This window comes from Nocardia sp. NPDC056564 (assembly GCF_042793755.1).
In the GTDB taxonomy this organism is placed as follows: Bacteria; Actinomycetota; Actinomycetes; order Mycobacteriales; family Mycobacteriaceae; genus Nocardia.
The window spans coordinates 540,324-595,194 of sequence record NZ_JBHTUR010000002.1 but is presented as its reverse complement, the minus strand read 5'-3'; the positions used below and the strand labels follow the sequence as shown (position 1 = coordinate 595,194).

The window sequence follows — 54,871 nt, the reverse complement described above, 5'->3', positions numbered from 1 at the left end:
CTGCTGGATGTAGAGATCGGTGCCCGCGCTGCCGTCCGGACCGGTGAACGGGACCGGGTCGAGCGTGCCGGGCAGGGTGCTCCCGGGGAACTTGCCGGTCAGCTCGAGCGCGGTCTCGCCGGGTGCGGGCAGGAACGCCGCGACGTACACCAAGGCCCGCACCTGATCGCTGCCTGCGGCGGCGGTGCTGATGACCGAGCCGCCGTAGGAGTGCCCGACCAGCACGACGGGTCCGTTGATATGACTGATCAATCCCCGCAGCGTGGCGGCGTCGGCGACCGGGCCGCGCAGCGGATTGGCCGCCGCGACCACGGGATACCGATCCTTGCGGAGCTTGTCGATGACGTCGTTCCAGCTCGACCCGTCCGCGAACGCGCCGTGCACCAGCACGACGGTGGGCTTCGGCGCGTCCTCGGTCGGCTCGGCACGCGTCGTGCTCGCGGTGCAGGCGACGGCGAGGCTGCCCGCGGCCACCGCGGCGGTGATCGCCGCGATCGCCCGGGCAGCGCGCCGGTTATGGGGACGTCGGATGCCGGCCATGTGGATGTTCCTTCCGCGAAACAGTGGACTTGACGGCTTCCACTGTGCGTCGGCCGGTCCCGCCGCCACATCTGTCACCTGACGCCGACCATGACGTAGTCGGTACGTCAGCGCCGCTGGGCGCGGATGGCGGTGATGGCGTCACCCGCGGTGGCGACGGAAACGCCGAGCAGCACCAGGTCCTTGATCAGGAACCCGCCGCCCGACCCGAGGAACGGGAAACCGTAACCGGGTTGCCAGACGCCGGGCGCGCTGAGCATGAAGCTCAGGGTGGTCAGAAACAGGACGACCGCGCCGGCGCTGCCGAGCAGGGCGACGCGCGGGGCGAAACGCCCTGCGGCGATGGCCAGCCCGATCGCGATCTCCACGACGCCGAGGACCGCCGAGAGGGCATCGACGCTCAGCAGGTGGTAGAGCCACGACATCAGTGGCGAGCTGGCCACCAGCGGCTGGATCCCCTGAGCCTCGAAGGAGAAGAACTTCATCGCGCCGATCCAGACGATGACCAGCGCCAAGCCGTAACGGCTCAGCGCGGCACCGATCGTCGGCACCGCGGCGGCTCGATCGAACGTCGAGGTACGGGTGATGGTTGCCATGATGTGCTCCCTGTTTCGGTGATAGCGCCGGATTCCCCGTGAAAGTGACCGGCTAACTCGTAACACTGGTCATTGTGACCCGCGACACCGTGACCGGTCAAGTGGTTACACTGGTCTCATGACGATCGAAGGTCAGCCCGAAGCCGTGCATCGGCTGGTGGCGTTCATCAACACCCGGCACTGCCCCGACGGCGACGACGTGCTGACCGACGAGCGCGCCCCGGGATGGCTGGCCTCCTGGCTCGGGTCCGACGGCGCCGGACCCGCCGTCGGGCCGGATGCGCTACTGGCACTGCGGAATCTGCGCGAGGGCATGCGTGAGCTGGCCGCGGCCAACAACGGGCAGCAGTCCGATACCGACGTGATCCAGAGTGCGGCAACGGTTTTGGCGTCCGCGCCGGTGATCCTGCAGCTCGGGGACAATCAGCGGGGCCCACACCTGGTCGCCGATTCCGCCGCGGATCCGGCGCGGCACGCCGTCGCCGCGGTGGCGCAGTCCTACCTCACCGTCCGCGCCTCCGGCGACTGGGCCAGGGTCAAATCCTGCGCCGCGGCCGACTGCCGCTGGGTCTACTTCGACACCTCACGCAATCGCTCCCGCCGCTGGTGCGACATGACCAACTGCGGCAATCGAGCCAAGAACCGCACCTGGCGCGAGCGCGTCCGCTCCGGCGAGCAGGCCGACTGAACGCATTGCCGCCGTACGGAATTCGCCGAGCGAACCGCTACGCCGACTCGTCCGGCGGGGGCTCCTCGCCACCGCCGCGGATGGTCCACAGCAGACCGTCCAGCTCGTCGGGCTTGATGAGGACGTCGCGGGCCTTCGAGCCCTCGCTGGGGCCGACTACGCCGCGGGTTTCCATCAGGTCCATGAGGCGGCCTGCCTTGGCGAAGCCGACGCGCAGTTTGCGCTGCAGCATGGAGGTGGAGCCGAACTGGGAGGTGACCACCAGTTCGACGGCTTGGATGAACACGTCGAGGTCGTCGCCGATATCGGGGTCGACATCCTTCTTCTCGCCCTGTTTCGCGGCGGTGACGCCCTCTTGGTACTCGGGCTCGGCCTGGTTCTTGGCGAAGTCGACGACGGCGTGGATTTCCTCGTCGCTGATGAACGCGCCCTGCAGGCGGGTCGGCTTGTTCGCGCCCATGGGCAGGAACAGGCCGTCGCCCATGCCGATCAGTTTCTCGGCGCCGGGCTGATCCAGGATGACCCGCGAGTCGGTCAACGACGAAGTGGCGAAGGCCAATCGGGACGGCACGTTGGTCTTGATCAGGCCGGTGACCACGTCGACCGAGGGTCGCTGGGTGGCCAGCACCAGGTGAATGCCCGCGGCACGGGCCTTCTGGGTGATCCGCACGATCGCGTCCTCGACGTCGCGCGGCGCGGTCATCATCAGGTCGGCGAGCTCGTCGACGATGGCGAGGATGTACGGGTAGGGCCGGTACACCCGTTCGCTGCCGAGCGGCGCGGTGATCGCGCCGGACTTGACCTTCTTGTTGAAGTCGTCGATGTGGCGAACCTTGTTGGCCTGCATGTCCTGATAGCGCTGCTCCATCTCCTCGACCAGCCAGGCCAGCGCGGCGGCCGCCTTCTTCGGCTGGGTGATGATGGGCGTGATCAGGTGCGGAATGCCCTCGTACGGGGTGAGTTCCACCATCTTCGGGTCGATCAGGATCATCCGGACCTCGTCCGGCGTGGCCCGGTGCAGCAGCGAAACCAGCATCGAGTTCACGAAACTCGACTTACCGGAGCCGGTGGAGCCGGCCACCAGCAGGTGCGGCATCTTGGCCAGGTTCGCGGCCAGGTAGTCGCCCTCGATGTTCTTGCCGAGCCCGATCACCAACGGGTGGTGGTCGTTACGGGTGGACGGCGCCTTGAGCACGTCGGCGAGGCGGACCAGTTCGCGATCGGAGTTGGGCACCTCGATGCCGACGGCGGACTTGCCCGGGATCGGCGCGAGCAGCCGAACGTTCTCCGTGGCAACGGCATACGCGATGTTGCGGGCGAGCGCGGTGATCTTCTCGACCTTCACGCCGGGCCCGAGTTCCACCTCGTAGCGGGTGACCGTCGGGCCGCGCACGAAACCGGTGACCGCCGCGTCGATCTTGAACTGCACCAGCACCTCGGTGATCGCCTCGATCATCGATTCGTTGGCGGCGCTGCGCTTCTTGGGCGGGTCGCCGTCGGTCAGCAACGACATCGGCGGCAGCACGTAGTCGCCCTCGACCTCGCGATCGGCGACGAATTCGAGCTGCTTCGGCGGCGGCGGGGTCTGGTCCTCGACCTTCACGGCCGGGCGCTGCTTCTTCGGTTTCGGCTTGGCGGCCGGGGTTTCGGTCGCGATCGGTTTGGCGTCCTGCAACGGCGGCTCGCCGAGCACCTCGGTCACCGCGTCGGGATCGCCGAACTCGTCGGGCGGGTAGTTCTCCGCAGGCGTGCGGCCGCGGCGCTTCGCCTTGGCCGAGTGCAGCGGGAACCCGTCGGCGTCGTACTTGGCCGGGTCGTACCCGTATTCGCCCTCGTACTCACCGTATTCGTCGCCACCGCTGCCGGTGCCGAAGTACTCGCGCAGCCGGGCCGGTACCTCGCGCACGGTCGTGCCGGTGAGCAGCAGCACGCCGAAGACGATGGCCAGCAACAGGATCGGCACCGAGAGCCAGGCGGTGAGCCCGTTGGTGAGCGGGCCGCCGACCACGAAGCCGACGAAACCCGCTGCGCGCGAACGCCCGTGCGGGTCGGTCGGCGCGCCGGCGATGACGTGCCACAGCCCGAGCACCGGCAGACCGACCAGCAGCCCACCGAGCACCAGGCGCGGCCGGATCTCCGGACGTGGCTCGGTCCGCATCAGAATCACCGCGATCCCGGTGGCCACGAACGGCAGTCCGGCCGAGGCCGAGCCGGACACGGCCCGGATGGCCTCGCCCACCCAGTGCCCCACCGGACCGCCCGCCGACAGCCAGACCGCGGCGGCGATCACCGCGCTCAACGCGATCAGGGCCAGCGCGATGCCGTCGCGACGATGGCCGTGCTCGATCTCCCCCGCCTTGCTCAGCGTCCGGGTGGTGGCACCGAGCCCCCGCGCGAGCATGTTCCAGCCGCTGCTGATGCCGCGGCTCAACACGGCCAGCGGCGCGGTGTTCGACGCGCGCCGAACCGGCCTGTGCGCGGGTGGGCGGCGCGCCCGCGGGGTCGTCGTGGTGCGGGGCGTTGCCGAACGGGACCGAGCCGCCGTGGTCCGTCCCCGCGCCGATCCCGCCCGCGCCCGAGTAGTCGTGGTGCTGCGGGACTTACCTGCCATGGACCCAGGCTAGCCGCAACCGCCCCTTCCAGACCATCCGCAACACTGGTATCGCAGGTCTCATCAGTGCCTAACTGTGCAGATGCCCAGGTCGCCGCTGATCCGACTGCGCAGGCCCCCAGCGGCCGATCCCGCGTGTCGAAGCCGACCTGCCGAGCCCGCGACGTCGTCCAGCGAACCGTCCGATCGGCCGGCGCGCACGCGGGACGAACGATCAGACGGAGCGATCCAGCGCCAGCACCGCCTGCACGGCCTCCGGGGTACCGGTGGTCTCGATCCGGACCTCATTGCGGCCGAACGAATGCAGCAGCAGCTCCGACGGCGCCCCGGTCAGCACCACTTCCTCGCCCGGCTTCGACCGGACGACCGCGCGCCGCTCGTCCAGCGTCTCCAGCACGACCCGCACCGGCGCTTTCCGGTAGGACCGCCGCGCCATTCGCCGGACCAGCTGCCAGTACCTGTCCTCGTCCGCCTGCGCGAGCGCCCGCGGCTCCCAGCCGGGGCTGCCGCGCCGCACGTCCTCGTGGTGCACGAACATCTCGGTCAGATTCGCGATCGCGTCGACCGGGCGCAGCGGCGACCACCACGGCGGCCCGGTCCGGACCAGTTCCAGCAGCTCGGGGAACGGCCGGCTCGCCGCTGTGGCCTGCACGCGGTCGAGATACCCGGCGAACGGCTTCAGCAGGATGCCCGGCGCGGCGTCGGGGCGGCGCTCCCGAACCACCAAGTGCGCGGCGAGGTCTCGCACCGTCCAGGTGCCACACAGGGTGGGCGCCTCCGGCCCGACCGCGGTCATGGTCTCGACGAGCTTCTGACGTTCCCGCTGCGCGATGCTCACCCTTCGAACATACCGACCAGGTCGGGCGTCCTCGCCCCGGCGTCACGGACGGCGAAACGCAGAACCCCCGAATTCTTGGGTAGCGCAATGAGGGTTCGCTATGTACCTTGTCACTCGGTCCATCGGGTCGTGGACCTAAATACAAGAAGGGCAAATTCCCTGTGAAGAAGTTTATGACTGGTGCAGCCGTCGTGGCCGCCGCGGGTTGCGCGCTGGCTATCAGCGCGCCTGCCGCGCAAGCCAAGGCTTACAACTACGGCGCGATCGCACTGTCCACCTCCACCGGACTGATCGGGTACTCCTACGATTACCCCGATTCGAGCTCCGCGCAGGCGCGGGCGGTCCGCAGCTGCGGCGCGAGCGATTGCGAGACGGTGGTCTGGTTCGCCAACGGCTGTGGGGCGGTGGCCTATTCGAGCCGGACCGGCGACTACAGCTGGGGTTACGCCGCGTCGCGCAGCGGCGCGCAGAGCAAGGCGCGGGTGAACAACTCCTCCGACGCCTACATCGTGCACTGGAACTGCACGTCCAACCACGGCTGATGTCCGCGAATCGATTCAGGGGAAACATCGTGAAACACCGCACTTTCCGGACCGCCGTGGCCGTCGTGCTGGCCGCCGCCGCGTGCACGCTCACCGCCTGCGCCTCCGGCGACAAGGAGTCCTCGTCGCCGAGCACCACCGCCAACGCCGACACCAAGCCCGGCGAACTCCAGGGCGGAAGCGACAAGGGCGAGAAGGAAACCGGCTCCGCGCCGACCACCCCGTCCTCGCCGGCCCTGGCCAAGCCTTCGACACAGCAGCTGAACGATCGCCTGAGCAAGGCATTCGATCCGAACGTGCCGAACAAGGAGAAGATCAGCTGGATCCAGGCCGCCGAGCAGGACCCCTACCTGGTCGCGAACCTGGTCGACGCCGCCAAGAAGCAGGGCGTCAAGGTCGAGATCACCAAGGTGAACGACCCGGCCGACGGCAAGCTGAAGGCCGACGCCAAGGTGACCATCAACGGCAGCCCGGTCGACGGCGCGTTCGTCTCGTTCGTCTCCGAGGGCGGCGAGTGGAAGGTGGACCACACCTTCGCCTGCAACATCGTCAAGAGCGCGAAGATCGAGTCCGCGGCATGCGAGGAATGACCAGGGACTGACCACGGAAAAGCGCCGGAAGCCAATGGCTTCCGGCGCTTTTCGTTGTTCTGATCAGACGCCGATGACCGTGGGCACGATCATCGGGCGGCGACGGTAGGTGTCGGCGACCCAGCGGCCGACGACGCGCCGCACGCTCTGCGCGATCCGGTGGATGTCGGTGACGCCCTCGGTGGCCAACCGTTGCAACTCCGCCTCGACCAGTTCGGCCGCGTCGGACAGCGCCGTCGGATCGTCGGAGAATCCGCGTCCGCTGACCTCCGGCGCGCTCACCGCCTTGCCGGTGGTCTCGTCGATCGCCACGGTGATCGAGATGAAACCACCCTCGCCGAGCACCAGGCGGTCCGACAGCGTCGACTCGCCGACGTCACCGACCGAGAGGCCGTCGACGTACACGTGCCCGACCGGCACCCGGCCGACGATCGAGGCGATGCCGTCGACCAGGTCGACCACCACGCCGTCCTCGGCCAGCATGACCCGGTCCTCCGGCACGCCGGTCGCGATGGCCAGCGCGGCGTTGGCGCGCAGGTGCCGCCATTCGCCGTGCACGGGCATCGCATTGGTCGGGCGCACCGCGTTGTACAGGTAGAGCAGCTCGCCCGCGGACGCGTGCCCGGAGACGTGCACCTTGGCGTTCTGCTGGGTGATCACCGTGGCGCCGAGCCTGGCCAGGCCGTTCACCACCGCGAACACCGAGTTCTCGTTGCCCGGGATGAGCGAGGAGGCCAGCACCACGAGATCGTCCGCGCGGATGTTGATCTGGCGGTGATCGCCGCGGGCCATCCGGGACAGCGCCGAGAGCGGCTCACCCTGCGAACCGGTCGAGATCAGCACCAGTCGATCGCCGGGCAGCGTCGCGGCCTGGTCGAGGTCGACGACCACGCTCTCCGGCACGGTCAGGTAGCCGAGGTCCTGGGCGATCTGCATGTTGCGGACCATCGAGCGGCCGACGAAGCAGATCCGCCGGTTGTACTTCTGGGCCACGTCGACGACCTGCTGGATGCGGTGCACGTGGCTGGCGAAGGAGGCGACGATCACCCGGTTGCGCGCCTTGCCGATCACCGTGTCGAGCACGCCGCCGATTTCGCGTTCCGGCGTGACGAAGCCGGGCACCTCGGCGTTGGTGGAGTCCACCAGGAACAGGTCGACGCCCTCGTCGCCGAGCCGGGAGAAACCGGCCAGGTCGGTGAGGCGTCCGTCCAGCGGCAGCTGGTCGAGCTTGATGTCACCGGTGTGCAGCACGACGCCCGCGGGGGTGCGGATGGCGACGGCGAGCGCGTCCGGGATGGAGTGGTTGACCGCGAAGAACTCGCAGTCGAACGGGCCGTGGTTGGTGTGCTGGCCCTCGATGACCTCGATCAGCTTCGGCTGCTGGCGGTGCTCCCGGCACTTCGCCGCGACCAGCGCGAGGGTGAACTTGGAGCCGACCACCGGGATGTCGGCGCGCAGCCGCAGCAGGAACGGGACCGCGCCGATGTGATCCTCGTGACCGTGCGTGAGCACGACCGCGACCACGTCGTTGATCCGGTGCTCGATCGGCCGGAAGTCGGGCAGGATCAGGTCGACGCCGGGCTGCTGGTCCTCGGGGAACAGCACGCCGCAGTCGACGATGAGCAGCTTGCCGCCGTACTCGAAAACGGTCATGTTGCGGCCGATTTCGCCGATGCCGCCGAGCGCGAAGACGCGCAGGCCGTTCTTGGCCAGCTTCGGCGGTGCGCCGAGACGATCGTGGGCGAGCGCCGCGGCGCGCGGATCCGGTTGCGGCGCGGACTGTTCGGCGCGACCGCGGCCGGACTGCTGACGGCCGCGACCGGATTTGCGCGCCTGCTGGCCGTTGGGCGGGGCTTCCGCGCGTGCGGCGCTCTGCTTGGCCGGCGCGGACTTCTTCGCCGCCGACTTGCGCGGCTGCGCGGTCTTCGGCGCCGCCGGCTCGGACGTGGCCGCCGGCGACTGCGCGACCTGCGCCTGCACCGCGACTTCGGGCTGGGCGGCCGGCTTCTCGACGCGCTTGGGCGGCTCGACGGGGGCCGGCGGCGGCGGACCGGCGGTCCGGGACGCGGTCCGACGGGGACGACGTGCGACAGGTTCGGTCATGACCGAACCTCGATGCACTGGGTATTCAGCTCACTCTGCTGTGTGGTGATTCGCTCGCTCCGCTCTCTCATCCGAGTACCCCCGCCGCCCGTAGATCGGCGGCAAGGAACTCGAGTTGTTCAGGGTTCGGCATCAACTGCGGCAACCGCGGCTCGCCCGCGTCGATCCCGAGCAGGCGGAGGCCGCCCTTGCTCATCGCGACACCGCCCAAACGGAACATCGCCGAGTTCAAGGGCACCAGGCCGGCATTGATCTCGCGGGCGCGCTCGACCGCGCCCGCGGTATAGGCGGTGAGCAGCTCACGCAGCCGCTCGGGGACGAGATGTCCGATGACGCTGATGAATCCGGTCGCGCCGATGGACAGCCAGGGCAGGTTCAGCGTGTCGTCGCCGGAGTAGAAGGCCAGGTCGGTGTTCGCGATCAGGTCGGCGCCCGCGTTCAGGTCGCCCTTAGCATCCTTCACGGCGACGATGCGCGGATGCTCGGCCAGCCGGCGGATGGTGTCGCTGGCGATCGGCACCACCGAGCGCGGCGGAATGTCGTAGAGGGTGACCGGCAGGTCGGTGGCGTCGGCGACCGCGGTGAAGTGCGCGAGCAGGCCCTCCTGCGAGGGACGCGAGTAGTACGGCGTCACCACCAGCAGGCCGTACGCGCCGGCCCGCTGGGCGTTGCGGGCGAGTTCGATGGAATGCGCGGTGTCGTAGGTGCCCGCGCCCGCGATCACGGTGGCCCGGTGGCCGACCGCCTCGACGACGGCGCGGAGCAGATCCGCCTTTTCCTGTTCGGTGGTGGTCGGCGACTCGCCGGTGGTGCCGGAGATCGCGAGCAGGTCGACACCGCGATCGACCAGGTGAGCCGCGAGCGCGACCCCGGCATCGACGTCGAGCTTGCCGTCGGCGCTGAAGGGGGTCACCATCGCGACACCTACCGTGCCGGACGCGCGCAGCTCGTTCTGCGTCGATTCACCGTTCGTCATGGTCAGAAAGGCTACCCGGTCGAAGGAACACCCTCGACACCGTCGCCACCGAAGTGACCGGCCGGTTCGGCGCGTGGTCACCCACGGCATTATCGTGATGTCATTCCCGTCCTTGCGTGACATCAAATATGACGCCACACTGATGTCATGGATCTGAACAAGTACACCGCTCGCCTGCGCGAGGACCTGATCGCGGCCGCCGCCCTCGGCGACGAGAAGACCCAGGCCACCGCGGCGGCGCTGGCCGCGGCGACCGAGAGCTCGGCCCGGCTGGTGCTACTTGCCGCGCTGTCCGACCTGGCCAACGAACTCAGCACCGAACTGGGCGACCGCACGGTGCACCTGTCCTTCGACGGCACCGAGGCCAAGGTCGATCTGCGCAAGAAGGCGTCCGCCGACGATCATCCGACCTTCGACGAAATGACCGGTGACATCAGCCGGGTCACGCTGCGGCTGGTCGAAACGCTGAAGTCCAAGGCCGAAGAGGCTGCCGCACAGAGCAACCAGTCGCTGAACTCCTGGCTGTCCGGCGCGGTCTCGGGCGCCCTGCGCGACCAGATGCGCGGTTACGGACAGAAGCGGGACGTCTGATCACAGGAACGGGGCGAGATTGCCCTTGGACCCGATCACCACCTTGTCCAGTTCGAGCCAGTCGGCCATGTCGCGCAGCGACTCGGTGAGCGCGTGCGCGGTGGCGGGGGTGTCGTGGCCGGGCTCGGCGAAGGCCGCGGGGACGGAGAGCCGCCCCGCGGCGCGCTCGGCGCGCAGGTCGACCCGGCCCACCAATTCGCCGTTCAGCAGGAACGGGAAAACGTAATAGCCGTGCACCCGTTTGGGTTCCGGGGTGTAGATCTCCAGCCGGTAGTGGAAATCGAAGAGGCGCTCGGTGCGGGCGCGGAAGAAGATCAGCGGGTCGAACGGGCACAGCAGCGCCGCGCCCTCGACCCGGCGCGGGATGGCCGCGCCCTCGCGCAGATAGGCGGGCTTGTCCCAGCCCTCGACCTCGACCTGGTGTAGCTCACCCGCGTCGAGCAGATCGGCGATGGCCGGTTCGGTTTGGCTGCGCTGTAGCCGGTAGTAGTCACGCAGGTCGGTCTCGGTGCCGATGCCGTGCGCGGTGGCGGCGCGCAGCAGCAGTTCGCGGATCGCGTCCTCCTCGGAAACGGTGCGCGCCAGGATATCCGGCGGTATCACCCGTTCGGCCAGGTCGTAGTACCTGGCGAAGCTGACCCGCTTGTCGATCGACAGCGCGCCCGCGGCGAACAGCTGCTCGCAGATCGTCTTGGTGTCGCTGAGGTTCCACCAGGAACCGCCGCCGCGCGGCTTGTCCAGTTCCAGATGCCGTTCGACGTCGCCCGCGGTGCACGGGCCGACCTCGGTGAGCACGTCCAGGATGTCGCTGCCCAGGCTGGGATTGCGCTCGACCACCTTGGTGGCGGCCGACCAGCGTCCGTTCTCGAACCGCTTCATCCGCCAGCGCATCAGCGGCCAGTCCTCGACCGGGATCAGTGCGGCCTCGTGCGCCCAGTACTCCACCAGCCGCCGCGGGCGCCGCGCGTTGTGGCTCCACGCCGCGTCCTCGAGCAGCGACCGATCGTAGGCCCCGATCCGGCTGAACACCGGCGCGTAGTGCGCCCGCACCACCGCCGACACCGAATCCAGTTGCAGCAGTTGCGTTTTCTCGACCACCCCGAGCACCGACCGCCGGGTGGCCCGCACCGGTTTCCGGGCCGTGAACCCCTGCGCCGCCAGCGCGATCCGCCGCGCCGCCGCGACACTGAACTTCCGCATCCCTGCAATATGCCACGGGGGTCCGACAAGCTTCGCCGAGCGGGCCTAGGTGGAGATCTTGATGCTGCCCGCCGCGTCGATCTCGGTGCGGCGGTCCTGGTCGGGAGCGTTGGCCAGGACGGTGGCGAGGATGCGCCGGCCCATGGGGAGCACGCGGACGGTGACCGAGCCGGCGTTGGCGGCGTCCAATTCCTTTGTCGCGGCCTCGATTACCTGTTGACGGACCCAGCGGGGCACGCCGGCGAAGCCGCCGTCGTCGAGCAGGACCACCTCCACGCCGCGCGAGCGCGCGCCGCGGGCGGCGCTGCTGAGCTCGTCGGTGACGAGTTGCGGGGCGCGCAGGCCGTCGCGCAGCTCGGCCTCCAGCAATCGGCACTGCTCGCGTTCGGTGGCGGTGAGTTCGACGCCGTCGGCGATGCGTTCCAGGATCGGCCGGGCCACCTTGTCCAGGCGGGCCAGCTGACGGTCGCGTTCGCCGTTCTCCGCGGCCATGGTGGCCTCGGCGGCGGCGCGCATCGTCGACTCCTCGCGCAGCAGCCGCAACGAGCGTTGCGTCGGCCGCATGATCACCGCGAACAGCGAGACGCCGGCGACCGTGGCGATCGGCACGATCGAGCTGGCGACCACCCCGCCGCTCAGCCCGTTCACCACGCCGACCGTCGCGATGACCGCCGCGACACCGCCGACCCCGAGCCACGCCGCGCCCAGCCGCCCGCGCAGCACCAGCACCGCGAGCACGTAGGACGAGGCGAACGCGGTCCACACCTGCCTCGACCAGCCGTGCTCGGCATCGAAGCAGGTGAGCGCGGTGGCCAGCGGTCCGGACGCGGCCACGAAGATCGTGGCGGGCAACGGCAGCGGATCGACCGGGATGACCAGCACCAGCACCCCGGCCGCGGCCAGCAGCACCAGCGCGGTCACCGCGGCGATCAGCGGCGAATCGCCGAAGTTGCGGACCATGTACAGCACGATGGTCGCCTGCAGGATGAGCAGGAACAGCCCGGCCGCCGGATCCCGCAGTCCGAGCAGATCGCGCAGCCCGAATTCGGTGTCCTGGTCAGCCATCGCTGCCCCACACCAACGTCACCGTGGTGCCCTCGCCCGGCTGCGACTCCACGAAGCCCGCACCGCCGGCCAGCTGCCGCATCCGGCCGAGGATGCTCACCGAGATGCCGAGGCGATCGGCGGGCACCTGACCCAGATCGAAACCCGCGCCGTCGTCCCGGAATACCACCCGGATGCCGCCGGCGCTGATCGTCACCGTGACGGTGCGCTGCACCTCCCGGCCGGGCACGGTGGCGTGGCGCAAGCTGTTGCGCACCGCCTCGGTGAGCGCGGCGGCGATGGTGCCCGCGGCGTCCACCGGCAGTCGCAGGTCGTCGAATCCGGACCAGCGGCGCGCGGTGAAGCGGATGCCGGGGTTGACCTCGTGCACCGCCGATCGCAGGAAGCCGGTGGCGGACTGCGCGTCCAGCCGATTCGGTTCGACGTCGCCGACCCGGCATTCGTCGAGTTGTTCCAGTGTCCGCTCGGCCTGCCTGCGCAGCACCGGCGAGTCGGTGCCCGCCCTGGACGCGTCGAGCAGCGTGGACAGCACCGCGTCGTGGATCAGCGCGGCGAACCGCGCGCGTTCCCGATCGCGCGCCGCGGCGCCGGCCACCGCCGCCGCCCGCCTGCTCTCGATCGCCGACTCCCGGTCCACCCGGTCCGCGGCGGCCTTCGCGTAGATGGCGCACCACAGGAACAGCGCGCACAGTCCGGCCGCGCGCACGAAATCGCCCGCCCACACCACGGGCGTCGAGTCGGGCAGCACGAAGGCGTTGGCGAACGCCGACAGCGCCGCACCGATCACCAGGTAGATCACCGCGAACAACGGGCGCCAGGCCAGCACGGCCGCGAGCACACCGAGCGCGAGCACCCGGTACAGCCACACCGAGGAGGCCTCCGGGGCCGGAGCCGGATACGCGAGCGGGATCACCGCCATGGCGGCGAGGAAACTCACCGCCGCCGCGCCCGAAACCAGTTGGATCAGTTGCCTGCTCGACGCTATCGACACCGCGGCCAGCACCGGGAACAACCCGAACGCCAGGACCACCGTCAGGATCGTCCAGCCGCCCGCGATCAGCCTGCTCTGGTCGGCGATCTCCGGCAGTTCCACCACCGCGACGATCACGCCGGCGATGCCGATCGCCAAGCCGAAGCGCCGCAGAATTCGATCGGACGCGCCCTCGTAACCACTCTGTTTGGACACCGGAGCCGCGCCCCTGCGCCAACGGCTCGGAGACAGGCGCTCGAGTGACACAGTGGGGGTCGGGGTGTCCAGCATGCTGGACGCGGTCATCCGCGTGGATGCCGCTCGGGCACCGGAAGCCATCCGTCCTCCACTGCCCGCTTGTACAGGTCGGTCTTGGTCGGCGCCGGACGGCCCGCGTCGGCGTACTTCTGCCGGATGCGGCCGAGGTAGTCGTTGACCGTCTGTTCGGACAGACCGGTCAATCGCGCTACCCGGGAAGCCTTCTCGCCGGACGCGTACAGCGTGAGCACCTCTTCCTGACGCGGGCTGAGCCCGACGTCGGACAGCTGCGGGTCGCCGTCGATGGCGGCGGCCCAGTCGGTGGTCACCACCTGTTCGCCGGAACCCGCGCGGCGCACGGCGGCGACCACGGTCTGCACGTCCTCGGACTTGCGCACCACACCGAGCACACCGGCCCGCGCGGCGGACCGCACGAGGAACGCGTTGTCCGCGCCGGTGAAGATCAGCACCTCGATGCCACGGTCACGCAGGGCGCGCACGTTGTCCTCGGGCGTCGACCCGTCGGCCAGGCGCAGGTCCAGCACGACCAGATCCAGTTGCGGTAGATCTTGAGCGGCGGCCAATAACTCGGGCACCGTGCCTGCGGTGAGCACCAGGTCGAGATCGGGTTCGGGCGCGAGCATTGCGGCCAGTCCGATCGCTACTGATTCGTGGTCTTCGACCACTCCGATCCGGCGCGGTGCGTTATTGCCCCCTTCGGCCAACGTCACCTGAAATCTCCATTCCCGAGCAAACTCGTCACATCCCCACCGCAACAACGTTCTGTCAGTATGCCGGGCCGAAGCACCGAATGGTCAGACACCAGAAATCGGGGCCGTCCCTAAATCGCGTCCGGCAGCGATTGTCACTGCCAGCTATTTCGGGGACAAAAACTGTCAGTCGCCCATTAGTTGCGCGGCAATGGTCGCCCCGAGCTCCCAGCAGCGCTGGATGTCGTCCTTGGTGGGTGGGCCGGACACGACGACCGGTGCGGCGGACTGTTGCCAGCCGAGGCCCGTGGTGACCCGTTCCACCCCGCGTTCGGCACCCTCGGTGCCCTCGTTGCCGTGCAGGTAGAAACCGAAGGGCCGACCGGTGGTGGAGTCGAGACAAGGATAGTAGAACGTGTCGAAGGCATGCTTGAGGGCACCCGACATGTAGCCGAGATTGGCCGGGCTACCGAGCAGATATCCGTTGGCCGCCAACACATCCGAGGCGGTGACCGCGAGCGCGGCGCGCCGCACCACCCGCACGCCCTCGATCTCCGGATCGTTCGCGCCGGAGACCACCGCCTCGAACATGGCCTGCATATGCGGGGACGGCGTGTGATGGATGATCAGCAGCTGCGCCACACGACGAGCTTAGTGTCCGGTCGCGGCGCGCGGGGCGGGCGCACGCCGCGGACAGGTAGCGCGGGTCTTGCTGGAATCGTCGCGACGAGTCGGTTCGCGGATATCCAGCGAAGTGCCCGCCATCGGTCCGTGCGCTCCTGCGACCACGCTGACGACCGCCGAATATCCTCGGACGTGAGCGAATTCACCGAGGGGTCGGCGCGCGCCGCGACCGATTCGGCCGAGGTCCGCCGCGAACGCGTAGTTGAAACCGTCACTACCGCATGGAGTCGGTTCACCGGGTGAAATCCGCGGCCATCGGCGTTCATGAAACTTCGCGAAATGAGGGCTCGCCACGCACCCGTTCAGCGGGCTTGGTCGCGTTCGAGTTTTTCCAGCGCGACGGCGCGGCGCATGGTGGCGCGGGCGCGGGTGCGGTCGCCGGCGTAGTCGTAGGCGCGGGCGAGCCGATAGGAGACGCGCCAGTTGTCCGGGTCCGCCTCCCATTCGGTTTTGACCTGGGCGAACAGTTCGTCGGCCGCGTCGCGTTCGATGCGGCCGGACGGGCGGTGCGGCAGTGCGGAGACGTCGAGCTCGCCACCCTCCTCGTGCATCCGCCGGGCCAGGCGCTGATGGGCCAGCGCGGCGAGCACGGTGGCCCCGACGACCCAGACGCCGACGAACGGCAGGATCAGCACGCCGATGCCGATGAGGATCGCGGCGACGCCGCCGGCGCCGATGAGGCTGAACGCGATTCGGCCGAGCAGCAGGAAGTAGAACCCGAGCACGAGGACCAGGACCGCGAGGAACGCGACGACCTTGATGACGTCCCGGCCCTGCTTGGCTCCGTCCGCGGCGGGGTCGGCGGCGTTCACGCCCGCACCTCGATGCGCTCGCTCACAGGTCGAGGAAGGGGTCGAGGCCGACGGTCAGGCCGGGCCGGTTGGCGATCTCGCGCACGCCGAGCAGCACGCCAGGGGCGAACGAGGACCGGTCGATGGAGTCGTGCCGGATGGTGAGCGTCTCGCCCTGGGTGCCGAACAGGACCTCCTGGTGCGCGACCAGGCCGGCCAGGCGCACCGAGTGCACCCGCACGCCGTCGACGTCGGCGCCGCGCGCGCCGTCGAGTTCGGTGGTGGTGGCGTCGGGGCTGCGGCCGACGCCGGCCTGCGCGCGGGCGGCGGCGATCAGGCCGGCGGTGCGGTAGGCGGTGCCGGAGGGCGCGTCGGCTTTGTTCGGGTGGTGCAGCTCGATGACCTCGACCGATTCGAAGAACCGGGCGGCCTGCTCGGCGAAGCGCATGGACAGCACCGCGCCGATGGCGAAGTTCGGTGCGATCAGCACGCCGGTGTCGGGGCGGTCGCCCAGCCAGCCGCGAACCTCGTCCAGGCGGGCGGCGTCGAAGCCGGTGGTGCCGACGACCGCGTGGATGCCGTTGCGCACCAGGAACTTCAGGTTCGCCATCACCACGTCGGGATGGGTGAAGTCGACGACGACCTGCGCGTTCGCCGCGGTGAACGCGTCGAGCGAGTCTTCCTTGTCGACGGCGGCGACCAGTTCCAGATCGGCCGCCGCGGCTACCGCCGCGCAGATGGCCTGTCCGACTTTGCCGCGCGCCCCGAGCACTCCGACCCGTATGGTCACCGCACCTCCTCTTTCCGTTTTCGTCGGTGCCAGCCTATCGACCTGGCCGGGGCGGCGGTCCGCTGACCTCTGTGATTTACATTGCTACATGCGCATGTTTGCGTATCGCCGGTATCTCCCCTACCGTCTCGGGCGTGGCTTCGATTCGGGCACGGGCAGCGGTCTTCCTCGGGCAGCACGACCGCAGGAAACTCGATGCCGGACAACACAGTTGGCGGTATTTCGTCGGCGGGGCCGGCGATCCGGTGCTGCTGCTCGGCGGTGGTTCGGGGATCGGTATCGGCTGGCTCGAGCTGGCCCTCGCGCTGACGCCGCGGTTCCGGACGATCGCACCCGACTACCCGTCGGGCGCCGGTACCTGCGCCGAGTTGATCGACGGCCTGGTCGCGGTGCTCGACGCGGAGGAAGTCGAGCGGGCCCATGTGGTCGGGCAGTCGGCGGGTGGCATGTTCGCGGAGCTCCTGTCGCGTCGGGTGCCGGATCGGGTCCGGTCGCTGACCTTGTCGAGCACCGGGTGGTACGGGCCGGAGGATGTGGACCGGCTGCGGATGCGGGTCGAGACCACTTCGGCGACGCCGTGGCCGGAGACACGGGAGGCGATTCGCACCGCGTTGCGACGCACCTGGCCGGATTCCGATGAGGCCGAGTTCTGGATCGAGCAGGTGGTGTCGGCCGGGGACGCGGCGGGCAGCGCCGGTGCCGCGAATTCCTACCGTCTGCTGCTCGAACTCGCCGAGGGCGTCGACGAGCTCAGGCGGGGTCCCGCCTGGGCCGGACCCACACTCCTCTTCCGCGCGGACGACGATCCGCTGATCACCACCACCCACACCGGACGCCTGCGCGACCTGCACCCGGGCTGCGATTTCCGCACCTTCCCCGAGGGCGGTCACTCCCTGCTGATCAGCCGGACCGCCGACTACATCGACCTGGTGACCGAGTTCCTTTCCCGCACATAGCTATTCGCCCCAGGGGCACAGCAGCCGTACGCCGGTGCCCTGAAAGTCCTTGCGGTTGCGGGTGACGACGGCCAGGCCGTGCGCTTCGGCGGTGGCCGCGATCAGCCCGTCCACGGCGTCCACACGCTGTCCGAGGTCTTCGGATCTGGCGCGGATCCGACCCCACGCCTGCGCGACGGCGAAGTCGACCGGTAGGAGTCGCTCGTCGAATCGGTCCGCCACCTGTTCGGACAGCCAGGTGGTCAGCCGGGCTTTGCGTCGTCCGTCGGACATCCGGTCCACGCCGCGGCGGATCTCCCCGATCGTGATGACGCTCAGGAACATTCGTTCCTCGTCGGCCTCGTGCAACCACTGCATCAGGCCGGGGTCGGGTCGCGGCTTGATCCACTCCGAGACGGCGTCGGTGTCGAGGAGGTAGCCCGCGGGCTCGACCTCGAACGCCGCCATCACAGGGTCACGTCGCGGTGCCGCGCATCCGTCCTGTCCCGGTCCACCACTAGGTCCGCATCGCGGAGCGGCGAGCCGGCGAAGAACTCGGCCAGACTCCCCTGCCGCGCGTTCCGGCGACGCCATTCGTCGATGGCTACGACGACAGCGACTTCACGCCCATGCTTGCTGATCACCTGGGGTCCCTCCCGTTCAACCGTGTCGATCAACTCGGACAGTCTGGCCTTCGCGTCGGCAAGGGGCCATGCGATGTCAGGTCGCTCCGACCGCTTTCGAGCCATCCGATCACCCGTTTCGACCATTGTGACTACTTTGACCATTCGAGAATAGCTAGCGTGCGGCTTCGGCGCCAGCCATATTCGCGGCCATCTTTTCCAGCACCCGCACGGTCTCGGCGAACTGCTCGCCGGTGATGCCCTCGACCAGCTTCGCGCGGCGTGCGCCGATCCGAATCCAGGCCTGGTCGTGCAGCTTTCGGCCCGAGTCGGTCAGCGAAAGCGTGCCGAGCTCGTCGGCGACCAGGCCCCCGGCGACGACCGCCGCGAGCTCGGCGTCCCACTCGGCGGGGTCGACCAGAAAGGCGTCGAGCGCGGCGTAGAGCTCGCCCGCCTGCTGCGGGCCGTCGGACAAGGAGTGCAGGATCTGCCAGTGCCTGCGGCTGAGCCCGCCGGCGGCGAGATCCTCGTCGAACCGTTCGGTGATCAGGCGATCGAGCTCGACCAGCCAATAACCGATATGACGGCGCACGGCCATGGTTCCCCCAAAAGCATGTATTTGAACAACTACATGTACTATTACATGCATATCCGATGGAGGGGAAGAGCAGGCAAGAGAAAGGAACCGATGACGGAGCACGACGCGATCACCGAGGCCGTCGAGGCGGCGATGATCCGGATACGCCGCAGACAGACCCGCGGGGCGCTGGCCGGTGACTCGCCGATCCCGGTCGCCCTGCATCGCGTGCTGGACGCGGTCGTCGCCGCCGAATCCCCCACGGTCACCGCCCTGGCCTCCGCCCTCGGCGTCGATCAGCCGCGGGCCAGCCGCCTGGTCGCCCAGGCCGTTGCACACGGACTGCTGGAACGCGTCGCCGATCAGCGCGACGGGCGCCGCGCCGTGCTCCGCCTCACCGGCGACGGGCAGCGGGCGATGGCGGCCGCCCGGGCCGGGCGCCGCACCGCGATGGCCGCGGCGATGTCCGGCTGGACCGCGACCGAGCGCGCCGAATTCGCGCGTTTGCTGGCACGTTTCGTCGACGCGATGGACGCGCCGGACCCGCACTGAGTACGGCGACCAGGGTCAGTCGAAGACAATCACCTGACGCAGCGCATGACCCGCCGCGAGTTCGTCCATGGCGCGGTTGATGTCGTCGAGGCCGATGTGCGCGGACACCAAACGCTCGACCGGCAGCCGGCCTGCGCGCCACATGCCGACATAGGTGGGGATGTCGCGCGACGGAACAGCCGAACCCAGATAGCTGCCGACGATCGAACGGCCTTGCGCGACAAGCGCCAGCGGGGAGATGGCGGCCCGGGCATCCGGCGCGGGCAGCCCGACGGTCACCGTCGTGCCACCGGGCGCCGTTGCGGCGACGGCGGTTTCGAAGGCGCGAATGTTGCCCGCGGCCTCGACCACGATCTCCGCCTGCACCCCCAGCTCGGCCACCTGCGCCGGCGTGTACGCCGCGGTAGCGCCCAATTCCGTTGCCAACGCGAGCTTTTCCGGCACCGTGTCCACGACGATGACCTCCCGGCCGTCCGCCGCCAACGACACCGCGACCAGCACCGCGGCCATGCCGACCCCGCCGAGCCCGACCACCATGATCCGGTCCCCCGGCCCCGGCTTCGCCGAATTCAACAGCGCGCCACCACCGGTCAGCACCGCGCAGCCGAGCACCGCGGCCACCTCGGGCGGCACGTCGTCGTCGACCGGAACCACCGACCGCCGGTCCACCACGGCATGGGTGGCGAACGCGGACACCCCGAGATGATGGTGCACCTCCGCGCCGTCGCGAGTCAGCCGCCGCCCGCCGCCGAGCAGTTCACCCGCGTTGTTGGCGACGCTGCCCGGAACGCACGGGGTCCGGCCGTCGGTCGCGCAACCGGCACATTCACCGCAGCGCGGCAGGAAGGTCATCACCACGCGCTGCCCGAGCGCGAGATCGCTGCCGCCCGGACCGATCGCCTCGACCCGCCCCGCCGCCTCGTGCCCGAGCAGCATCGGCACCGGCCGCACCCGATTGCCGTCGACCACCGACAGGTCCGAATGGCACAGGCCGGCCGCCTCGATCCGGACCAGCAGCTCCCCCGCGCCCGGCTCGCCCAGCTCCAACTCACCCACGCTGATCGGCGCCGATTCGGCGAACGGCACGGGCGCCGCGATCCGCTCCAGGACCGCCCCACGAATCTTCATTCCGCCGACGCTACCGCCCACACTGTCCCAGGCACAGGGGGCGGCCGCTACCGCACCCGATCCGCCACCATGGTTGCCCGGTGGAGCAGCCACTCCAAGGGTCCGCGGCGGAAGAACCGGCTCCAGCAGTAGGCGAACATCATGATGATCGCGCTCAGGCCGAGCAGAACCGGAAGCGAACCCGCCGGCAGTACGTCGAAGCCGAGAATGGCGATCGCCACAACGTGAAATACATACGCGGTCAACGACATACTGCCAACCGCGAGCAGCGGTGCGGCGAGCCTCGGCAGCCGCGCGGAACCGTCGCACACGGCCAGGCAGGCGATCAGAACGGTAAGCGCGACACCGGTATTCGCGACGATCGACAGCGTGGTCTCGCTGTGCGGCATCGCCCCCAGCTGGTATCGCCAGCCCGCCGGACTATCGGCCAGGTCGGACCACCACGGCGCGTACATGATTCCCGGCCGCTCCGTCACGCCGGGCACGAAATGCAGTGCCAGCGCGGAACCGCCGTACCCCAGCACCGCGAGACCGATGCCTGCCGATGCCAGCCGGACCCGAATCACGGTGTCGGACAGGTCGAGTCGGGCGACCGCCATACCCGCGAACACGAACGGCATCCAGCTCAGCGCCGGATAGTTTCCGGTGAACAGCAGCCCGACGACCCCGTCACCACTTCCGATCGGATCGCCCCGGCTGCCGAGCCAGGCCAGCGGATCGAACCGGTTGACCGCGTCGGCCCAGCCGAGATCCGTCAGGACCAGGAACACGAGCTGCGGCAACACCACCGCACTCACCGCCGCGATCGCCGCCAAGGTGCCCGCCCGCAACCGCGCGAACGGCAACGCCAGCAGGAAGTACATCCCGTAGTAGGCCAGGATCACCTCCACCTTTGTCCCGGTCGCGGTCAGCGCGGTGCCGATCACCAGCAGAATCCCCGCCCGAATCAGTATTCTGACCCGCGCCTGCCGCCCCGCCCGGCCCGCCTTCGGCGCCCGCCGCCCGGTGATCAGCAGAATCGAGAACCCCGCCAGAAACGCGAACAGCGCCGAGGACCGCCCATGCGTCAGCTCCATGACGAAGCCCAGGAACCCGCCCTCGCCCGGATCCGGCCCCACGTGCGCCGCGTACATCCCGAGCACCGCGAGACCCCGCGCCAGATCCACCCCGAGCAACCGCGCACCGGCCTGCACCGCGCCTTCGGTCCCCGCCACCTCACCGCCGGTTGCCGCACCGGCGCGAACCGGAGGGCCGATCCCGGCATCCATCGATGCCGGAGTTCCGTTGTGTGCCATACATTCAGCGTCGAGAGCGCCCGATTCATCCGGTATCCGGCACGCGTCCGGATGATCTCCGCCCGGTGGCGGGCGCTGCCCCGCCGACCGGCTGGACCATCCCCGCCGGTCGGCCGTCGCACCCGCCTCGCCGACGGGCCGGCTCCGCGGCGGGATCTAGGCTCACGTGCAGGAATAGCTAACGGCGAGGGAGGTGTGGCGGGTGATTCGGGTGCTGGTCGTCGATGACGAGGCGCTGGTGCGGTCCGGTTTCGAGATGATCCTGAATGCGGCCGCCGACATCGAGGTGGTCGCGACGGCGACCGGGGCGGAAGCGGTCGAGGCGGTGACGACGACCCGGCCGGATGTCGTGCTGCTCGACATCCGGATGCCCGATGTCGACGGGCTCACCGTGCTGCGGGAACTGCGGGCCGCGCCCGATCCGCCGGTGGTCGCGATGCTGACCACGTTCGACACCGACGACTACATCCTGTCCGCATTGCGTTCCGGCGCAGCCGGTTTCGTGCTCAAGGACACCGAACCCGAGCAACTCGCCCAGCTCACCCGCACCCTCGCCGCGGGCGGCGTCGTGCTGTCCCCGAAGGCCTCGGCGGCCCTGCTGCGCAACGCCGAACCGGCCACCGCCGCGGGCATCGACGCCGACGCCGCGCGCGTCGAACGGCTCACCGGACGAGAACGCGCGGTGCTGGTGCTGATCGCAGGCGGACTGTCGAACGCGGAGATCGGTCAGCAGATCCATCTGAGCGTCGGCACGGTGAAGGACCACGTCAGCGCCATCTTCACGAAGTTACGGGTGACCAGCCGGGTGCAGGCGGCGTTGCTGGCGCAGCGGGCCGGTCTGCTGCCGTGAACCGGTTCCCGGCCTGGCTGGTCGACCTGGCGCTCGTCGCGATCGCCGCGGCCGATGTGTTCGTCGACGGCGGCGTCAGCACCCGGCTCGAACTGGCCGCCGCGGTGCTCGCGTGCGCGGCGTTGCTGCTGCGCCGCCGCTTCCCGTTGCTGACCTTCGTGCTCACGCTGCCGGTGAGCTGGATGCTGGACATCCTCGTCGCCCCCGCGGTCGCGCTGTACACCCTGGCCGAACGCACCAGCAACCGCGCGCTGCTCTGGACGGCCGTGCTCGCCACCTCGATCGCCGCCTCCGCCCCGTGGCCGCTCGGCATCTCGTTCGACCAGCGCGGCGCGCTGGTCTCCTTCGCCTACTCGCTGGCCTGGGCGGGCGCGCCGGCGCTGCTCGGCCAGCTCGTGCGGACCCGGCGCGACCTGTCCGATCGGCTGGTCGAGATCGAGGAGGCGCGCGATCACGAACGCCAGCTGCATGCCCAGGCGGTGCTCGCCCGCGAACGCGCGCAGATCGGCCGCGAGATGCACGACGTCGTCGCCCATCAGGTCAGCTTGATCGCCGTGCGCGCGGGCGCGCTCCAGGTGGCGGCCGCCGATCCCGACGCGGCCGACGCCGCCCGCACCATCCGCAGGCTCAGCGTCGACACCCTCGACGAGCTCCGCCACATGGTCACGCTGCTGCGCGCCGCGGGCGGTCAGAGCACCGAGCTCACGCCCCAGCCGACGCTCGCCGACCTGCGAAAGCTGCTCGACTCCAGCGGAATTCCGGTCGAGTTGCACGGCGAGCTGCCCGACGACCTGTCCGCGCCCGGCCAGCGCACCATCTATCGAACCGTGCAGGAAGCCCTGACCAACGTGCGCAAGCACGCGCCCGGCGCGACCGCGATCATCGAGCTGTGGCACGACAGCGACCACTTCGGCGTGACCGTCACCAACACCAGGTCGACCCGGCCCGCGGTGGCGCTGCCCAGCTCCCGGCACGGGCTGGTCGGCCTGGCCGAACGGGCCGAACTGCTCGGCGGCACCTTCGAGTCCGGTCCGACCGCCGACGGCGGGTATCGTGCGGCCCTGCGCCTGCCGCGCTGACCCGAAACATGTTCTGGGTCACTGGATACTGGCGAAATCCATGGGACGTTTGCTAGCCTCGTCGACTGTGACGGTGCTCCCGTTGGCCGCCTTGTACCGAGCCCGGGGTCGGGACCGTCACGGCACAAGGAGAAATTCCCCTGTCAGTACAGTTCAATCACACCATTGTCGGTTGCCGGGATAATCGAGCGACCGCAGAATTCTGGGCAGACATCCTCGGCACGAAACTGGGCACCGAATGGGGCCCGTTCATTCCATTGCCGCTGGACAACTCGGTAACCTTCGATTTCGCGAACGTGCCGCCGCACGTCACCGAAATCTCGCCCCAGCACTACGCATTCCTGATCTCCGAACCGGAGTTCGACGCGGCCTACGCAAAGATCCAGCGCTACCACCTGGAGCACTGGGCCGACCCGCGTCAACAGGGTGTCAACCAGATCAATCACAACGACGGCGGCCGCGGCGTCTACTTCCTGGACCCCAACGGCCACTTCATGGAATTGATCACCGTCCCGTACGGTGGCTGGCCGAGTTAAATGATCCGGAGGCGGCAGCTACCGGCTGCCGCCTCCGGGCATACCGACTGATCTCTATGAATTGTCCCCCGCGCTGACGATTTCCGCAGTGCCGGTTTGTTTTTCGAGTTGGGCGTGGCGCGGGCCGCGGCTGAGTACCCTTGACGTACTCGGAAGGCCTTGCGGGGATTCGCATTTTTGCGACTCTTTATCGAAACTCGCGCCGGTGGCGCGAGATACAGAACTGCGAGTAAATCCATGCCTATCGCCCTGCAGAATTTGATCGTGCTCGGGGACAGCCTGTCCGATGTCGGGAACAAACGAGAGGCCCCGACCGGGCTGTTCGCCCGTGCCATCAAAGCGATGCGCACCAACGAGATCGGCCGCTACAGCGACGGCAAGAACTGGACGGACTTCCTCATCGAGTGGGCGGGAGCGGATCCGCTGGTCCAATCCACCAAGGAGCTCACCGAGCAGGCCACGCTATACCACCGCAGCCTGAGCAAACACTCGCTGCTGCTGAAGACCGATGTCGACGCGCATCCGCCGGTCCGGTATGCCAATTACGCCGAGGGCGGCGCGATCGCGGGCTCCGACTGGAGTCCGAAGGCCGGTGCGCTTGGCTATCTGAAAACGCAAGTCGCGCAGTACATCAAGGCACGCAAGGCGCTGGGCGATCAGTACACCGGCGACACCATGCACATCATCTGGATCGGGCTCAACGACATCGTCACCGCCGAACGGTCCGAGGGCAACGTCATGACCTCCGCGGACGGCGTCTTCGAGGTTCCGCGCGGGATGAAGGACAAGGCGGGCACCGGCATCACGCCCGTGGTCGCGGAGGTCAAGGGCCTGGTCGACAGCATCGCGAACGCGTTCCCCGGCCCGCCCGATCGCAACCACTTCATGCTGATCGACCTGCCGAGCCCGACCGTCTCGATCCGGTTCCAGGATCAGATCGCCGACGACAAGCGCAAAAAGGTGGACCAGTTCTCGGCCAACACCGCCCGGTTCAATGAGGTACTCGACTACTTCGTCCAGCACTGGCCGATGACCGCCAAGGACCCGCAGCCGGGCGCCACGCCGAACCAGGTGATGCTGGTGCGGATGTGCGACTGGATGACCTACGTCGCCGACAACGCGAAGGCCTTCGACCTCACCGGATTCGCGCAGCTGCACGGTGTCCCGGTGCCCTATCTCGGCGAGAAGGACACCGTCGAGCCGGCGATCCGCCGCTGCCTCACCACCAGCGACCTCGCCCATCCCACCCAGGCGGTGTACGAGCTGATCGCCAGGAAGATCGCCGACGATCTGCTGCGGGGTTACACGCTGGGGCGGCTGAACGCCCAGTCCTGGAACAGAATTCGACCCTACGCGGACGTGTAGTTCTTACTCGGGCAGCTCCGGCGGCCACGGGTTCGGTTTGACATTGGCCGGCTTGCGGGTCGGGATGTCGTCCCAGTCGAAGTGGGTGCCGACCCAGGCCGTCGGACGGTCGAAGGTGATCTCGCCTGCGTTGAACTTGGCGTCGACGAAGGAGATGTCGCCGAAGAAGTCGCCCTCGCTGAAATCGACGGAACGGCCGGCGAAGGTGGTGCCCGCGAAGGTGGTCTTGCCGTGGAATTCGGCTCGGCTGAAATCGATGTCGCGGGTGCCGCGGTTGCGCATGCGGGCGGGAGTGCCGATCCGGGTCTCGTCGAAGGCGACGGTGCCCGCCTCGAACTGGGCCCCCGAGAAGGTGATCCGCGGGCTGGAGATGTCCGCACCGGTGAAGGCGAGGTGCTGACCGTCCAGCGTGGCGCACTCGAACGAGGTGAGATCGGCGTGGAACTTGGTGTCCTGGAACGACGTTCGCTTCCCGGTGGTGCGCATGGCGGCGAAGGAGGTGCGCGGGCCGACGAAGCGGGCCTGCTCGAAGGACACCGAACCGTCGAACCGCGCGCCGTCGAAAATGGTGCCGTAGTCGGCGCGTACGCCCTTTTCCGGCCGGGTCGAACCGAAGCGCGCGTGGTCGAACAACACGGGTCCGCCGTCGAAGGTCGCCTCCCGGAAGGTGACCTGCGGACCGGCGAAGGTCGCGTGTTCGAAGGTGGTGCGGCCGCTGAATACCGCACGGGCGAACGAGGTCTTGCGCCCGGCGAACACCGCGTGCCGGAAGTCGGCGCGTTCGATGACCGCGTTGGTGAAGGTGAAGTCGCAGTTCGACCAGGAGACCTCGGCCGAGCGCTGCAGGTGATCGGCGATCACCTGCACGATGGTGCGGCGCACCTCTCGATCGTTCTGCCGGAATTGGTAGACGCGTTCGACCTGGAGTCCCGATTCGTTGACCGTTTCCGCCTGCGACACCAGATGATTCGCACCGGCGACCGGGTCATAGGGCAGGCGGAGGTAGGCGCAGAGCACGTCGACACACTGCTGCCGTCTGCTCGACGAACGGAACTCGTCGGCGATCCCGGTCATCGCGTACACCCCGGCGATCCGGACCGCCACATCCGAATCGCCCAGTTGCCGCGAGGCCGCCCCGAACAGTTCGGCGAAGCGTCCGCGTTCGAGGTCGCGTTGCCGCCGATAGGCCACCACCAGCGCGACGGCGCCGCCGACGCCGGCCGCCACCGCCAACGCGATCTTGGTCAGATCCAGCTGATTCGGCGTCTCGGCCTTCGCCCCGAGGGCCAGCCATAGCAGCCACCAGGTGAGCGCCGCGATGCCGAGGCCGCAGACAACCGCCACCAGCACCGCGAGCAGCAACGCCGCGCGGTGCAGTCGGTCGCCCAACCTCCCCCATCGCATTAGCGCATGGTAGCCGCATTGCCGCCGGTCGACTACCGGACAAGATCGGCTATCCCTGCGCCCCAGACCGTTTCGAATGTCCTCTTTTCACATGCGGCGTTCCATGCGACTCACCGGCGTCCGATGGCGCACAACGCACACCGATCGGCCGCCGCGTCGCTCGACTACGCGCGCGTTCCGCTCGAGTACCCTGCGAAGATGCCTGCTCCCGATTCGCTCGATCCGGTGGCCGAGGTCGAGGCCGTGCACGCGCTGCTCGCCACCTGGTTGGGCACCGACGCCGAGCCGGAGGTGCTCGAGCGGTTCGCCGCGACTCAGCACGACACCATGTCCATGGTGACCACCGGCGGTACCCGACTCAGTCGCTCCGAACTCCTGTCCGGCCTGCGGCGCGCGCGCAACGCCCGCCCCGGCCTCGATATCGAGATCTCCGAGGCGGAGGTGCTGTTCGCCGAGGGCAATGTGACCGTCGTCCGCTTCATGGAGCGGCACCACTTCGACGGCGCACACGCCGACCGCTGGACGACCGCGGTCCTGACCACCGAGGGCCTCCCGCCCCGCTACAGCTGGCGGGTGCTGCACGAGACCGAGGCGCCCGGCAACTAGGCGCCTGTGCCAGAAAGCCATCGGCGAACAGCGCCCGGGCGCGGCGATCGCCACGACGGGTGCTGTCCTCGACATCCCCGCGCACCAGGGCGTGGGTGGGTTGCGATAGTGCCGCACACGCCGCAGATCGGCGGGAAACCGGCTCGCCGTGGCGACTAGGCCTACCCGACCCGTTCGATGACGACACCGCAGGAGTGTTCGGCGAGATCGCCGACGAACCGGTCGAGGTCGAGATCGCCTCGGTGGCGGCATACCCGGTCGCTGCTGGCTAATTCGGCCGGGCCGGACCGATGCGTGCGCAGCGGGTCCATGCGGGTGCGGGCGGGCGGTTCAGTGTGCGGCGGGCAACCTTCGCGGCGGTTCGGGAAACCGCACGCATTCGTTCTTTCCAAGCCGGAGAACGGAATTCGTGGGTACCGTCCGAATATGGCTAATGATGTGTTGGTGCTGGGGGCGGGCGTGATCGGGCTGACCACCGCGGTCTGCCTGGCCGAGGAGGGCCATCGGGTCCGGGTGTGGGCGGAGCGGCCACCCGAGCGGACGACGTCGGCCGTGGCGAGCGGATTGTGGGGGCCGGGCAGTACGCCAAGGGATTTGGCGTGGAGCCGGGTGACCCTCGCCGAATTCACCGAGCTGGCCGAGGATCCCGCGTCCGGCCTGCATTTCGAACGCGGACTTCAGGTTTCGAGCACCTGGCCCGAACCGCCCTCCTGGGTCGAGGATTTGGCCGACGTACAGATGTGCACCCCCGACGAGCTGCCCGACGGCATGCGGTTCGGCTTCCGGTGCACGGCTCCGCTCATCGACCTACCCCGCTATCTGCGCTATCTGACCGATCGCCTTACCGCACAGGGCATCACGATCGAGCAGCGGACCGTGCGCGACCTCGCCGAGCCCGCGGCCGCCGCACCCGTCGTGGTGAACTGCACCGGCGTCGCCGCGGGCAAACTCGCCGACGACGATGCCGTGCAGCCGGTGCGCGGGCAGCACGTGATCGTCCGTAATCCCGGGATCGCCGACTTCTACGTCGAGCTCGGCGGCGAAACCGAATGGGCCGGTTTCTTCCCGCACGGCGACCGCCTCATTCTCGGCGGTGTCCGCCAGCACGGACAGTGGAGCCTGGACCCGGATCCGGAAATCGCCGAGCAGATCCTGCGCCGCTGCATCGCCGTCGAGCCGAAACTCGCGACCGCCGAGGTGGTCGGCCACGAGGTCGGCCTGCGTCCCGGTCGCACCGAAGTCCGCCTCGACGAGGAACGCATCGGCGAATCCCGGATAGTGCACAACTACGGCCACGACGGCCAGGGCGTCAGCCTGTCCTGGGGCAGCGCCCGCGAGGTCGCGAGCCTGCTCGCCGGCTGAATCATTTTTCGGCAGAACAGGACTCGGTGCTCAGGCGTTGCCGGGGAGGCGGTACCGGGTGCGCGATACGTCGAACGAGTTGCCGCCCCCGTCGTCGCGCGCAGTGCACGGACAGACCGTTCTCGACGGAGGCCGCGCAGACGAACCGCCCGACTCGCTGGTGGTCACCGGGCTGCCATGCCGGCACATTCGTGCCGCCCCGGTAGCTTCGGCACGCGTAGTGATCGTCATCCGGCACAGGACATCGTGCGGCGAGCCCGGCTGGCCGGCGTGATCGCCGAGGGAGAACCAGAAGTCGTCGGCGAGGTGGCCTGCACTTCGAAGAGCGGATGACGGGATTTGAACCCGCGACCCTCACCTTGGCAAGGTGATGCGCTACCACTGCGCTACATCCGCATTCGCACCCCGGGTGACTCCGTGATGCGAGATAGAACTCTAGCCGATCGGCGGCGGAAAATGCCAATCCGTGCTCAGGCCGCCGATTCGGCGACCGTCCTGGTGCGGCGCAGGCCGAGTCCGGCGGCGGTCAGGCAGGCCAGCGCGACGACCACGACGAACCAGGGGAACACCGTGCTCAGCCCCCAGGTGGTGGCGGCCCAGCCGGCCAGGATGGTCGGCAGCGCCATCGCCGTGTAGGCGAGCAGGTAGTACGCCGACATAGTCTCGCCCCGCTTGTGCTGCGGCACCACCTCGGACAGGTGCCGCAACGAACCGCCGAAGCCGAGACCGAAAGTGGCGCCGAGCAATACACCGGCCAGCAACACCACGACCCAGTTGCCGGTGTGCAGCGCGGGCACGGTGAGCAGCAGCGCGATCGCCATGCCGGTGTCGCCGCCGATGGCCGCGCGACGGGCCGGAATCTTGGTGGCGAACAGCTGTGAGGTGGCCCCGGCCAGCGCGGTCGACGCGACCACCGCGCCGCCGAAAACCAGGTTGTGGATGCCGGTTTCGGCCGAGGCCAGCGACGGGTACAGCGACAGCAGCACACCGAGCACCGACCAGGCGGCCATCACGCCGAGCGCGGAGAACCAGAAGTCGCCGCGAATCTCCGGCGGCACAGCGGGTTTCGCGATCCGGATGCGTCCGGCGATGCGACCGGTGTGCGGCTCCTCCAGCGCGATGACGCCGATGCCGATGACCAGGCAGACCACGGTGATGACCACGTACGGCGTGCGCAACGGATGCGGCGCGTACTGCGCGAGCAGGGCCGACCCCAGGATCGCCACGGCCATGCCGACATTGAACGCGACACCGGTGAGCTGACCGGACCGCGCGCCGTGCTTGGGCCGCAGATCCAGCAGCGCCGCCGCGCCCGCGACCACCGTCGCCCCGACCGCGAACCCGTGCAACGCGCGCGCCACCAACAGCATCACCACGTTGTCGGCGAGCAGGAACACCGCCAGCCCCGCGATCATCGTCACAAACGCGCCGAGCAGCACCGGCTTCCGGCCGACCACATCGGAGATCTTGCCGGACACCAGCACCGCGCCCAGCGCCGCGAAGGCGTAGACGGCGAACACGAAAGTCGTGGTGAGCGGCGAGAAATGCCACTCCTTCTGGTACATGCCGTAGAGCGGGGCGGGCACGCCGGACACCCCGAGCGCCACTCCGCCCGCGGCCAGCACGAGCCCGTAGGCCCAGCGCTGCGAGGTCCGCTCGTCAGCGGCGGGCACCGCGATCGTCGCTGCCATCGAAACTCCGATCAGGTAAGTTTGATAATGATCGAACCGCATTCGACGGTACAGCTAGTTTGACGATCATCAAACCCCGGAGTGAGGTAGATCATGACCGAAGCTAAGCAGGCGGCGGCCGACGCCCCACCGGTGGCCGCGCTGTCCACCGTGCTCGGCGCGATCCAGGACCCCATCCGCCTGGAGATGGTGCGCCGCCTGAGCAACGCGGGCGTCGCGGTCCGCTGCAACGAGCTCTACGACGTGATCAACAAATCGACCGCCACGCACCACTTCAAGATCCTGCGCGAGGCGGGCGTGATCGAGCGGGTGATCGTGGACGGCCAGATCTGGCAGCGCCTGCGCGCGCGAGAGCTCGAATCCGCGCTGCCCGGCGTGGTTTCCGCGGTGGTCGAGGCGGCCAACCGCGCGAGCGCGCGGTAGGTCAGCCCTCGACCAACCGGCGCACCGCGGCGGGCAACTCCCGAGTGCGCTTGTAGGGCCCGGCGATCGAGGCCGCGAACGGGCGCGACAGCAGCGTGTTCGCGATGGCGGAGACCTCGTCGGTGGTGACCGCGTCGATCCGCGCCAGCGTTTCCGACACGCTGCGGTGGTTGCCGTAGCTGAGTTCGCTGCGGCCGATGCGGTTCATCCTGGACGCGGAATCCTCCAGGCCGAGCACCAGACCGCCGCGCAGCGAGCCCTTGGCCCGCGCGCATTCGGCGTCCGTGATGCCGTTGGCCGCGACCTCTTCCAGCACCCCGCGGGCCAGGTTCGCCACCTTGCCGAGGTTTTCCGGCTGGCAGCCGATGTACACCGAGAACGCGCCGGTGTCGGCGAAGGTGTCCACGCTGGAGTACACCGAGTAGGCGAGCCCGCGTTCTTCCCGGATCCGTTGGAACAGACGGGAACTCAGCCCGCCGCCGACCACGGTGTTGAGCACCGAGAGCGGCCAGCGCCGCTCCCCCTCGTGCCGCCCGAAGGCGCGCACGCCGAACGCCAGGTGCGCCTGCTCGCTGTCGCGGTGGCTCCAGTGCAGTTCGGGATCGCCGGTCGGCCGGAACCTGCCCTCCCGGCGCTTGGCCGGGGTGGCGGCCGGATCGAGCCGGTTCTCGAACGCGCGGTGCACCAGCTCCACCGTGTGCTCGTGTTCGACATTGCCCGCGACCGCGACGACCATCCGGTCCGGGCGGTAGCGGCGCAGGTGGAAGCCGCGCAGCTGCGCGGCGTGCATCGCCTCGATGGATTCGATGGAGCCGATCACCGGCCGCCCGATCGGATGATCGCCGAACAGCGCGGACAGGAACGCGTCGCCGACCAGGTCCTCCGGGTCGTCGTCGCGCATGGCGATCTCTTCGAGCACCACCTGGCGTTCCAGGTCGACGTCCTCGGCCCGGCACAGCCCGTTGAGCACCACGTCGGAGACCAGATCCACGGCCAGCGGCAGGTCCTCGTCGAGCACGTGCGCGTAGTAGCAGGTCTGTTCCTTCGCGGTGAACGCGTTGAGCTCGCCGCCGACGGCGTCCATCGCCTGCGCGATGTCCAGCGCCGTGCGCGTGGGGGTCGCCTTGAACAGCAGGTGTTCGAGGAAGTGCGCCGCACCGGCGACGGTGGGGCCTTCATCGCGGGAGCCGACGCCCACCCAGACGCCGATCGAGGCCGAGCGCACGCCGGGGACATGTTCGGTCACCACACGCAGTCCGCCGGGTAGCACGGTGCGTTGAACGCCGGGATCGGTCATGTTGGCTCGCAGCTCCAGTGACGAACCCCCCTGCTCGCGTCGGAGCAGGGGGGCTGTCGTCTTCTTCGTCGTCACAAAGACAAGTACTACTCGGTCGCTGCCGCGCCCGCATCAACGGTCTCGGCTTCGGCCGGCTCTTCGGCGTTCTCCTCGACCGGGACCAGCGAGATCTTGCCGCGGTTGTCGATATCGGCGATCTCGACGCGCAGCTTGTCGCCGACGTTCACCACGTCTTCGACCTTGGCCACGCGCTTGCCGTTGCCCAGCTTGGAGATGTGCACCAGGCCGTCGCGACCGGGCAGCAGCGAGACGAACGCGCCGAAGGCGGTGGTCTTGACGACCGTGCCCAGGAAGCGCTCGCCGACCTTCGGCAGCTGCGGGTTCGCGATGGCGTTGATCTGGTCGATCGCCGCCTGCGCCGCGGGGCCGTTGGTCGCACCGACGTAGACCGTGCCGTCGTCCTCGATCGAGATGTTGGCGCCGGTCTCCTCGGTGATCTGGTTGATCACCTTGCCCTTGGGCCCGATCACCTCGCCGATCTTGTCGACCGGGATCTTGATCGCGGTGACCCGCGGCGCGTATTGGCTCATCTCGTCCGGGGTGTCGATGGCCTCGGCCATGACCTCCAGGATGGCGGTGCGGGCGTCGTGCGCCTGGCTCAGCGCACCGGCGAGCACCTGCGAGGGGATGCCGTCGAGCTTGGTGTCGAGCTGCAGCGCGGTGACGAAGTCACGGGTGCCCGCGACCTTGAAGTCCATGTCGCCGAAGGCATCCTCGGCGCCCAGGATGTCGGTGAGGGCGACGTAGCGCACCTCGTCCTCACCCTTGTCGTTCGTGATCGTGTCGGACACCAGGCCCATGGCGATGCCCGCGACCGGCGCCTTCAGCGGCACACCGGCGTTCAGCAGCGACAGGGTCGAGGCGCAGACCGAGCCCATCGAGGTGGAACCGTTGGAGGACAACGCCTCCGACACCTGACGGATGGCGTACGGGAACTCTTCCTGGCTCGGCAGCACCGGCATCAGGGCCCGCTCGGCGAGCGCGCCGTGGCCGATCTCGCGGCGCTTCGGCGAGCCGACGCGGCCGGTCTCACCGGTGGAGTACGGCGGGAAGTTGTAGTGGTGCATATAGCGCTTGCTGGTCTCCGGGCCGAGCGAGTCGACCTGCTGGGCCATCTTCACCATGTCGAGGGTGGTGACGCCGAGGATCTGCGTCTCGCCCCGCTCGAACAGCGCCGAACCGTGCGCCCGCGGCACCACGGCGACCTCGGCGGACAGCGCGCGGATGTCCGCGAGACCGCGGCCGTCGATGCGGAAGCCGTCGGTCAGGATGCGCTGGCGGACCAGCTTCTTGGTCACCGAGCGGAACGCGGCGCCCAGCTCCTTCTCGCGGCCGGTGAAGTCGTCGCCGAGCCGGGAGAGCACGTCGAGCTTGATCTCGTCGATCTTGGCTTCGCGCTCCTGCTTGTCCGCGATCGACAGCGCCTCGCCCAGCTCACGCTTGGCGGTGCCCTCGACGGCCTCGTAGACGTCGGCCTCGTACGGCGGGAACAGCGCGAACTCACCGGTCGGCTTGGCGGCCAGTTCGGCGAGGTCGGCCTGCGCCTTGCACAGCCGGGCGATGAACGGCTTGGCGGCCTCGAGGCCCTCGGCCACGACCGCCTCGGTCGGCGCCTGCGCGCCACCGTCGATCAGCGCGATCACCTTGTCGGTGGCCTCGGCCTCGACCATCATGATCGCGACGTCACCGGACTCGACCACGCGGCCCGCGACGACCATGTCGAACACGGCGCCCTCGAGCTGCTCGACGGTCGGGAACGCGACCCACTGGCCGTCGATCAGCGCGACGCGCACGCCGCCGACCGGGCCGGAGAACGGCAGGCCGGCGATCTGGGTGGACGCGGACGCGGCGTTGATCGCGACGACGTCGTACAGGTCGTTCGGATCCAGGCTCATGATCGTGACGACGACCTGGATCTCGTTGCGCAGGCCGTCGACGAACGACGGGCGCAGCGGACGGTCGATCAGGCGGCAGGTCAGGATCGCGTCGGTGGACGGGCGGCCCTCGCGCCGGAAGAACGAGCCGGGGATGCGGCCCGCGGCGTACATGCGCTCTTCGACGTCGACCGTCAGCGGGAAGAAGTCGAACTGGTCCTTCGGGTGCTTGCCCGCGGAGGTGGCGGACAGCAGCATGGTCTCGTCGTCCAGGTAGGCCACGACCGCGCCGGCGGCCTGCCGGGCCAGCCTGCCGGTCTCGAAGCGGACGGTGCGGGTGCCGTAGCTGCCGTTGTCGATCAGCGCGACGGATTCGAACACACCGGGCTCGACCTCTACGGCCGAGGACTTGCGTTCAGTTGTTTCGGTCATTCTCTTCTCTCAACCTCTCGTCTTCGCCGGATCAAGCGCCCGCTGGCGCGATCCGGCTCTTCGTCAGCCGTACCTGGTATGGACGCGCGGCAACCATCCTGGCTGCGGCCCGAGCACCCGGCCGAATCCCCTTGGATCACGGCGACGCGGAGGCGGTCATCGATCGAAGCCCGCCGGCGGTGTTCGCCCTGCCGGGAGGCCACTACCGAAGACCGACGCCACGCAGGCGGGTGCTTACGGCTGTGCAATGTCGTCGTATTTCCGGGCGCGCCAAAAGCGTGCGGCCCGCATACACGAATAGCCAACGGGGAGATTGTACGTCTCCCCGTTGGCCGGGTCTGCGGCTACCTCGGGTAACCGGCGTGTGGAGCGATCAGCGGCGCAGGCCGAGACGCTCGATCAGCGAACGGTAGCGCTGGATGTCGTTGGCGGCCAGGTACTTCGACAGCCGGCGACGACGGCCGATCAGCGCGAGCAGGCCGTGCCGGGTGTGGTGATCGTGCTTGTGCACCTTCAGGTGCTCGGTGAGGTCGGAGATCCGCTTCGACAGCATCGCGATCTGGGCTTCCGGCGAGCCGGTGTCCTTCTCGTGCAGGCCGTATTCCTTGAGAATCGCCGACTTCTGCTCGGTGGTCAGGGCCATGAGGCATCCACTCTCTATTTCAGTACCGCGCTCGAATTTCCGGTTACCCGGGCCGGGTGCCGCCGCGGACCGCAGCAAACCCGAGGATCTACATTACCGGATCGAATTCGGCGGACCGAATCGGGCTAGCGGTCGTCCACGGCGATGAGGATCTTGCGCGCGTTCTCCACGTCGCGGCCCATGTGCTCGATGAGCTCGTCCACCGAGTCGAATTTGCGCTGGCCGCGGACGTGATCGACGAAGTCGACCGCGACGTGCTGGCCGTAGAGGTCGGCCTCGCCGTCGAGCACGTACGCCTCGACCGTGCGGGCCCGGCCGGAGAAGGTCGGATTGGTGCCGACCGAGATGGCCGCCATCGCGCGCTCACCCGGAGTGACGGTGCCGATGGTCGGGCCGGGACCGAGCACGGTGAACCAGCCCGCGTACACGCCGTCGGCCGGGATCGCGGCGTGCATCGGCGGTGCGACGTTCGCGGTCGGGAAGCCGAGCTGACGGCCGCGGCCGTCGCCGTGCACCACCACGCCCTCGACCCGGTGCGGGCGGCCGAGCGCCTCGGCGGCCGCGGCCATGTCGCCCGCGTCCACGCAGGCGCGGATGTAGGTGGAGGAGAAGGTGACCGCGTGTTCGCCGAGCAGCTTGACGCCGTCGACCTCGAAGCCCCAGCGGGTGCCGAGCTCACGCATGGTGTCGATGGTGCCCGCGGCCTTCTTGCCGAAGGTGAAGTTGTCGCCGACCACGACCTCGGCCACGTGCAACCGCTCGACCAGCAGGTCGTGCACGTAGCGCGCGGGGGTCAGCTTCATGAAGGCCTGGGTGAACGGCATCACGCAGAACACGTCGATGCCCAGTTCCTCGGCCAGTTCCGCGCGCCGGGTCAGCGTGGTCAGCTGCGCCGGATGCGAGCCGGGCCGGACCACCTCCATCGGGTGCGGATCGAAGGTCATCAGCACCGCGGGAACGCCGCGCGCGGCCGCCGATTTCACCGCCCGGCTGATCAGCTGCGCGTGTCCGCGGTGCACGCCGTCGAACACGCCGATCGTGAGTACACATCGGCCCCAGTCCGCGGGAACGTCGTCCAGCCCTCGCCATCTCTGCACAGTCGGCAGCTTATATCGCGCAGCTGAACGGAGTTCGACCGAAGTCCGTGATGTCACACGCGGCTTCCGGTGTTGTGTACGAGTGATGAATCCCTGGTTCCACTGTGCGGCGAGCTGTGTCTTTCGGCATTGCTGTGCTTAAGCTCGAGTATGTGCCCGGTAAACGAGACATCGCCACCCGCCGTGAGCTAGCCGACGCTGCCGCGCCGAGACAGGCCACCGGCGGCACCGCGACGATCGCGCCGGTGCTCTCCTCGGTCGCCCAGGACTATCTGAAGGTGATCTGGACCGCACAGGAGTGGTCGCAGGAGAAGGTGTCGACCAAGCTGCTCGCCGAACGCATCGGGGTCTCCGCGTCCACCGTGTCCGAGGCCGTGCGCAAACTCGCCGATCAGGGCCTGGTCGAGCACGCCCGCTACGGATCGATCACGCTGACCGACGGCGGCCGCCGGGCCGCGATCGCGATGGTGCGCAGGCATCGGCTGATCGAGACGTTCCTGGTGAACGAGCTCGGCTACGGCTGGGACGAGGTGCACGACGAGGCCGAGGTGCTCGAGCACGCGGTCTCCGAGCTGCTGATGGCGCGCATCGACGCCAAACTCGGCTATCCCGACCGGGATCCGCACGGCGACCCGATCCCCTCGGTCGACGGCGCGGTGCCGACGCCGCCGGCCCGGCAGCTCAGCGACTTCGGCGCGGGCGAGTCCGGCCGGGTGGCGCGCATCTCCGACTCGGACCCGGACATGCTGCGCTACTTCGACTCCGTCGGCATCGCCCTGGACACCGCCATCACGGTGGTGGAGCGGCGAGATTTCGCGGGCACCATCGCGATTCGCATCGGCACCGCCGAAACGCCCACCGACCTGGGCAGTCCCGCCGCCGAGGCGATCTGGCTCACCGCCTGAGCGGGCGGCAGACGCCGACCGGATCCACCGATTCGGCTGCGCGGCTTGCGATTGCCGCGGCGAGCTCCGTGGTCGTCGCGGTACCGCCCAGGTCCGGGGTCGAGACCTTGCCTGCGCCGAGTACGTCGCAGACGGCGCGGTCCACGGCCGCGGCGGCGGTGCGCTCGCCGAGATGGTCGAGCAGCATCGCGCCGGCGAGGATCTGCGCGACCGGGTTCGCGATGCCCTGACCGGCGATGTCGGGTGCGCTGCCGTGCACCGCCTCGAACATCGACGGCGCGGTGCCCGCCGGATTGATATTGCCGGACGGGGCCAGCCCGAGCCCGCCGGTCACCGCCGCGGCGAGGTCGGACAGGATGTCGCCGAACAGGTTCGAGCCGACGATCACGTCGAGCCGGTCCGGGTGCAGCACGATCTCCGCGGCCAGCGCGTCGACGTGCATCTGCCGGGTCCGCACGTCGGGATATTCGCCGGCGATGCGGTCGAACACGCTGTCCCAGTACGGCATCGAATGGATCAGGCCGTTCGACTTGGTGGCCGAGCACAGCTTGCCGCCGCGGTCACGGGCCCGGTCGAAGGCGTAGCGGATGATCCGTTCGCAGCCGACCCGGGTGAAGACCGACTCCTGGAGCACGAATTCGTCCGCCCGGCCGGGGTTGTGCGTGCCGCCGATCTCGGAGTATTCGCCCTCGGAGTTCTCCCGCACGATGAGGATGTCGAGGTCTTCGGCCGTCCGGTCGCGCAGTGCCGACTCGGTGCCGGGCAGCAGCCGGACCGGGCGCAGGTTGACGTACTGCCCGAACGCGCGCCGCAACGGAATCAGCAGGCCCCACAGCGAAACATGGTCGGGCACACCGGGAAAGCCGACGGCGCCGAGCAGGATCGCGTCGAATCCGGCCAGCAGCTCGGGGCCGTCCGCGGGCATCATCTCGCCGGTGCGCAGGTAATTCGCGCAGGACCAATCGAATTCGGTCCATTCGATACCGGGCAGCACGGTGTCGAGCACGGTGACCGCCGCCGCGGTGACGTCGACGCCGATGCCGTCGCCGGGGATGGTCGCGATGCGGTACGTACGGTCGGTCACAGGCGTACTCCGATGTATTTGGTCTCGAGGAACTCGTCGATGCCGATCGTCCCGCCCTCGCGGCCGAGGCCCGACTCCTTCACGCCGCCGAACGGCGCGGCGGGGTTGGACACCACGCCCTGATTGAGCCCGACCATGCCGGTCTCCAAGGCCTCGCAGACCCGCAGCCCGCGCCGGAGGTGCTCGGTGAACACATAGCCGACCAGGCCGTACGGCGTGTTGTTGGCACGGGCGATCACCTCGGCCTCGGTGTCGAACGCGGCGATCGAGGCGACCGGCCCGAAGATCTCGGTGTGACACATCTGGGCGTCGTCGGGGACGCCGGTCAGCACGGTCGCGGGATAGAAGTTGCCCGGGCCGTCGATCGTGGTGCCGCCGGTCAGGACCCGCGCGCCCCGGCGGCACGCGTCGGCGACCAGCTCGCTGACCTTGGTCACCGCGTCGGCGTCGATGAGCGGGCCGACCACCACGCCGGGCTCGGTGCCCCGGCCCATCGGCAGCGCCGCCATCCGGGTGGCGAGCTTGTTCGCGAACTCGTCGACGACGGTGCGCTGCACGAAGATTCGGTTCGCCGCGGTGCAGGCCTGGCCGATGTTGCGCATCTTCGCCGCGAGCGCGCCCTCGACCGCCTCGTCCAGGTCCGCGTCGTCGAACACGATGAAGGCCGCGTTGCCGCCCAGTTCCATCGACGTGCGCATCACCGTCTGCGCGCACTGTTCGAGCAGTCGCTTGCCGACCGCGGTGGAGCCGGTGAAGGACAGCTTGCGCGAGCGGGGGTCCAGGATGAGCGGCGTCATCAGCGCGCCGGGCTCGGCGGTGGCGAGCACGTTGACCACCCCGCGCGGCAGGCCCGCGCGATCGAGGAGGTCGGCGAGCGCGAGCATCGACAAGGGCGTTTGCTCAGCGGGTTTCACCACGCAGGTGCAGCCGGCGGCGAGCGCGGGCGCGATCTTGCGGGCGCCCATGGCCATCGGGAAGTTCCACGGCGTGATCAGCAGGCTGGGGCCGATTGGTTGCTTGGTCACCAGGAACCGCGCGCCACCTGTCGGCGCGGGCAGATAACCGCCGTCCAGCCGGACGGCTGCTTCGGCGAACCAACGGAAAAACTCAGCCGCATAGGCGATTTCGCCGCGCGCCTCGGCGATCGGCTTGCCCATCTCCAGGGTCATGATGAGCGCGAGCCGATCGGTGTCGCCGAGCAGCGCGTGGTGCACGCGCATGAGCAGGTCGGCGCGTTCCCTGGGCGGCGTCGCGACCCACCCGGATTGAGCGGCGTGCGCGGCGGCCAGCGCGTCGAGGCCATCCTGGGGTCGCGCGTCGGCGACCGCGCACAGCGGCCTGCCGGTGGCCGGATCCAGCACGAGCAGTTCGGCATTCGTCTCGCACCACTGGCCGTCGATATACAGACCCGTTGGCACAGTGTCGATTACGGCTCGTTCCGCGGCGGGCACGGTCTCGATGAGCATCGGCGCCGGACTCCTTTCACTTGCCGGACGCGACCGCGGGCTATTGCTGCGATCACTATCGCCATGTTATGCATATTGTCAACAATCCGACAATAGACAATCTGCGGATGTTGCGCGCGCACCACTTCCTGGAGGCGATCACCATGACCGAACTCTCGCCCGTTCTGCGGCAGGCCACCCCGGTGACCGTCGACCACGGAACCGGCTGCTACCTCTACGGCACCGACGGGCGCCGGTATCTCGACTTCACCGCGGGCATCGGGGTCACCAGCACCGGTCACTGCCATCCGCGGGTGGTCGCGGCGGCGCAGGCTCAGGTGGCCAGCCTGATCCACGGGCAATACACCACCGTCATGCACCGGCCGATGCTCCAGCTGATCGAACGTCTCGGCCCGGTGTTGCCGGAGGGGCTGGACACACTGTTCTTCGCCAACTCCGGCAGCGAGGCGATCGAGGCGGCGCTGCGACTCGCGCGCCAGGCCACCGGACGGCCGAATGTCGTTGTCTTCCATGGTGGTTTCCACGGTCGAACGGTCGCGGCGGCGACCATGACGACCTCGGGCACCCGATTCTCCGCCGGATTCAGCCCGCTGATGTCGGGGGTGCACGTGGCCCCGTTCCCCACCGCCTACCGCTACGGCTGGACCGAGGAGGAGGCCACCGCGTTCGCCCTGCGCGAGCTGGACTACCTGTTCGCGACGATCACCGCGCCGGCCGAAACCGCCGCGTTCGTGGTCGAGCCGATGCTCGGCGAGGGCGGCTACATCCCCGGCAACACCGCGTTCTTCCACGGCCTGCGCGAGCGGGCCGACCGGCACGGCATCCTGCTGGTCGTGGACGAGATCCAGACCGGGTTCGGCCGCACCGGAAAGTTCTTCGGGCATCAGCACTTCGGGGTGCGGCCGGACATCATCACCATCGCCAAGGGCCTGGCCAGCGGGTTCCCGCTGTCCGGCATCGCCGCCTCGCGCGCGCTGATGGCCAAGGCCTGGCCGGGCTCGCAGGGCGGCACCTACGGCGGCAACGCCGTGGCCTGCGCCGCCGCCGTCGCGACGCTCGAGGTCATCGAATCCGAGCACCTGGTGGACAACGCCGCCGCACGCGGCGAGCAGCTGCTCACCGGGCTGCGCGCGAGCGCCACCAAGGCGATCGGCGACGTGCGCGGTCTCGGGCTGCTGGCCGGTGCCGAATTCACCACCGCGACCGGCGAACCCGACACCGAGACGGCCGGCGCCGCGCAACGGCTCGCGGTCGGAAAGGGCTTGCTGCTGCTCACCTGCGGCGCGCACATGAACGTGGTGCGGATGATCCCGCCGCTGATCGTGACCGATACTCAGATCGACGACGCGCTCGCGATCTGGACCGAAGTGCTGGCCGAGCTCTAGCCACGGACACCGCCGCCGGGCCCGCGCCCGGCCGCACTCCCCCGACCAACGACCAGAAAGCAGAAACCGATGGCCCGCTACCTCACCATCACCCTGACCAAGGCCGCCGTCACCTGCCGCGCCCGGCTGCTCGACGCGGAGGCGCCGCACACCTGTGCGGCGGTGTGGGACGCGCTGCCGCAGGAGGGGGACGCGTTCCACGCCAAATACGCCCGCAACGAGGTGTACACGCTGGTCCCCCGCATCGGCGCGGCCCCGCACCGGGAGAACCCGACGGTCACGCCGATTCCCGGCGACGTCTGCCTGTTCGACTTCGAGGCGTGGGAGATCGGTAATCCCGCTTACGGTTACGAGCCCGGCTCGACCGCACACCACGAGCAGGGCGCGACCGATCTGGCAATCTTCTACGGGCGCAACAACTTGCTGATCAACGGCGACCTGGGCTGGGTGCCCGGCAATGTGTTCGCGACCATCGAGGAGGGCTTGTCCGATATCGCCGCGGCCTGCAACGACCTGTGGCTGCACGGGGTTTCGGGCGAGACGCTGTCGTTCGCCCGCGCCTGATCCGACGCGTCGTCGCCGGTCCGGATGCCCTCCGGACCGGCGACGATGTCGTATGTCATGACGCCAGAACGTATTCGGCGTAGCGAGCGACTGCGAGGACCAGGTCGTCGGAGTGCCGCGGGCCGATGATCTGCATGCCGACCGGCAGCCCGCACTTCGTCGTGCCGACCGGGATGCTGATGGCCGGCTGCTGAGTCAGGTTGAACGGGTAGGTGAACGGCGTCCACTGCGGCCAGCTGGTCAGGCCGCTGCCGGGCGGCACGTTGTGGCCCGCTTCGAAGGCGGCGATCGGCATCGTCGGCGTGATCAGGACGTCGTAGGCGGTGTGGAAGGCGCCCATGGTGATGCCGATCTCGGCGGCCACGTTGCGGGCGTCGAGATAGTCGACGGCGCGGACCGCGTCGCCCTGTTCCCACACCTCGCGCAGGGCCGGATCCACCCGCTCCCGTGCTCCCGCGGGGAACTTCGACAGCATGGTGGCCGCGCCCGCCGCCCACAGCAGTTCGAACGCCTCGCGGGGATCGGCGAATCCGGGATCCGCTGCGACGACGCGTAATTCGGCCTCGGCGAGCTTGCGCGTCGCCGCGTCGACCAGCTCGGCGACCTCGGGATCGACGGTGGCGTAACCGAGCGTCGGCGAGTAGGCGACGGTCAGCCCGCGGACCTCGCGCGCCACCTGCCCGCGAAACGTCGTCAGGGTCGGCGCCAGGCCGGTCGGGTCGCGCGGGTCGGGCAGCGACAGGATGTCCATCAGCAGCGCGGCGTCCTCGACGGTCCTGGTCATCGGCCCCGCGTGCGCGAGCGGGCCGAACGGGCTCGCCGGGTACAGCGGAATCCGGCCGTGCGTCGGCTTGAACCCGACGATGCCGCAGAACGACGCCGGGATCCGGATGCTGCCACCGCCATCGGTGCCGACCGAGACCGGCCCCATCCCGCCCGCGACGGCCGCCGCGCTACCGCCGGACGAGCCGCCCGCGGTGGTCGTGGGGTCGACGGGATTGCGGGTGATGCCGGTCAGCGGGCTGTCCGTGACCGCCTTCCAGGCGATCTCCGGCGTCGTCGTCTTGCCGAGGAACACCATGCCGTCCTCGCGCAGCCGGGCCGCGACCGGGCTGTCCACCGGCCACGGTCCGGCCGGATCCACCGAGGTGGAGCCGCGCCTGGTCGGCCAGCCCTCGGTGAGGAAGATGTCCTTGATCGAGATCGGCACGCCGTCGAGCAGCCCGCGGGCGTGCCCGGAGTGCCAGCGCGCCTCGGAGTCCTTGGCCTGCACCAGCGCTCGATCGGGGTCGACCAGGCAGTACGCGTTCAACTCCGGATCGCGGGTCGCGATGGCGTCCAGCACGGCCTCGGTCGCCTCGACGGGCGAGAGCGCGCCCGCGGCGTAGGCCGAGACCAGTTGCACGGCGGTCATCGCCGCCGGTTCGGTGGGAATGTTGATGTCGGGGTAGCTCATCGAAGAGGGCTCCTTCAGCCGGGCACGTACCCCAGCTCCTTGTCGACCACGTTCTGCAACGGCCGGCCGGCGATCCAGTTGTCGAAGTTCGCGGCGAACGCGCTGACGATCTCGGTCCGCCAGCCGATGAAGTCGCCCGAATTGTGCGGTGTGATCGACACGTTCGGCAGATCCCACAGCGGATGGTCGGGCGGCAGCGGCTCGGGGTCGACCACATCGAGCGCGGCCCCGGCGATCGATCCGGCGCCGAGCGCGGCCACCAGATCGTCGGTAACTACGAGTTCCCCGCGGCCGACGTTGACAAACCTCGCGTGTGGCTTCATCGCGGCGAATTCTCTGGCGCCGAACATATTCCGAGTCTGCGGCGTCAGCGGGGCGATGGCCACCACGTAGTCGGCGGCCGGTAGCTCGGCGTGGAGGTCGGTGCCGACCGCGCCGAAATCGGGGTCCGCCGTACGCGTTCGGCGGCCGACCGCGCGAATGTTCATCCCGGCCGCGCGCAGCAACCGGGCGATGGCGCGGCCGATCGAACCGGTGCCGACGATCAGCACGGTGCTGCCCGCGACCCGTTCGTTCTCCCGGTGTACCCACTCGTGGCGCAGCTGCCTGCGCAGCGATCCGGGCAGGTCCTTGGCGAAACCGAGGATCTGCCCGAGCACGTATTCCGCGATGGCCGTGTCGAAGAGGCCGCGCGTATTGGTCACGACGACGTCGCTGGCCCGCAGTTCCGGGAACATCGCCGGGTCCACCCCGGTCGATCCCATGTGCAACCATTGCAGCCGGTCGGCCGCCGGCCACGCACCGGGGATCGCGCGGGTCAGGAAGTCGTAGACGAACAGCACGTCGGCACCGCGCAGCGCGGTCGCCAGACCGGTTGCCTCGGTGTAGCGCACAGTTGCCCGATTCGCCACGGCGGCCAGCAGTTCCGCCTCGGGCACGCGGTCACTGTGCAGGACGGTGACAATGGGGCCCGTTTCCACATTGACACAGTAAGATCGCATCGTATGATTGTCAACAATCCGACTCTGCTCGGAGGTCCAGCCAGCTGAGTGCGAGAGGGGCCGTAGTGGAACTCAGCTTCCCGGATATCGAGGGCCCCGTCGCACAGCGGGGCATCGGCATCATCGCTCCGTTCGACCTCGCGCTCGAACGCGAGCTCTGGCGCTGGGCGCCGATGGAGGTCAGTCTCCATCTCGCCCGGACGCCCTACGAACCGGTACCGGTCTCGTTGGCGATGGCCGAATTGGTCTCCAATCCAGCGCATTTGACCACCGCCACCCGCGACGTGCTGCACGTCGAGCCGGAGGTGGTCGCGTACCTGTGCACGTCGGGCAGCTTCATCAAGGGCCTGGAGTACGAGCGGTCGCTGCGCGAAACGATCTGCGCGGCAGGGGCGTTGGACGCGGTCACCACCTCGGGCGCGCTGATCGAGGCGATCCGGCATCTGGACATCAGCCGGGTCTCGGTGCTCACCCCCTACGACGAGGTGCTGACCAACAAGCTGCACGAATTCCTCGGCGAGGCAGGCTGTTCCGTCATCCGCTCCGACCATCTCGGGCTCGGCGGCGGCATCTGGAAGGTCAACTACCGCACCATCGCCGAACGCATTGTCGGCGCGGACGATCCGGCCGCCCAGGCCATCTTCGTCAGCTGCACCAACCTGCCCACCTACGACGTCATCGAGCCGCTGGAACAGGCCCTCGGCAAACCCGTGCTCACCGCGAACCAGCTCACCATGTGGGCCTGCCTCGGCCGGATGAAGCTGCCGATGATGGGCCCGGGCAAATGGCTACTGAACGTCTTCTGATCGGGAGAACACCACATGCGGACACCCACCATCGGATTCATCTACCCGGATCACGCGGCCGAGGACGACTACCCGCTGGCCGCCGCCGCGCTCGGCGCCGAACTGCCGGTGGCGCACATCTACGGCACCGATCTGCACGCCATCCCGGAATTGCTCGATCTGGGTAGCCCGGACAAGCTGCGGCACGGAGCCGGACTGCTCGCGCCGCACCGGCCCGACGCGGTCGTATGGGCTTGCACCTCAGGCAGTTTCGTCTACGGCCCGCGCGGCGCCCGCGATCAGGTAGCCGAACTGGCCGGGGCCGCCGGAGTGCCGGCGACCAGCACCAGCCTCGCGTTCGTCGACGCGGTGCACGCGCTCGGCGTGCGGACCGTCGCCGTCGCCGCCAGCTATCCGGGCGACGTCGCGGCGCTGTTCGTCGAGTTCCTGGCGGACGCGGGCATCGACGTGGTCTCGATGCGCAGCTCGGGTATCGACACCGCGGCCGAGGTCGGCACCCTGACCGCCGAGCAGGTCCGGCAGCTCGCCGTGGCCAACGATCACCCCGATGCCGAGGCGCTGCTCATCCCCGACACGGCCATGCATACGCTTGCCGTGCTGCCGGAGCTAGAGGCCACCCTCGGCAAGCCGGTGCTCACCGCCAACCAGGTCACCATCTGGGCGGGGCTGCGACTGGCCGGCGCCGCCGTGACCTGCCCGGCTCTCGGCACCCTGTTCACAGAAAGGCACGCGCATGCCGCTCGTTGAGATCGAGCCGGTCAGCAGGCAATCCACCGCCGAGGTCATCGCCGACCGGCTCCGCGAGGCGATCATGCGCGGCAGCTTCGCGCCCGGCGACCAGCTCGGCGAGGCCGACCTCGCGGCCCGCTTCGACGTGTCCCGCGGGCCGGTACGCGAGGCGATGCAGCGTCTGGTCTCCGAGGGGCTGCTGCACAGCATCCGCCACCGCGGCATCTTCGTCATCGACCTCACCCTCGACGACGTGGTCGACATCTACCGGGCCAGGACCGCCATCGAGGGCGGCGCGCTGGAGCTGATCCTGGACGGTCGCCGCGAGATCGCCTACGCGGCGCTCGGCGAGAGCGTCAGCCAGATGTGCGCGGCCGCCGAAATCGGCGATGCCGCGGCACTTTCCGACGCCGATCAGGCCTTCCACGTCGCGCTGGTCGACAGCGCGGGCAGCCCCCGCCTGGTCCGCGCCGCCAGGACGCTGCTGATCGAGACCCGAATGTGCTTGGGCGCCTTGCAGACAACCAATCCCGACCTGACGGAACAGGCTCGCGAGCACATCGACCTGCGCACCGCCATCGGCGCCGGACCGCCCGCCAGGGCGCGCAAGCTGCTGACCGACCACATGCGAGACGCGGTCCGCGCCATCGCCGCCGAGCACAATCAGCCGGCCGAGCCGAACACGGTGCGAGTTACCCGGTCAACAGCTGAAGTACGGGCGAAGCCGAGCGGGAACTCCATCGGCGACGGCCATGCTCCAGCAGACGTCATGCGGGAAGGCGACATAGGTGAGCCAGCCGTCGACGGCGTGCCGCACGATGCGCTGACTGTCGCCGGGTGAATCCCAGACGATGACCGCCCACGCGCCGTCGCACTCGGTCACCGTGGCGTTCGCACCGATCAGCTCGCCGATGTCGTCGAGGTCGTGGACGATCGTCGCGGCGGCGCACGACGGCGCGAGTCCCGGTTCCTCGAAACGCAGTTGGCCGGAGACCTGTTCGCCCTCGCGGACCAAGAACAGGCTGTGCATGCCCTCCGGGACCGGGGTGGTGCCGGGCGGCGGGGTGCCGAGGCCGAAGAGGTAGCAGCCGGTCGGCACCGCGAAGGTCGCGAGGCCGGTGCCGTCGGTGACCGCGTCGCGGCGCAGCGTTTCGGTGGTTCCGCCGAGCGGAATGTCGTGCGCTGCCGGGTCACACGGCTGCACCAGGACCAGATGGACCGGCACGTTCGGTACCGGGGCGCCGGACAGTGTTCGGGTGCGGATCACCGCGGTGCCGAATGCCTGCGGCGGGTTACCGGGCGATGGATTACGGGAGGACGGGTTGCCGGGCGCCGGATTGCCGGATGACGGGTTGCCGGGCGGCGGATTCGCTGACGGCGAATTCCCCGGCGGCACAGACGTTGTGGGCCGCTGCGGCGTCGGACCCGGCACAGAACTGATCGTCGGTATGGCACGACTGCTCGGCTTGTCCCGCGACGCCCCTCCGCCATCCCCACCGCACCCCGATGCGACCACCAGCACCGCGGCCAGCACCCCCACCACTCGAACCAACCGACGAACAACCATCGCCCCACCTCCCAATCGAGCGACCAGACACTTACCTATCGCCGACCATCCCCCCACCGGTTAACAACGACCGACCACAGGTAGCACCGAACGGGACATGAACGCGGCCGAACCGGCGTGTCACCACCACCATGTCCCGCTCACCACCCCACCACCCAATCGAGTGAGTCGTCGGCCAGACCTCGCCGGTTAGCACCGCCGACCAGCAACCGCACCCAACGGGACATGAACGCGCCCAAATCGGCGTGTCACCACCACCATGTCCCGCTCACCACCCCACCACCCAATCGAGTGAGTCGTCGGCCAGACCTCGCCGGTTAGCACCGCCGACCAGCGACCGCACCGAACGGGACCGGGGGGTGGCCGAATCGGCGTGTTGCCGCTGCCGGGTCCCGCTCGCTGAACTTGGTGTGGGGCGGGGGGCTTGCGGCGGACCGTGGTCGGTTCGGTGGGGGTCAGCGGGCGAGAAAGTCCAGGAGGGAACGGAATTCGGGGAGGGAGAGGTAGCCGTCGTTGTCCTGGTCGGCGGCGGCGAGGAGGGTTTCGGCCGAGTCCTCGATGCGTCCCTCGCCGACGTGGCGGATGAGGGATTCGAGTTCCTCGACCGAGATGCGGCCGTCCTGGTTGATGTCGAAGACCTGGAAGGCGGCGTCGGCGTCGGTGACCTCGATCCGGCCGCCCACCAGCGCGGCATCGAATTCCGCCCGGGAGATCAGGAAGTCGCCGTCGGTGTCGGCGGCGGCGACCATTCGCTCGACCGCGTCGTCCTCGACCTCGAGGCCGAGTGCCCGAATACCCACGGTGATATCCGCAACCGAGACGAGCCCGTCCCCGTCCCGATCCCACAGCTCGAACGTGTCGACCGGCCGCTCACCCATTGCCCACTGCCTCCTACAGCCACCCCGTCCAGGGTCAATCCACACTGTACGGATTCCCTTGCCCCCCAGCAGCCCAACGTTCCCGCCCCAGCGAACGGGACATCACCGAGTCGCCACCCGCACTCCACCGCCACGAAGTCCCACTCGGCAACAACCAGGCGCACGAACGGGACATCACCAAGCCACCACCCGCACACCGCCCCCACGAAGTCCCACTCGACAACAACCAGCCACACAAACGGGACATCACCAAGCCACCACCCGCACTCCACCCCCACGAGGTCCCACTCAGCAACAACCAGCCGGACGAACGGGACATCACCGAGTCGCCACCCGCAGTCTGCCGCAGTGAGGTCCCGGTCGGCAGCGAACGGTGGTGCGGGTGGGGCGTCAGGGAGGTGCTTGATGTGGTTCGCGACGAGCGGGTTCTGGTCGGTGGGGGGAATCGGGTGGAGGCGGATTGCCGGGTGGCGGAACGTGTTCGGGGGTCAGGCGAGGGTGGGGGTGGGTGGTGTTGTGCGGGTGCGGTTTTCGTCGGCGGCGGCGAGCCGGAGGTAGATCGGCGGGAGGGCGACTTCGAGGGCGGTGAGGACGATCTGGAACCAGTGCGGCCAGCCGTAGACGGCCACCGAGATGGCGCGGCCGACGGCGCCGAGCAGGAAGATGCCCGCCAGCCAGCGGATGACGGTGGCGGGGATGGGGGTCTGGCGGGCGGCCCAGATCCAGGCGACGCCGTAGCCGAGGAAGATGGCGCCGAAGAACCGGGTCTGGCTGTCGGCGGTGACGCCGGAGGAGCCCATGTCGGGGATGCCGTCGATGCCAGCGGCGAGGTGCAGGATGCCGATCGCGACGCAGGCGACGCCCATGATCATGGAGAGCCATTTGAGTGCGGTTGCCATGTCGTTCTCCCCGGGTGCGCAACGAATCTCTCTGGTGGGCAGCGGTTTTCCGAGGTGAACCACCAGCAGAGGGCTAGTTGACGTTTGTCTACTAACTGACCCTACGACGCTTAGTAGACAGACGTCAACTAGAGTTTCCGAGATGAGCACTCGCCGTCGCCTGTCCCCTGACGAACGTCGCCAGGTGCTACTGGAAGCGGGCGCGCAACTGTTCGCCGAACGCGCCTACGACGCGGTGCTGATGGAGGATGTCGCGGCGGCCGCGGGAGTGTCGCGAGCCCTGCTCTACCGCCATTTCCCGAGCAAGCGCGATCTGTTCGCCGGGGTGTACGAGCAGGCCGCGGAGCAGCTGCTGGTCGCCACACCCCTGGACAACGAGCGACCACTCGCCGAACAGTTGACCGCCGGGCTGAACACCCACTTCGACTACTTCGAGGCGAACGCCAACAGCGTGCTCGCGGCGAATCGGGTACTCGCCGGCGATCCCACCATCCAGGCCATCATCGCCGGCGAACTCGGCGAACTACGCCGGCGGCTCCTCGACGCCCTCGGCCTCGACGGAACCCTGCGCACCCAGGTCTCCTCGATCCTGCTGAGCTGGCTCACCTTCGTCCGGGTGCTGACCGTCGAATGGCTGGAGAACCAGCACTATTCACGTACCGAACTGGTGGACATCAGCATCGGCTCCCTACTCGGCGCCTTACACCCCATCCTCGGCCCCGGCTTCCCGCCGAGCGGTCCGGGTCGCGCGGTGTGACCCAATCGGCACTTGAACCTGACGTTACGTCAGGTTCTACCGTGGGGTGAGGCACATCGAGAGGAACCACGGTGGTCGAGCGCATGTGGCGGGTCGGGGAACTGGCCAGGGAAGTCGGCATGACGGTGCGGGCGCTGCATCATTACGACCGGCTCGGGCTGGTGGAGCCGTCGTCGCGGACCTCGGGCGGGCATCGGTGCTACACCGAGGCCGACGTCCGGCGGTTGCATCGCGTCGTGGCCTTGCGGGGCTTCGGGTTTCGGCTCGAGGACATCGCGGCGCTGCTCGCCGCCGAACCGGACCGGGACCCGCGGGACCTGATACGCCAGCAGCTGGCGACGGTCGGCGAACGCATCGCCCAGGCGATGCGACTCCGTGAACGCCTGCTCGGCGTGCTCGCCGGTCTCGACCATGCGGTCGAGCCGACGACATCGGAGTTCCTGCAACTGATCGAGGAGACGATCACCATGAATCAGCCACTGACCCCCGAGCAGTTCGCCCGACTGACACAGCAGCGCGCGGACTACACGCGACAGTTGGACGCCGAACAGCTTGCGGCACTGACGAAGCGACGCGCGGACGCCTTCGCGGCCATGAGCCCTGCCGAACAGCAGCGTCTGCATGCCCAACGCGCACGGATGATCCCGCCCGGTAGCGACATCCCGAGCGCGGACAACTGATTCGACGCGGCGACCGCCAAGGCTCCCCATCCCACGAGCCGCGGCACATTCCGAGCGGAACTCGCTATGCCACAGCGCGTTCCGCCCGGCGCAGATCCCGGGCGAGCTACAGGTTCGACGGGCGGACGACCATGACCGAGGCCGCGCGCTTGCCGCTTTCCTGGAGGAGCGCGATGGCCCGGCCGTCCGGGGCGAGGGCGGCGTAGACGCCGGGAAGCCCGATGGGCTCCAGCCAGCGGCCGTTGCGCAGGTCGTCCACCTGGGATTCGTCTATTTCGCGGTGCGGGAAGGCGGTTCGGACCGCCTCGTCCATGTCGAGGCTGAGCAGGGCGGCGCCGGACTCGGCGGCCTCGGCCAATTCGCCCAGGGTGCGGGCGTGTTCGAGGGTGAACGGGCCGACCCTGGTGCGGCGCAGCGCGGTCAGGTGACCACCGACCCCGAGCGCGGCGCCGAGATCGCGGGCCAGGGCGCGCACGTAGGTGCCGGAGGTGCATTCGACGATCACGTCGAGGTCGACGAATTCGCCGTCCGGGACGTCGCGGCGGGCGAGGATGTCGAAGCGGGACACGGTGACCGGGCGCGCGGCCAGCTGGACCTCCTCACCGGCCCGATGGCGGGCGTAGGCGCGTTCGCCGTTCACCTTGATCGCGCTGACGGTGGCCGGGACCTGTTCGATGTCGCCGGTGAGTTCCGTTGTCCGCGCGGCGATCTCGTCGTCCGCGAGGTGCAGGACGGGGGTGGTCGAGAGCACCTCGCCCTCGGCGTCGTCGGTGCTGGTGGCCTGGCCGAGGCGAATGGTCGCGGTATACGCCTTGGTGGTCAGGGTGAGCAGGCCGAGCAGCTTGGTGGCTCGTTCGACGCCGAGCACGAGCACGCCGGTCGCCATCGGGTCCAGGGTGCCCGCGTGCCCGACCTTCTTGGTGCGCAACAGCTTCCGGCAGCGCGCGACGACGTCGTGACTGGTGAGGCCGCCGTCCTTGTCGACGATCAGCAGCCCGCCGAGACCATCCATCAGCCGTGCACGATCGCGGTGAGGATGAACCCGTCGGCAATCAGCCACCGGCCGTCGAACGACAGCAACGGCACCCCGCCGTCGGTGGTCTGTCCCGGCACCAGCAGCTCGCTGTGGAACGTGCCGCGGCCGGAATCGTCGGTGCTGTCCTGGATCTCGAAGGTGATGTGCGCGTCCTCGAACCCGAGCCAGCGCGCGGTCAGCGGGAACCACGCCTTGTAGGTCGCCTCCTTGGCGCAGAACAGCAGCCGGTCCAGGTGCAGCGCGGAACCGGTGGCCTGCAACCACTCCCGCTCCGGCGGCAAGCTCACCGAGTCGAGGATGCCCTCGGGCAGCGTCGCGTGCGGCTCGGCGTCGATGCCGACCGAGCGGAAACGCAGCTTGTGCGCCAGCGCCGCGGCCCGGTAGCCGTCGCAATGCGTCATGCTGCCGACGATGCCGCGCGGCCAGATCGGCGCGCCCCGCTCCCCCTTGCCGATCGCGACCGGCGGCTCGCCGAGCTCGGCCAGCGCCAATCGCGCGCAGTGCCGGGCCCCGATGAAATCCCGGCGCCGCTTCTCCACCGCCTTCGCGATGAGATGCTCCTCCGCCGGATGCGCCTTCAGGTCCTCCGGATACTCCAGCAGCTCAGCCGACGCGACACCCGCGGGCAAAATGTTCTCGATCATTGCCACCGAGCCTAGACGAGGCGCGCACGCTCTTCGCACAGACCGCCGCCGCGAACGGATGCGGCGCCGGGGTGATCAGACCCCGCGGCGGCGCTCGGCCTTGGCGCGCATCTCTTCGGCGGCGGCCTTCATTTCGGGGGTCACCTGGAAGTGGCCGCCCCACTCGTTGAGGGAGCCGGGCGGATATACCGGGGCGGGGAGGATCTGGCGGAGCAGGCGTTCGGGGAGGCCGCGGCGCTGCCACTCGCGGGGGTAGCCGAGGGACACCTCCTCGAAGCGGACGCCGTCGTAGTGCGAGGTGCGCGGGATGTGCAGGTGGCCGTACACCGAGCAGACCACGTTGTAGCGGGTATGCCAGTCGGCGGTCAGCTCGGTGCCGCACCAGAGCGCGAACTCGGGATAGAACATGACGTCGGTCGGCTGGCGGACCATCGGCCAATGATTGATCAGCACCATCGGCGTGCCCTCGGGCAGCGCGTCCAGCTTGCGCTGGGCCACCTGCACGCGGGCGTGGCACCAGGCGTCCCTGGTCAGGTACGGGTCCGGCGAGAGCAGGTACTCGTCGGTGGCCACCACATTGCGGTCCCGCGCGATGGCGAGCCCCTCCGCCTTGGTGGTGGCGCCCTTCGGCAGGAACGAATAGTCGTAGAGCAGGAACAGGGGCGCCAGCGTCACCGCCCCGCCGTACTGCTCGGCGCCCGCGCCCTCCCAGACCGGGAACGGGTCCTCCGGGGTCAGCACGTCCAGGTCGCGGCAGATCGACACGAGGTAGTCGTAGCGAGCGACGCCGGTCATCTGCACCGGGTCCTTCGCCGTCGTCCACAGCTCGTGATTGCCGGGCACCCAGATCACCTTGGCGAACCGGCCGCGCAGCAGCTCCAGCGCCCACCGGACGTCGTCGGTCTTCTCCCCCACGTCCCCGGCCACGATCAGCCAGTCCTCCGGTGAGTCGGCATGAATCTGCTCGACCACCGGCCGATTCCCCTGGTGCCCGACGTGAATGTCGCTCACCGCCATCAACTTGGGTATCACCACACCTACCTTGGCACACCCGACCCGCTTCGCGCCCGTCACCCCGCCGGGAACCGAACATCGGGGCGGCTCCGCGCGGCCGTGCGGCACGTACGGCGAACCCGGCGGGCGCCCGCCCAAACCCAAATGAGGCGATTGTCTCGGAACCCGCAACCGGGTGGATCCGCGCCCGTGGCCCGGTAGGTTGTCCGAACATGATCGCACGCAACACATTCCGAGGGATTGTCGTGGCATCATCGGCCGCGGCGGCCTGCTTCGCCATTCCCGGTCTCGCCGGAGCGACTATCAGTCCGCCGAGCAGCGCGACCCTGCAGGTCGCCGGGGATACCCTGACCGCGACGCTGAGCCGGATCAGCACCGATCTCGGCGGCGGCACCGTCCAGTGCACGCTGCTGGTCGACGGCGATCCGCAGCAGAACACGCTGTCCCCCAGGCAGCCCGCGCCGGCCGATTTCACCCTGACCCGCCGGTTGACCGAGGGCGAGCATCTCGCCCTGACCTACTGCGCCGACTTCCCCGCCGGTTCCGATACGCCGAGCTCGTACCCGACGCTGGCCTGCGCCAAGGTGACGGTGCCCGTCGGCCTGGTGGAGCAGTTGCCGAACGACGCCTGCTTCCTGACCAACAGCTGACCTCGCTATCCGGCCGCTTCGACCGCGCGCGGAACCTCCGCGCCGACCTGTGCCCAGCGGCCGGACCAGGCGCGCCAGGACACGGCGACCAGGCGCAGGACCATGAAAGCGACCAGGCCGGACCAGATTCCGCCGATCCCCCAGTCGAAGACCAGCGACAACCAGATCGCCGGCAGGAACCCGAGCAGCGCCGAGCCGAGCGTGGTGGTGCGCAGGTAGGCGGCATCGCCCGCACCGAGCAGGACCCCGTCGAGGGCGAACACGACGCCGGCGACCGGGATGATGCAGACGAAGAACCACCAGGTGACGTGGGTGCGGTCCAGCACGGCGGGGTCGTCGGTGAACAGCCGGGGAATCAGCCCGGCGCCGGCGGCGAAGCACGCGGCGAGGCCGAGGGCGAAGATCTCCGACCAGCCGGTGACCCGCTTGGCCAGCGCGCGGGCACCGGGTGCGTCGCCCGCGCCGAGCGCGGCACCGACCAGCGTCTGCGCGGCGATGGCCAGCGAATCCAGGGTCAGGGCAAGGAAATTCCACAATTGCAGCACCAGCTGATGCGCGGCGACCGAGGCCGCGCCGAACCGGGCGGCGACCGCGGCGGCCGACACGAAGCACGCCTGGAAGGCGAGGCTGCGCACGATCAGATCCCGCCCGAGGACCAGCTGAGCGCGCATCACCGGCCACTGCGGTGCGAGCGAAACCCGCTCCCGGACAAGCGCGTTCAGGAACAACCCGGCCATCACCAGCTGGCCGGCCACGTTCGCGACGGCGGAACCGGGTAGCTCCAGCCGCGGCGCACCCGCCAACCCGTGCACCAGCACCGGACACAGCACACCCGAAACGATCAGCCCGGCAACGACATAGATCAGCGGACGACGGGTCTCCTGCACCCCGCGCAACCACCCGTTGCCCGCCATGGAGATCAGGATCAACGGCACCCCGAACAGCGCGATCCGCACCCATTCCAGCGCCTCGCCGGCG

Annotated in this window: 58 protein-coding genes, 1 tRNA gene and 1 pseudogene (2 of these 60 only partly in view); 24 read left to right on the top strand and 36 right to left on the bottom strand. The window is 69.2% G+C overall.

What is annotated here, in order from left to right; genetic code table 11:
• Both ACFQ9K_RS06845 and ACFQ9K_RS06840 read right to left on the bottom strand, forming a co-directional pair.
• Window positions 1–540: the 5' portion of an alpha/beta fold hydrolase gene (locus ACFQ9K_RS06845; RefSeq protein WP_378723009.1), read on the bottom strand. 312 nt of this gene lie to the left of the window's left edge; 540 of the gene's 852 nt are visible here — the first part of the coding sequence; the start codon lies at window positions 538–540; its stop codon lies off the left edge, out of view.
• 107 nt (window positions 541–647) lie between these two features.
• Window positions 648–1,136 (bottom strand): YkgB family protein, encoded by a 489-nt coding sequence (locus ACFQ9K_RS06840; RefSeq protein ID WP_378723010.1) that lies wholly within the window; start codon window positions 1,134–1,136, stop codon window positions 648–650.
• A 118-nt stretch (window positions 1,137–1,254) separates the two neighbouring features.
• Between ACFQ9K_RS06840 and ACFQ9K_RS06835 the strand changes: the two genes are divergently transcribed.
• Complete coding sequence (locus ACFQ9K_RS06835; RefSeq protein WP_378723011.1) at window positions 1,255–1,824, top strand: CGNR zinc finger domain-containing protein; 570 nt, start codon at window positions 1,255–1,257, stop codon at window positions 1,822–1,824.
• 37 nt (window positions 1,825–1,861) lie between these two features.
• Here ACFQ9K_RS06835 and ACFQ9K_RS06830 read toward each other — a convergent pair whose 3' ends face one another.
• Window positions 1,862–4,225, bottom strand: coding sequence for a DNA translocase FtsK (locus tag ACFQ9K_RS06830; protein ID WP_378723012.1), 2,364 nt, complete (start codon window positions 4,223–4,225; stop codon window positions 1,862–1,864).
• On the opposite strand from ACFQ9K_RS06830, the gene ACFQ9K_RS06825 reads away from it, so the two are divergent.
• Complete coding sequence (locus ACFQ9K_RS06825) at window positions 4,200–4,448, top strand: hypothetical protein (RefSeq protein WP_378723013.1); 249 nt, start codon at window positions 4,200–4,202, stop codon at window positions 4,446–4,448. The two genes, ACFQ9K_RS06830 and ACFQ9K_RS06825, sit on opposite strands and share 26 nt — an antisense overlap.
• 201 nt (window positions 4,449–4,649) lie before the next feature.
• Here ACFQ9K_RS06825 and ACFQ9K_RS06820 read toward each other — a convergent pair whose 3' ends face one another.
• Window positions 4,650–5,273: a TIGR03085 family metal-binding protein gene (locus ACFQ9K_RS06820; protein WP_378723015.1), complete on the bottom strand. Its 624-nt coding sequence runs from the start codon at window positions 5,271–5,273 to the stop codon at window positions 4,650–4,652.
• A gap of 173 nt (window positions 5,274–5,446) precedes the next feature.
• Between ACFQ9K_RS06820 and ACFQ9K_RS06815 the strand changes: the two genes are divergently transcribed.
• Together ACFQ9K_RS06815 and ACFQ9K_RS06810 are read left to right on the top strand one after the other, a co-directional pair.
• The gene (locus ACFQ9K_RS06815; RefSeq protein ID WP_378723017.1) at window positions 5,447–5,815 is read left to right on the top strand and encodes a DUF4189 domain-containing protein; all 369 of its coding nucleotides are present in this window, start codon (window positions 5,447–5,449) and stop codon (window positions 5,813–5,815) included.
• A gap of 29 nt (window positions 5,816–5,844) precedes the next feature.
• Window positions 5,845–6,405: a hypothetical protein gene (locus ACFQ9K_RS06810; RefSeq protein ID WP_378723018.1), complete on the top strand. Its 561-nt coding sequence runs from the start codon at window positions 5,845–5,847 to the stop codon at window positions 6,403–6,405.
• A 63-nt stretch (window positions 6,406–6,468) separates the two neighbouring features.
• On the opposite strand, the gene ACFQ9K_RS06805 is transcribed toward ACFQ9K_RS06810, so the two are convergent.
• Window positions 6,469–8,508 (bottom strand): RNase J family beta-CASP ribonuclease, encoded by a 2,040-nt coding sequence (locus ACFQ9K_RS06805; protein ID WP_378720599.1) that lies wholly within the window; start codon window positions 8,506–8,508, stop codon window positions 6,469–6,471.
• Window positions 8,509–8,575: 67 nt separating this feature from the next.
• Window positions 8,576–9,484 carry a 4-hydroxy-tetrahydrodipicolinate synthase gene (gene dapA, locus ACFQ9K_RS06800; RefSeq protein WP_378720600.1) on the bottom strand — a complete coding sequence of 303 codons (909 nt, stop codon included), beginning with the start codon at window positions 9,482–9,484 and terminating at the stop codon, window positions 8,576–8,578.
• 147 nt (window positions 9,485–9,631) lie between these two features.
• On the opposite strand from dapA, the gene ACFQ9K_RS06795 reads away from it, so the two are divergent.
• Entirely contained in the window at window positions 9,632–10,075 is a 444-nt protein-coding gene (locus tag ACFQ9K_RS06795) for a hypothetical protein (protein WP_378720601.1), read from the top strand.
• Here the strand turns inward: ACFQ9K_RS06795 and ACFQ9K_RS06790 are convergent, their stop codons facing one another.
• The 7 genes from ACFQ9K_RS06790 to dapB form a co-directional block, all read right to left on the bottom strand.
• Complete coding sequence (locus tag ACFQ9K_RS06790; RefSeq protein WP_378720602.1) at window positions 10,076–11,275, bottom strand: winged helix-turn-helix domain-containing protein; 1,200 nt, start codon at window positions 11,273–11,275, stop codon at window positions 10,076–10,078. It lies immediately after the preceding gene.
• 45 nt (window positions 11,276–11,320) lie between these two features.
• A complete protein-coding gene (locus tag ACFQ9K_RS06785; protein WP_378720603.1) occupies window positions 11,321–12,340 on the bottom strand; it encodes a hypothetical protein in 1,020 nt (339 codons plus the stop codon).
• The gene (locus ACFQ9K_RS06780; protein ID WP_378720604.1) at window positions 12,333–13,526 is read right to left on the bottom strand and encodes an ATP-binding protein; all 1,194 of its coding nucleotides are present in this window, start codon (window positions 13,524–13,526) and stop codon (window positions 12,333–12,335) included. Before ACFQ9K_RS06780 ends, ACFQ9K_RS06785 begins: the two co-directional genes overlap by 8 nt.
• Window positions 13,527–13,612: 86 nt before the next feature.
• A complete protein-coding gene (locus ACFQ9K_RS06775; protein WP_150405770.1) occupies window positions 13,613–14,299 on the bottom strand; it encodes a response regulator in 687 nt (228 codons plus the stop codon).
• A 165-nt stretch (window positions 14,300–14,464) separates the two neighbouring features.
• Window positions 14,465–14,920, bottom strand: coding sequence for a flavodoxin family protein (locus tag ACFQ9K_RS06770; RefSeq protein WP_378720605.1), 456 nt, complete (start codon window positions 14,918–14,920; stop codon window positions 14,465–14,467).
• Window positions 14,921–15,264: 344 nt separating this feature from the next.
• A complete protein-coding gene (locus ACFQ9K_RS06765; protein WP_378720606.1) occupies window positions 15,265–15,774 on the bottom strand; it encodes a hypothetical protein in 510 nt (169 codons plus the stop codon).
• Between the two features lie 22 nt (window positions 15,775–15,796).
• A complete protein-coding gene (dapB, locus tag ACFQ9K_RS06760) occupies window positions 15,797–16,543 on the bottom strand; it encodes a 4-hydroxy-tetrahydrodipicolinate reductase (RefSeq protein ID WP_378720607.1) in 747 nt (248 codons plus the stop codon).
• A 134-nt stretch (window positions 16,544–16,677) separates the two neighbouring features.
• On the opposite strand from dapB, the gene ACFQ9K_RS06755 reads away from it, so the two are divergent.
• A complete protein-coding gene (locus ACFQ9K_RS06755; protein ID WP_378720608.1) occupies window positions 16,678–17,499 on the top strand; it encodes an alpha/beta fold hydrolase in 822 nt (273 codons plus the stop codon).
• Here ACFQ9K_RS06755 and ACFQ9K_RS06750 read toward each other — a convergent pair whose 3' ends face one another.
• From ACFQ9K_RS06750 to ACFQ9K_RS06740, 3 genes are read right to left on the bottom strand one after another with little or no spacing between them, the layout of a single operon-like run.
• On the bottom strand, window positions 17,500–17,946 hold the full coding sequence (locus tag ACFQ9K_RS06750) for a type II toxin-antitoxin system VapC family toxin (RefSeq protein ID WP_378720609.1): 447 nt from the start codon (window positions 17,944–17,946) through the stop codon (window positions 17,500–17,502). It lies immediately after the preceding gene.
• A complete protein-coding gene (locus tag ACFQ9K_RS06745) occupies window positions 17,946–18,248 on the bottom strand; it encodes a type II toxin-antitoxin system Phd/YefM family antitoxin (RefSeq protein WP_378720610.1) in 303 nt (100 codons plus the stop codon). Before ACFQ9K_RS06745 ends, ACFQ9K_RS06750 begins: the two co-directional genes overlap by 1 nt.
• Window positions 18,249–18,276: 28 nt before the next feature.
• The gene (locus ACFQ9K_RS06740; protein ID WP_378720611.1) at window positions 18,277–18,699 is read right to left on the bottom strand and encodes a hypothetical protein; all 423 of its coding nucleotides are present in this window, start codon (window positions 18,697–18,699) and stop codon (window positions 18,277–18,279) included.
• 90 nt (window positions 18,700–18,789) lie between these two features.
• Between ACFQ9K_RS06740 and ACFQ9K_RS06735 the strand changes: the two genes are divergently transcribed.
• Complete coding sequence (locus tag ACFQ9K_RS06735) at window positions 18,790–19,230, top strand: MarR family winged helix-turn-helix transcriptional regulator (RefSeq protein ID WP_378720612.1); 441 nt, start codon at window positions 18,790–18,792, stop codon at window positions 19,228–19,230.
• 15 nt (window positions 19,231–19,245) lie between these two features.
• On the opposite strand, the gene ACFQ9K_RS06730 is transcribed toward ACFQ9K_RS06735, so the two are convergent.
• Together ACFQ9K_RS06730 and ACFQ9K_RS06725 are read right to left on the bottom strand one after the other, a co-directional pair.
• Window positions 19,246–20,358 (bottom strand): alcohol dehydrogenase catalytic domain-containing protein, encoded by a 1,113-nt coding sequence (locus ACFQ9K_RS06730; protein ID WP_378720613.1) that lies wholly within the window; start codon window positions 20,356–20,358, stop codon window positions 19,246–19,248.
• A 47-nt stretch (window positions 20,359–20,405) separates the two neighbouring features.
• A complete protein-coding gene (locus ACFQ9K_RS06725; RefSeq protein ID WP_378720614.1) occupies window positions 20,406–21,653 on the bottom strand; it encodes a DUF418 domain-containing protein in 1,248 nt (415 codons plus the stop codon).
• 202 nt (window positions 21,654–21,855) lie between these two features.
• Here ACFQ9K_RS06725 and ACFQ9K_RS06720 point away from each other — a divergent pair, with 202 nt between their 5' ends.
• From ACFQ9K_RS06720 to ACFQ9K_RS06705, 4 genes are all read left to right on the top strand, one after another.
• The gene (locus ACFQ9K_RS06720; RefSeq protein WP_378720615.1) at window positions 21,856–22,503 is read left to right on the top strand and encodes a response regulator; all 648 of its coding nucleotides are present in this window, start codon (window positions 21,856–21,858) and stop codon (window positions 22,501–22,503) included.
• On the top strand, window positions 22,500–23,582 hold the full coding sequence (locus ACFQ9K_RS06715) for a sensor histidine kinase (protein WP_378720616.1): 1,083 nt from the start codon (window positions 22,500–22,502) through the stop codon (window positions 23,580–23,582). Before ACFQ9K_RS06720 ends, ACFQ9K_RS06715 begins: the two co-directional genes overlap by 4 nt.
• Before the next feature lie 140 nt (window positions 23,583–23,722).
• Window positions 23,723–24,118 (top strand): VOC family protein, encoded by a 396-nt coding sequence (locus ACFQ9K_RS06710; protein ID WP_378720629.1) that lies wholly within the window; start codon window positions 23,723–23,725, stop codon window positions 24,116–24,118.
• Window positions 24,119–24,355: 237 nt separating this feature from the next.
• Entirely contained in the window at window positions 24,356–25,483 is a 1,128-nt protein-coding gene (locus ACFQ9K_RS06705; protein ID WP_378720617.1) for an SGNH/GDSL hydrolase family protein, read from the top strand.
• Window positions 25,484–25,486: 3 nt separating this feature from the next.
• Here the strand turns inward: ACFQ9K_RS06705 and ACFQ9K_RS06700 are convergent, their stop codons facing one another.
• Entirely contained in the window at window positions 25,487–26,887 is a 1,401-nt protein-coding gene (locus ACFQ9K_RS06700) for a pentapeptide repeat-containing protein (protein ID WP_378720618.1), read from the bottom strand.
• A gap of 198 nt (window positions 26,888–27,085) precedes the next feature.
• Here ACFQ9K_RS06700 and ACFQ9K_RS06695 point away from each other — a divergent pair, with 198 nt between their 5' ends.
• From ACFQ9K_RS06695 to ACFQ9K_RS06685, 3 genes are all read left to right on the top strand, one after another.
• On the top strand, window positions 27,086–27,493 hold the full coding sequence (locus ACFQ9K_RS06695) for a hypothetical protein (protein ID WP_378720619.1): 408 nt from the start codon (window positions 27,086–27,088) through the stop codon (window positions 27,491–27,493).
• A gap of 95 nt (window positions 27,494–27,588) precedes the next feature.
• Window positions 27,589–27,765: a hypothetical protein gene (locus ACFQ9K_RS06690; protein ID WP_378982880.1), complete on the top strand. Its 177-nt coding sequence runs from the start codon at window positions 27,589–27,591 to the stop codon at window positions 27,763–27,765.
• A 154-nt stretch (window positions 27,766–27,919) separates the two neighbouring features.
• Window positions 27,920–28,855, top strand: coding sequence for an FAD-dependent oxidoreductase (locus tag ACFQ9K_RS06685; protein ID WP_378720621.1), 936 nt, complete (start codon window positions 27,920–27,922; stop codon window positions 28,853–28,855).
• Window positions 28,856–29,179: 324 nt separating this feature from the next.
• On the opposite strand, the gene ACFQ9K_RS06680 is transcribed toward ACFQ9K_RS06685, so the two are convergent.
• A tRNA-Gly gene (locus ACFQ9K_RS06680) sits at window positions 29,180–29,251 on the bottom strand.
• Window positions 29,252–29,325: 74 nt separating this feature from the next.
• On the bottom strand, window positions 29,326–30,546 hold the full coding sequence (locus ACFQ9K_RS06675) for an MFS transporter (RefSeq protein WP_378720622.1): 1,221 nt from the start codon (window positions 30,544–30,546) through the stop codon (window positions 29,326–29,328).
• A gap of 93 nt (window positions 30,547–30,639) precedes the next feature.
• Here ACFQ9K_RS06675 and ACFQ9K_RS06670 point away from each other — a divergent pair, with 93 nt between their 5' ends.
• Complete coding sequence (locus tag ACFQ9K_RS06670) at window positions 30,640–30,969, top strand: ArsR/SmtB family transcription factor (RefSeq protein WP_378720623.1); 330 nt, start codon at window positions 30,640–30,642, stop codon at window positions 30,967–30,969.
• 1 nt (window position 30,970) lies between these two features.
• On the opposite strand, the gene ACFQ9K_RS06665 is transcribed toward ACFQ9K_RS06670, so the two are convergent.
• From ACFQ9K_RS06665 to ACFQ9K_RS06650, 4 genes are all read right to left on the bottom strand, one after another.
• On the bottom strand, window positions 30,971–32,266 hold the full coding sequence (locus ACFQ9K_RS06665; protein WP_378720624.1) for a M16 family metallopeptidase: 1,296 nt from the start codon (window positions 32,264–32,266) through the stop codon (window positions 30,971–30,973).
• An 86-nt stretch (window positions 32,267–32,352) separates the two neighbouring features.
• On the bottom strand, window positions 32,353–34,632 hold the full coding sequence (locus ACFQ9K_RS06660) for a polyribonucleotide nucleotidyltransferase (RefSeq protein ID WP_378720625.1): 2,280 nt from the start codon (window positions 34,630–34,632) through the stop codon (window positions 32,353–32,355).
• Window positions 34,633–35,005: 373 nt separating this feature from the next.
• Window positions 35,006–35,275 (bottom strand): 30S ribosomal protein S15, encoded by a 270-nt coding sequence (gene rpsO, locus ACFQ9K_RS06655; RefSeq protein ID WP_194834828.1) that lies wholly within the window; start codon window positions 35,273–35,275, stop codon window positions 35,006–35,008.
• 125 nt (window positions 35,276–35,400) lie between these two features.
• The gene (locus ACFQ9K_RS06650; protein WP_150405749.1) at window positions 35,401–36,372 is read right to left on the bottom strand and encodes a bifunctional riboflavin kinase/FAD synthetase; all 972 of its coding nucleotides are present in this window, start codon (window positions 36,370–36,372) and stop codon (window positions 35,401–35,403) included.
• A 236-nt stretch (window positions 36,373–36,608) separates the two neighbouring features.
• Between ACFQ9K_RS06650 and ACFQ9K_RS06645 the strand changes: the two genes are divergently transcribed.
• A complete protein-coding gene (locus tag ACFQ9K_RS06645) occupies window positions 36,609–37,277 on the top strand; it encodes a metal-dependent transcriptional regulator (RefSeq protein ID WP_150405814.1) in 669 nt (222 codons plus the stop codon).
• Here the strand turns inward: ACFQ9K_RS06645 and ACFQ9K_RS06640 are convergent.
• On the bottom strand, window positions 37,267–38,361 hold the full coding sequence (locus ACFQ9K_RS06640) for a tartrate dehydrogenase (protein WP_378720626.1): 1,095 nt from the start codon (window positions 38,359–38,361) through the stop codon (window positions 37,267–37,269). The two genes, ACFQ9K_RS06645 and ACFQ9K_RS06640, sit on opposite strands and share 11 nt — an antisense overlap.
• A complete protein-coding gene (locus ACFQ9K_RS06635) occupies window positions 38,358–39,827 on the bottom strand; it encodes an NAD-dependent succinate-semialdehyde dehydrogenase (protein WP_378720627.1) in 1,470 nt (489 codons plus the stop codon). Before ACFQ9K_RS06635 ends, ACFQ9K_RS06640 begins: the two co-directional genes overlap by 4 nt.
• A 143-nt stretch (window positions 39,828–39,970) precedes the next feature.
• On the opposite strand from ACFQ9K_RS06635, the gene ACFQ9K_RS06630 reads away from it, so the two are divergent.
• Complete coding sequence (locus ACFQ9K_RS06630; RefSeq protein ID WP_378720630.1) at window positions 39,971–41,212, top strand: aspartate aminotransferase family protein; 1,242 nt, start codon at window positions 39,971–39,973, stop codon at window positions 41,210–41,212.
• A 69-nt stretch (window positions 41,213–41,281) separates the two neighbouring features.
• Entirely contained in the window at window positions 41,282–41,776 is a 495-nt protein-coding gene (locus ACFQ9K_RS06625; RefSeq protein WP_378720628.1) for a DUF3830 family protein, read from the top strand.
• A gap of 55 nt (window positions 41,777–41,831) precedes the next feature.
• On the opposite strand, the gene ACFQ9K_RS06620 is transcribed toward ACFQ9K_RS06625, so the two are convergent.
• Window positions 41,832–43,217 (bottom strand): amidase, encoded by a 1,386-nt coding sequence (locus ACFQ9K_RS06620; protein ID WP_378724274.1) that lies wholly within the window; start codon window positions 43,215–43,217, stop codon window positions 41,832–41,834.
• A 29-nt stretch (window positions 43,218–43,246) separates the two neighbouring features.
• Window positions 43,247–44,212, bottom strand: a complete 966-nt coding sequence (locus tag ACFQ9K_RS06615; protein WP_378724272.1) for a D-2-hydroxyacid dehydrogenase — start codon at window positions 44,210–44,212, stop codon at window positions 43,247–43,249.
• 86 nt (window positions 44,213–44,298) lie between these two features.
• On the opposite strand from ACFQ9K_RS06615, the gene ACFQ9K_RS06610 reads away from it, so the two are divergent.
• The 3 genes and pseudogenes from ACFQ9K_RS06610 to ACFQ9K_RS06600 all read left to right on the top strand — a co-directional run.
• A complete protein-coding gene (locus ACFQ9K_RS06610; protein WP_378724268.1) occupies window positions 44,299–45,039 on the top strand; it encodes an Asp/Glu/hydantoin racemase in 741 nt (246 codons plus the stop codon).
• A gap of 15 nt (window positions 45,040–45,054) precedes the next feature.
• Entirely contained in the window at window positions 45,055–45,786 is a 732-nt protein-coding gene (locus ACFQ9K_RS06605; RefSeq protein WP_378724266.1) for a maleate cis-trans isomerase, read from the top strand.
• A pseudogene (locus ACFQ9K_RS06600) lies at window positions 45,773–46,432 on the top strand (GntR family transcriptional regulator); the annotation flags it as partial. The gene ACFQ9K_RS06605 and the pseudogene ACFQ9K_RS06600, both read left to right, overlap by 14 nt.
• Before the next feature lie 36 nt (window positions 46,433–46,468).
• Here ACFQ9K_RS06600 and ACFQ9K_RS06595 read toward each other — a convergent pair.
• The 3 genes from ACFQ9K_RS06595 to ACFQ9K_RS06585 all read right to left on the bottom strand — a co-directional run bounded on the left by ACFQ9K_RS06595 (window position 46,469) and on the right by ACFQ9K_RS06585 (window position 49,112).
• Window positions 46,469–47,200: a hypothetical protein gene (locus tag ACFQ9K_RS06595; protein WP_378724264.1), complete on the bottom strand. Its 732-nt coding sequence runs from the start codon at window positions 47,198–47,200 to the stop codon at window positions 46,469–46,471.
• Window positions 47,201–47,790: 590 nt separating this feature from the next.
• Complete coding sequence (locus ACFQ9K_RS06590; protein ID WP_378724262.1) at window positions 47,791–48,213, bottom strand: EF-hand domain-containing protein; 423 nt, start codon at window positions 48,211–48,213, stop codon at window positions 47,791–47,793.
• A 488-nt stretch (window positions 48,214–48,701) separates the two neighbouring features.
• Window positions 48,702–49,112, bottom strand: coding sequence for a DUF4345 domain-containing protein (locus ACFQ9K_RS06585; RefSeq protein ID WP_378724260.1), 411 nt, complete (start codon window positions 49,110–49,112; stop codon window positions 48,702–48,704).
• Between the two features lie 142 nt (window positions 49,113–49,254).
• Here ACFQ9K_RS06585 and ACFQ9K_RS06580 point away from each other — a divergent pair, with 142 nt between their 5' ends.
• Window positions 49,255–49,869, top strand: a complete 615-nt coding sequence (locus ACFQ9K_RS06580) for a TetR/AcrR family transcriptional regulator (RefSeq protein WP_378724258.1) — start codon at window positions 49,255–49,257, stop codon at window positions 49,867–49,869.
• Window positions 49,870–49,940: 71 nt separating this feature from the next.
• Window positions 49,941–50,549: a MerR family transcriptional regulator gene (locus ACFQ9K_RS06575; protein WP_378724256.1), complete on the top strand. Its 609-nt coding sequence runs from the start codon at window positions 49,941–49,943 to the stop codon at window positions 50,547–50,549.
• A gap of 106 nt (window positions 50,550–50,655) precedes the next feature.
• Here the strand turns inward: ACFQ9K_RS06575 and truB are convergent, their stop codons facing one another.
• From truB to ACFQ9K_RS06560, 3 genes are all read right to left on the bottom strand, one after another.
• Entirely contained in the window at window positions 50,656–51,561 is a 906-nt protein-coding gene (truB, locus tag ACFQ9K_RS06570) for a tRNA pseudouridine(55) synthase TruB (protein WP_378724254.1), read from the bottom strand.
• A complete protein-coding gene (gene npt / locus ACFQ9K_RS06565; RefSeq protein WP_378724251.1) occupies window positions 51,561–52,229 on the bottom strand; it encodes a 4'-phosphopantetheinyl transferase Npt in 669 nt (222 codons plus the stop codon). The genes truB and npt overlap by 1 nt, the downstream gene beginning before the upstream one ends.
• Before the next feature lie 75 nt (window positions 52,230–52,304).
• Entirely contained in the window at window positions 52,305–53,246 is a 942-nt protein-coding gene (locus ACFQ9K_RS06560) for a metallophosphoesterase family protein (RefSeq protein WP_378982938.1), read from the bottom strand.
• A gap of 242 nt (window positions 53,247–53,488) precedes the next feature.
• On the opposite strand from ACFQ9K_RS06560, the gene ACFQ9K_RS06555 reads away from it, so the two are divergent.
• Complete coding sequence (locus ACFQ9K_RS06555; protein WP_378724249.1) at window positions 53,489–53,893, top strand: hypothetical protein; 405 nt, start codon at window positions 53,489–53,491, stop codon at window positions 53,891–53,893.
• A gap of 5 nt (window positions 53,894–53,898) precedes the next feature.
• Here the strand turns inward: ACFQ9K_RS06555 and ACFQ9K_RS06550 are convergent, their stop codons facing one another.
• Window positions 53,899–54,871 carry the 3' portion of an MATE family efflux transporter gene (locus ACFQ9K_RS06550; protein WP_378724247.1) on the bottom strand. The gene runs 446 nt beyond the window's last position, so the window shows 973 of its 1,419 coding nt (coding positions 447–1,419); its start codon lies off the right edge, out of view; its stop codon occupies window positions 53,899–53,901.

Excerpts from the sequence above, each read along its gene's own strand:
- ACFQ9K_RS06725 (WP_378720614.1), bottom strand. The coding sequence starts at position 21,653 with ATGGCACACAACGGAACTCCGGCATCGATGGATGCCGGGATCGGCCCT.
- ACFQ9K_RS06840 (WP_378723010.1), bottom strand. The coding sequence starts at position 1,136 with ATGGCAACCATCACCCGTACCTCGACGTTCGATCGAGCCGCCGCGGTG.
- dapA (WP_378720600.1), bottom strand. The coding sequence starts at position 9,484 with ATGACGAACGGTGAATCGACGCAGAACGAGCTGCGCGCGTCCGGCACG.
- ACFQ9K_RS06735 (WP_378720612.1), top strand. The coding sequence starts at position 18,790 with ATGACGGAGCACGACGCGATCACCGAGGCCGTCGAGGCGGCGATGATC.
- ACFQ9K_RS06585 (WP_378724260.1), bottom strand. The coding sequence starts at position 49,112 with ATGGCAACCGCACTCAAATGGCTCTCCATGATCATGGGCGTCGCCTGC.
- ACFQ9K_RS06675 (WP_378720622.1), bottom strand. The coding sequence starts at position 30,546 with ATGGCAGCGACGATCGCGGTGCCCGCCGCTGACGAGCGGACCTCGCAG.
- ACFQ9K_RS06830 (WP_378723012.1), bottom strand. The coding sequence starts at position 4,225 with ATGCTCGCGCGGGGGCTCGGTGCCACCACCCGGACGCTGAGCAAGGCG.
- ACFQ9K_RS06740 (WP_378720611.1), bottom strand. The coding sequence starts at position 18,699 with ATGGCCGTGCGCCGTCATATCGGTTATTGGCTGGTCGAGCTCGATCGC.
- ACFQ9K_RS06745 (WP_378720610.1), bottom strand. The coding sequence starts at position 18,248 with ATGGTCGAAACGGGTGATCGGATGGCTCGAAAGCGGTCGGAGCGACCT.
- truB (WP_378724254.1), bottom strand. The coding sequence starts at position 51,561 with ATGGATGGTCTCGGCGGGCTGCTGATCGTCGACAAGGACGGCGGCCTC.
- ACFQ9K_RS06670 (WP_378720623.1), top strand. The coding sequence starts at position 30,640 with ATGACCGAAGCTAAGCAGGCGGCGGCCGACGCCCCACCGGTGGCCGCG.
- ACFQ9K_RS06835 (WP_378723011.1), top strand. The coding sequence starts at position 1,255 with ATGACGATCGAAGGTCAGCCCGAAGCCGTGCATCGGCTGGTGGCGTTC.
- ACFQ9K_RS06705 (WP_378720617.1), top strand. The coding sequence starts at position 24,356 with ATGCCTATCGCCCTGCAGAATTTGATCGTGCTCGGGGACAGCCTGTCC.
- ACFQ9K_RS06815 (WP_378723017.1), top strand. The coding sequence starts at position 5,447 with ATGACTGGTGCAGCCGTCGTGGCCGCCGCGGGTTGCGCGCTGGCTATC.
- ACFQ9K_RS06730 (WP_378720613.1), bottom strand. The coding sequence starts at position 20,358 with ATGAAGATTCGTGGGGCGGTCCTGGAGCGGATCGCGGCGCCCGTGCCG.
- ACFQ9K_RS06660 (WP_378720625.1), bottom strand. The coding sequence starts at position 34,632 with ATGACCGAAACAACTGAACGCAAGTCCTCGGCCGTAGAGGTCGAGCCC.
- ACFQ9K_RS06790 (WP_378720602.1), bottom strand. The coding sequence starts at position 11,275 with ATGCGGAAGTTCAGTGTCGCGGCGGCGCGGCGGATCGCGCTGGCGGCG.
- ACFQ9K_RS06785 (WP_378720603.1), bottom strand. The coding sequence starts at position 12,340 with ATGGCTGACCAGGACACCGAATTCGGGCTGCGCGATCTGCTCGGACTG.
- ACFQ9K_RS06795 (WP_378720601.1), top strand. The coding sequence starts at position 9,632 with ATGGATCTGAACAAGTACACCGCTCGCCTGCGCGAGGACCTGATCGCG.
- ACFQ9K_RS06560 (WP_378982938.1), bottom strand. The coding sequence starts at position 53,246 with ATGGCGGTGAGCGACATTCACGTCGGGCACCAGGGGAATCGGCCGGTG.
- npt (WP_378724251.1), bottom strand. The coding sequence starts at position 52,229 with ATGATCGAGAACATTTTGCCCGCGGGTGTCGCGTCGGCTGAGCTGCTG.
- ACFQ9K_RS06700 (WP_378720618.1), bottom strand. The coding sequence starts at position 26,887 with ATGCGATGGGGGAGGTTGGGCGACCGACTGCACCGCGCGGCGTTGCTG.
- rpsO (WP_194834828.1), bottom strand. The coding sequence starts at position 35,275 with ATGGCCCTGACCACCGAGCAGAAGTCGGCGATTCTCAAGGAATACGGC.
- ACFQ9K_RS06685 (WP_378720621.1), top strand. The coding sequence starts at position 27,920 with ATGGCTAATGATGTGTTGGTGCTGGGGGCGGGCGTGATCGGGCTGACC.
- ACFQ9K_RS06695 (WP_378720619.1), top strand. The coding sequence starts at position 27,086 with ATGCCTGCTCCCGATTCGCTCGATCCGGTGGCCGAGGTCGAGGCCGTG.
- ACFQ9K_RS06805 (WP_378720599.1), bottom strand. The coding sequence starts at position 8,508 with ATGACCGAACCTGTCGCACGTCGTCCCCGTCGGACCGCGTCCCGGACC.
- ACFQ9K_RS06635 (WP_378720627.1), bottom strand. The coding sequence starts at position 39,827 with ATGCTCATCGAGACCGTGCCCGCCGCGGAACGAGCCGTAATCGACACT.
- ACFQ9K_RS06590 (WP_378724262.1), bottom strand. The coding sequence starts at position 48,213 with ATGGGTGAGCGGCCGGTCGACACGTTCGAGCTGTGGGATCGGGACGGG.
- ACFQ9K_RS06750 (WP_378720609.1), bottom strand. The coding sequence starts at position 17,946 with ATGGCGGCGTTCGAGGTCGAGCCCGCGGGCTACCTCCTCGACACCGAC.
- ACFQ9K_RS06605 (WP_378724266.1), top strand. The coding sequence starts at position 45,055 with ATGCGGACACCCACCATCGGATTCATCTACCCGGATCACGCGGCCGAG.
- ACFQ9K_RS06580 (WP_378724258.1), top strand. The coding sequence starts at position 49,255 with ATGAGCACTCGCCGTCGCCTGTCCCCTGACGAACGTCGCCAGGTGCTA.
- ACFQ9K_RS06665 (WP_378720624.1), bottom strand. The coding sequence starts at position 32,266 with ATGACCGATCCCGGCGTTCAACGCACCGTGCTACCCGGCGGACTGCGT.
- ACFQ9K_RS06630 (WP_378720630.1), top strand. The coding sequence starts at position 39,971 with ATGACCGAACTCTCGCCCGTTCTGCGGCAGGCCACCCCGGTGACCGTC.
- ACFQ9K_RS06625 (WP_378720628.1), top strand. The coding sequence starts at position 41,282 with ATGGCCCGCTACCTCACCATCACCCTGACCAAGGCCGCCGTCACCTGC.